A 57073-nucleotide genomic window follows, 5' to 3' on the forward strand; every position below is an offset into this window, starting at 1 on the left:
ACAATGTTGTCGGATTACGCGTGGCCTTCGGCCGCGCTAATCCGACCTACCCGACTGCGCGTGGCCCTGTTTGTTCAGGAGCTGCGGATGCCGATGCCGGTGTCGGCCAAGCGTTTGCAAAAGGTGTGGGAATCGATGCAACGGTAAGGATGCGTAGGTCGGATTAGCGCGCAGCGCGTAATCCGACGCTGCGATGCCCGCCTCATGTTGGCTATTGTTTGCTGGGCCAACAATGTTGTCGGATTACGCGTGGCCTTCGGCCGCGCTAATCCGACCTACCCGACCTACCCGACCCATCCGACGTACCTGGCCCGCCCGACATGCTGCCGCCGCTGTCGGACTGCATGCTCGCGCCACCCTGCATGGCGCTGGCTGCCGCCGAGGCCATGCGTCCCGCCGCGCTGCCGTAGCGTACGCCGTTGCCGTAGAACGCTTCCATCTGCTGGTTCCACGCGTCGCTGGCCATGTCGGGCCAGTTGTTCTTGTCGAAGCCAGGCGCGTCTTTCAGCTGGCTTTTTTCCACGTTCAGCAGGAAGCGCTTGTTGACGGTGTCGAGCGTCAGCCGTTCCCATGGCACGGCAAACAGTTTTTCGCCCATGCCCAGCAGGCCGCCAAAGGACAGCACGGCGTAGGCGATCTGGCCGGTGCGCATGTCGAGCATGATTTCCTTGATTTCACCGAGTTCCTCATCGCTGTGGTTGTAGACATCGTCGCCGATCAGGGTGTCGGCGCCCATCAGCGCCGGGCCGGGGCCGGTGTCGTTGCGGTAGATGCCCAGCATGTCGCGGTCCAGATAGCTCATGGTGTTGTCTCCAGTGAAAAGTGGGTGGAACTGCGCGGTGAGTAGCCAGATTAAGCATGGGGCCACGGTGCTGTTTGAGCTGTCTCAATTGTGTCGAGGGAACTTTTAAAAGCATGGCGGCGTGCAGTGTCGGGCGGCAAGTGCGGTACTCTATGGTCTCCAACAAGGAGGCTGTGCATCATGGTAAAACCCGCCACCACGTGGCTGCGCGGCCTGCTGCGTGCCGGCAAGGCGCAGCAGCGCACTGCCACCAAGCTGGCCAAGGTGCTGTTCGGCCCACCGGTCGTCAAGCCGGCCAGCAAGCCGCGGCGCAAACCCGCTGCCAGGACAGCGCCCGACGTGTCGGCCTCCCCCCTGTCACCGCCACGCGCACGAAAAAAAACGACACCGGCGCCGGGCAAGTGGCTGGCCTCGCACTATGCGCCGCTGGTCGAGCCGGGGCAGTTGCCGGGCCGGCGCCTGTCTTGGTATCTGTATCTGCCGGACAAACCACCGAATGCCGCCATGCAGCTACGGGGCCGGCCGCTGCTGGTGATGCTGCATGGTTGCGAGCAGAGCGCCACCCAGTTTGCCGACGGTACGCGCATGAACCGCCTGGCCGAGCGCAAGGGCTATGCGGTGCTGTATCCGCAGCAGTCGCTGCGCGCGCATGCGCGGCGCTGCTGGAAATGGTATGAAAAGCTGACCCAGGACGGCGGCGGCGATGTGGGCCTGATCGTTGGCGCCATCGCGCAGGTGGCGGCGCGCTATCCGATCGACCGCTCGCGCATCTATATCGCCGGCATTTCGGCCGGCGCCGGCATGGCCCATATCGTGGCGCTCAATCATCCGCAGCTGTTTGCCGCCGTGGGCCTGCATTCGGGACCTGTGTTCGGCGCCGGCCACAGCCTGATCGGCGCGCTGCACGTGATGCAGCATGGCGCCGCCAGCCGTGCCGAAATCGCCATCGATGAAGTGCTGGCGCGCCAGCCCATGTTTCCGCGCCTGCCCACCATATTGCTGCAGGGCCAGCAGGACAGCGTGGTGCGGCCGGTTAACCAGGCGCAGCTGGTGCGCCAGAGCATCCGCCTGAACCGCATGCCGGCCACCACGCGCGTCACGGCCGAGCGCTGGGCGCCCGGCACGGAGGGCAGCCGCAACCCGGCACATGGTTACGCGCTGCATGATTACGAGGTGGAAGGCGACTTGCTGCTGCGCGTGGCGCAGATCGAGCAGCTCGAGCACGCCTGGAGCGGCGGCGACGCCAGCCTGCCTTTCAATGCCAAGGCAGGGCCGGATGCGAGCAAAATGCTGCTGGACTTTTTTGCGCGCCACCAGCGGCGCCGCTGAAGCCCTATAACGCCAGGAAGGCCAGCGCCGCCACCGCGGTTGGCAGCACGGCACCGGCCAGCAGGCCCAGCGCGCCGATCGATTCATTGTTGAAGCCGCGCCGCAGCAGGGCCACGCCGGCCGGATTGGGCGCATTGGCGATCACGGTCAGGCCGCCGCCGGCCACCGCGCCCGCCACCAGCATGTATTTGGCTTCCTCGCTCATGCCGACGATCAGCGAACCGAGATAGGTGAGGGCGGCGTTGTCGGTAATTGCTGTCAGGCCCAGTGCGCCGAAGAACAGCGCCAAGGGTTTGAGGCTGGAGACGATCGGCTGCAGCCACCATTGCTGCATGCCGCCCAGCACCACCAGTCCCGCCAAAAAGAAGCCGACCAGCAGGCCTTCCTTCAGGATCAGCGGGCTTTGATGGCGTTCATAAGCCTGCACGAAGCCGAGGAAAAACAGGAACAGGCCCAGGAACAGCACCGGGTGATGCGCCAGCGCTACCACGCCGGCCAGCACGGCCAGGTGCACCAGGCTGACGGCCAGCGGCACTTTCGGCAGTTCGGCCTCGCCCGCTTTCGGCTTGATATCGGAAGTATTGCTGTGCAGGTATTTGCGCAGCAGCAGGCACACGCCGGTGGCGTTGACCAGCACGGCAATCGCCGCTTTCCAGCCGAACTGGCTGGCCATGAAGGCGCTGTCCCAGTTCCAGGTGGCGGCCACCATCAGCACGGGCGGCGCCGCGTACGAAGTCAGCATGCCGCCGATCGAAACATTCACGAACAGCACGCCCAGCGCGCCGTATTTCAGCCACTCGGGGATGCCGGAGCGAAAGATCTGCGGCGCCAGCATCAGCGCGGCCAGGGTCATGGCGGCCGGCTCCGTAATCAGCGAGCCCGTCAGCGGCACCAGCGCCAGGCCCAGCCAGGCCAGCGCCAGTTCGGTGCGCAGCGGCATGGCGCGCGCCACGTTTTTCAGCAGGCGCTGCACGGCGTCGAGCACGGGGCGCGAGGCGGCCACCACCATCACCACGAACACGAACAGCGGCTCCGTATAGTGGCGCGATTCGGCATAGGTGATCGCCGCGTCGCCGCCGGACACGAAGGCCATGGCGATGATCAGGATAAACGCCCAGAAGCCGAACACGACTTCACTTCGCCAAGCAGATGGAACACGCCCGCATGGCGCGGATGGCGGTGGGCCAGCACCTCGAAGGACTTGGCGGCAAAGGTGTGCAGCAGGGCGAGGCCGAAGATGACGGCACTGATCAATTGTATGGTGGTCAAATGGGATGTCCTTAAGGAATGAAGAAACTGTCCGGTCAATGCTGAGCTCATGCCGGGTAGTAAGGAGAGTGCTTATGGTACAGCAATCGTGATGAAAAACAGTGTTTTTCGGTACAGGGGAATCGCCGGGAACGCGGCTGGCGGCGGCTGTCCCGGCAGATAAGCCTTGCCAAAACCATTTTCAAATAGTACTGTGTATTTATACAGTGTTTCCGTGGATAGCTTTATGAAATATTTCTTATGCAACATTCTGAACTGATGGCTGCGCCGGAAGCCTTGCACCCATCGCTGTGGCGCGCATCGCAGCTGGGGCAGGGCGCCACGCGCTGCGTCGACACGGGTTTTACCGCCTTGTCGGAGCAGCTGCCCGGCGGCGGCTGGCCGATGGGCAGCCTGATCGACCTGCTGGTGCAGCAGGCGGGCAGTGGCGAGCTGCGCCTGCTGGCGCCGGCGCTGGCGCAATTGAAGGGCCTGCCGATCGTGCTGCTGCAGCCGCCCCATCCGCCGCAGGCGCTGGCGCTGGCCGCGCAAGGCCTGCATCCGTCGCAACTGCTGTGGCTGCGCAGCGCCAGCAGCAAGGATGCCTTGTGGGCGGCGGAAAATATCTTGCGCAGCGGCAGTTGCGGCGCGCTGCTGTTCTGGCAAAGCCAGGTGCGCGCCGACAGCCTGCGCCGGCTGCACCTGGCGGCGCAAGGCGGCAACACCCTGTTCTGCATGCTGCGCCCGCTGCATGGCGCGCAGGATGCGTCGCCGGCGCCGCTGCGCCTGTCCGTGCGGCCGGCCGCCGGCGGCATCGAGATCGGCTTTATCAAACGCCGGGGACCGCAGCGCGATGCGCCGCTGTTCCTGCCCTTGCAACCTCCTTCTTTACTGCAGCGCCATGCGTCTCTGGATCGGCCTTTGCCTGCCCCGGCTCCCGCTCGAAGTGTTTTGCCCGCACTGGTCGGCTGACACCGTCACCGTCGTGCTTGAGCAGGAACAAGTCATTGCCCTGTCGCCGCTGGCGCGCGAGGCCGGCGTCAAGCCGGGCATGCGGCGCGCCGGCGCATTGATGCTGGCGCCACAGGCGCGCGTGCACCAGCGCTCGCCCGAACTGGAAGCGCAGGCGCAGCAGGAGGTGGCGCTGGCGCTGCTGCAATATTCGCCGCAGGTGGCGCAAGCCGAGGAAGCGACCCTGCTGGTCGATGCCGGCGCCAGCCTGCGCCTGTTCGGCGGCGTGCGCGCGCTGTGCCGGCGCATCGAAGCGAGCCTGCGCGCGCTGGGCTATACGGCCGTGCTGTCATGTGCGCCGACGGCGCGCGGCGCCTGGCTGCTGGCGCAGGGCAATGCCGGGCGCGCCCTCAGCATGGCCAGCCTGGTGCGCCGCCTGGACCGGCTGCCGTGCGTTCTGCTGCCGCCGGCGCGCCCCTTTATCGACTGGTTCGATGGCATCGGCTGCCTGAGCCTGGGGCAACTGCGCCGCTTGCCGCGCCCCGGCCTGCAGCGCCGCTGCGGCCGGCCCCTGCTCGACATGCTCGACGACGCGCACGGCCACAGCGCCGAACTGTTTGTCTGGATCGAAGCACCACCCAGTTTTTGTGCCGCGCTGGAATTGTTCGACCGCGTGGAAAATGCCGAGGCGCTGCTGTTCGGCGCGCGCCGCCTGCTGCAGCAGCTGACGGGCTGGCTGTGCGCGCGGCAGCTGGCCGTCGAGCGCATCGCCTTGCTGCTGATCCATGAGCGGGGCAGGGTGGCGAAAGCGCCGACCACGGTCGAGCTGGCGCTGGGCGAGGCCGTCTGGCGCGACGAGCACCTGGTGCGCCTGCTGCGCGAACGGCTGGCGCAGCTGACGCTGGACGCGCCGGTGATCGGCTTGCGCCTCGACGCGCTGCAGGTGCAGCCGATGGCGCCGCCGAGCGACAGCCTGTTTCCCGAGCCGGGCGGCACGCCGCAGGAACGCCAGCGCCTGATGGAATTGCTGGTGGCGCGCCTCGGTACCGACAATGTCTTGCAGGCCATGCCGCAAGCCGATTATCGCCCCGAGGCGGCCAACCGCTGGCTGCCGGTGCCGGTCAAAACGCCGGCCAGAACACCGGTGCCGGACTTGCCGCCGGGCCTGCCCGGCATGCCGCGCCCGGGCTGGCTGCTGGCCCGGCCGATCGCCCTCCTGATGCGCGAGCACCGCCCCTTCTATGGTTCGCCATTGAAGATGGTGTCGGCCGCCGAGCGCATCGAGGCAGGCTGGTGGGGCCAGTCGCAGGCGCGCGATTATTTCATTGCCGAGGGTCTCGACCACGCGCATTACTGGGTCTACCGCGAACGCATCGCCGGCAGCGCGGACGAGGCGCCGAGGTGGTATTTGCATGGCTTGTTCAGTTAAGTTGCATATCACTAAGAGCAAGGTGTAGTAAAAGCTTGAAAAGGGCGGGCGGAGACGCGGCCCTGAGAAAATGCCGATGGCGGCGTTGCAGCTCCTAGCCGTACATGCGTACTGTCGTCGTTGCTGCGCCTTGCCCTCGACATTTTTCAGGCCCGCTTGGCCCCGGGAAGCCTGTGCAGGCGACTGGGGTTTCAATACGTTTGCTGGCGTGCTTGTGGTTAAAAACATGCTTGCCCCAGCAGCGTTACAATGCTCCATCGCCCGGCATGTCCGGCAGCTTTTGATCAACACTTTATGAAATCCACCCGGCAAGACTTTCCCGGCGCCCATGGCCATCTGCTGGCGGCACGGCTCGATGCTCCCGATGGCGCCATCCGCGCCTACGCGCTGTTTGCGCACTGCTTTACCTGTGGCAAGGATGTGCTGGCTGCGCGGCGCATCGCGCAAGGACTGACAGAACATGGCATCGCCGTGCTGCGCTTTGACTTCACCGGGCTGGGCGCCAGCGAAGGCGAATTTGCGGCCACCAATTTTTCTTCGAACGTCGATGATCTGGTGGCCGCCGCCGATTTTCTGCGTGCACGCCATGCTGCGCCGCAATTGCTGATCGGCCACAGCTTGGGTGGCGCGGCCGTGCTCGCTGCCGCCGCACAGGTACCGGAAGCGACCGCCATCGTTACCCTGGCGGCGCCCAGCACGCCCGCCTATGTCACGCGCATGTTCAGCGCGCACCTGGACCAGATCGCCGCTGAGGGCGAGGCGCTGGTGCAGCTGGAAGGGCGGCCGTTTCGCATCCGCCAGCAGTTCGTCGACGATGCGGGCAGCCACAGCCTGAAGCAATGCATTGCCGGCCTGCGCCGCGCGCTGCTGGTCATGCATGCGCCGCACGACACCACGGTCAGCCTGTCGAATGCGATGGAGATTTTCACGGCCGCGAAACATCCGAAAAGCTTTGTCTCGCTCGACGACGCCGACCATCTGCTCACCGGGCGCGACGATGCGGCGTATGTGGCCAATCTGATCGCGGCCTGGAGCGCGCGCTATCTGGCCGTCGCTGCCGCAGCATGAAAAACGCCGCACCGGCATAGAGCAGGTGCGGCGCTGAATGAATAAACACCTGAGAAAACCGTAGCGAGCGGCAGTGATTTGCGGCCGGGAAGCGCAGCCGTACTTGAGCACGGTGAGCATCGCAGGCCGCAAAGCGCGACGCGCAGCAGGTTTGGTCAGGTGTTTACTCGTCGTCGAATTCGGCGGAGAGATCTTTCCAGCCTTTGCTGGCGGCAAAAGCGGAAAACTCTTCCGGTGCTTCGAGCACGATCAGTTTCTTGTCTTGCAGGCCCAGGTCGCCATGGCCGAAGTCGGGGCCGACGTAGCCGAGGCTGCGCAGGCGCGCCAGGATATGGCCGACCAGGGTCTTGTCCTTGTAGGCGCCCGCTTCGAGCGGGGCGGAAAAATCGACATACACGTCGATGATGCCGTAGCCTTCGTCGAAGATGCGGATGGCCTTGATGTCGTGGGCACGGCCGGAGCCGTCGGTGGCCTTGAAAGGGCCGCTGAGCTGGATGTCGGTGTCATTGTTCATGCTGCCAGCATACACCAAAATCGCGCCAGCACCAGGGGCCGCACGGCAAAAATCGCCAGCGTGGCGGTCAGACTTTCGGCAAGGCCATGCCGCGCTGCACGGCCGGGCGTTCGCCGACCAAGGTCAGCCAGCGCTGCAGCGCGGGACTCGCTTCGAGCTGGGCGCCCAGTGCACCCTTGAGGCGCTCTTCGGCCGCGCGCACCCACGGGTAGGCGGCGATATCGGCGATCGTGTACGCGTCGCCGGCCAGGTACGGTGCGGCGGTCAGCTGCTTTTCCATCACGGTCAGCAATCTTCCACCTTCCTCGCGGAAACGTTTGAGCGCCTGTTCGGATTTGTCCTCGGCGCGCTCGAAAAAGCCCAGCTGGCCCAGCATCGGGCCGAGACCGCCGATCTGCCAGCTCAGCCATTCGAGCGCCTTGTAGCGCGCGGGGCCGGCAGGAGCCAGGAACTGCTGGTGCTTTTCCGCCAGGTAAATCAGGATGGCGGCGCTTTCAAACAGGGCCAGCGAGCCGCCTTCGGCATCTTCATCGACAATCGCGGGAATCTTGTTGTTGGGCGAGATGGCCAGAAATTCCGGCTTGAACTGCTCGTTCTGCTGGAGATTGACCGCTTCGATGCGATACGGAATGTTCAGTTCTTCAAGCAGGATAATCGGCTTGCGGCCGTTGGGCGTGGTCCAGGTGTAGAGCGTGATCATGATTTCTCCTTGGTGAATGGCTGGCTGTGCATGTCGGGTGACGCCCTGCGGGCTAACCCGGCCTGCGTGAGCTGCGTGGTGTCACAAGGCGCGCAGGTCGGATTAGCGCTACGCGCAATCCGACGCCACCCGCAGCCCAAACAAAATTTATTCCACCATCTTAAAACGGGGCCGCGTGCACCAGCGCGCGATAGCCTTATTTCAACGGCTGCAGGATGGTGCTCAGGCGATCCGGCGTGCCGGCAATGCGTTCCAGTTGCGGATATTTCAGGCCGTCGTGGTAGTCGAGCGCCACCGTGCGGTATTGCTTGCCCTTTTTCACCAGCAGGCTGATCGGCTCCGCGCTGTCCTTGGCCGCCTTGATGGCCGCTTTCAGCAGCTTGGGCGCATAAGCCATGCCATTGACGGCCAGCAAGGTGGTGTTGCCCGACAGGCCGGCCCTGAAGGCGGGGCCGTCCCACAGCAGCCGGCCCAGCTTGCCGTCCTTGTCGATCACCACGCCCAGCGAATAGGTCAGATCGGTGCTCTTGCTGCGTTCTTCGTCGGCTTTCAAAAAGGCGGTGGGCGTGTCGCGATACACCAGTTTCCAGCCGGCTTTGGCCAGGCCGCCCAGCGGCGCGCCGGGGCCGTGGCCGTCGACGCGGCTGCGCAAGAAGGTGGCCCAGTCATATGCTTGCACTTTATTCAGCGCCGCCACCACATCCTCGAAGGTGTAGGGCAGGGCGGTGGTACGGCCATCCTGCACGCCAAAAAAGGCGCGCGCGAAATCGTCGAGCGAGCGGCGCTCGCCGGACAGCTCGCGGATCAGCGTGTCGGCTTCGAGCCAGATCAGCGAGCCTTCCATGTAATAGTCTTCATCGCGCTGCCAGCTGCTCCAGCCCTGCGGGCGGCGGGCGTTGATGACAGGGTCGTTGGTGGTGTCCTGCATGGCGCGCCAGCTGCGTCCCGGCGCCACGTCGTAGCGCGCGGCGGTGGCGGCGAACAGGTCGCGCATGTGCAGCGGATCGACCAGGCCGGAACGCGCGGCCAGTACATTGCCCCAGTACTGGGTCTGGCCTTCGTAGACCCACAGCAGGCTGTTTTCCAGCGGCGTGTTGAAGTCCTGCGTGTCCTGACCGGCCGGGCGGCGGAACTTGCCGTTCCACGAATGCGTCAGTTCATGCGGCAGCAGCACGCGGCCCGGTGCATTCTTGTCCCACTCGCTGAAGTAGCCGGGCTTGACGCCGTTCTCGCTCGACTGCTGGTGCTCGCGGCCGATGCCGCCGAATTCATCGCTCTGCGCCAGCAGGAAATCGTAATGCTGGTAGTGGCGCGAGCCAAAGAGCTTGTAGGCCTGCTGCATCAGCGCGCGGTGCGGCGCGATCTGCTCCGGCGTCGCTTCCAGGCTGTCGGCACTGTCGGCCACCAGGTTCAGGTGCACCGGTTTGACGGCACCGGGATCGAGGTCGATGCGCCTGAAATGGCGGCCGGCGAACAGGGGCGAATCGACCAGGGTTTCCAGGTCCAGCGGCTTGAATGTCACCTGCTGGCCGGCCGCCGTTGCCGCCTGGCTCTGCACTTCGAGCGCGCTGCCGAACTGCCAGCCGGCCGGCAGCAGCAGGTTGGGCTGCACGGCGATCTCGCGCGTGGCGCGCCCGGCCGGGTACAGGGCCATGGCCTGCCACTGCACCCCCAGCATTTCGCTGGTCATGGTAATGCGGCCCTGGTTCGGCTCCACCGGCGAGAGGAACTGGTACTGCGCTTGCACGGCCGATGCGCCGGCCGGCACGGTGACGTGAAACGCAAACATGTTGACCGGGTCGCGCGTCCATTCCAGGGGCTGGCCATTGGCCGACAGGCGCAGGCCGGCCAGCTGGTTCAGCGGGCCGCTGGGGCCGTGGTTGCCCGGTATCCATTGCGGGTACAGCAGGGTCAGCTTGCCGGGCGTGGCGGGAATGGTGGACTGGATGCGGAAAATCTGCTGCGCCACATTGCTGGCGTCGACATGCAGCACGATCGGTTCCACCGCTTGCGCGTGGCAGGCAACGGTCAAGAGCAGGGTCAATAGCGGACGGGGAGAAAAAGGCATGGATAAGTCAATCAACAATAAAAATGGTCAGGAGCCGAGCAGGATAAAACCTGCCCAGTAGAAGGGGTGGCTGCGGGTATCGCTGCGAGGGTGGTCGAGCGTGCCGCCAGCCACCGGCGTGGCCTGCTCCAGCGGCGTCAAACCGCGCCGGGTGCCGGCAGAACCATTGCGGCCGGCACGGATCTGCCGCAGCTGCGCCTGGCGCAAGGCCTGCGGCTTGCTCCTGCCCTGCGCCAGCGCGCCGTAGAAGTCGCGCATCAGCGTGGCGGTCGACTGGTCCGACACGCGCCACAGGCTGGCCAGCACATTGCGCGCGCCGCGCTGGCGCGCCAGCCAGGCCAGGCCGGCCAGCTCGCGGCCCGTGTCGTCAGTGCCGGCCGGCACGGCCGTCTCGCAGGCCGACAGCGTCAGCAAATCCAGGCCGGCAAAGCGGTAGCGCTCTTCGCCCAGTTCGGCCAGGCTCAGTTTGCGGCCGTCGCCGAGCAGCAGATACGAGTCGTTGCCGGCGCCCGAGCGCAGCACGAAATGGCTGGCGATATGCACGCCGCTGCTGGCCGGCAGCGCCTGGCGCAGCGCTTCGGACGTGAAGTCGCCATCGAGATAAAGATGGCTGGGAATGCGCGCCGCGCGTTCGATGGCGCCGACCGCCTGCAATTCCTGCTGCACGAAGGGCAGGGCCGGCAGCTCGCCGCTGGCTTGCGTCTGGCCAAACAGGGCCATCGACGGTGCCCGCGTGTTCGCCTGTTCCGGCGTGCCGGTGCTGGCGTACAGCGAGACCGGCAACCGCTCGACCAGCCAGCGGCGCCCGTCATGCAGCATGGCGAACGGCAGGTAGCGCAGCACGCCGTCGAGCGACAGCGACAGCGAGGTGGCGCCGGCCAGCTCACGGCGCGCCGGTGCGATCAGCAGTGCATACAGCGCCTGTGCATCGAGCATGGCGTCGCTGCCCGGATCCTGCGCGCTGCGGCGCAGCCGGGCAATGTGCCGGGCCAGCGTGCGCTCGTCGATGGCCACGTCGTGAATGCGGCTGCCCGCCTTGCCGGCACGGCGGGCAACGATGCGCAGGCGCTGGCCGGTCACCAGATAGGTGAGGTGCAAGGTGCCGCGCTTCAAAGGCGCCGCTTGCACGCTGGCGGCGGGCGCGTCGCGCAGGATGGCGGCCGCAGGCGTGGATGGCAGCGCCAGCAGCGCCGCGGTGGCGCCGTCAAGCAGTGCGTCCATCGATGCCCGGGCGGCAGCCAGTTGCGCATCGGCCTGCGGCACATTGCGCGCCTGCTGCTCGCGCGCCACCGCCAGTGCCCGGGCGCCTTCGCGCAAGGCGGCGCCGCGCGTGGCGAACTGGCGCTGCCAGGCGTCTTCCACGCCGCTGTAATCGAGGCGCGTGGTGCGGGGATCGATGCCTGCACTGCTCCGTACCAGGCTGTGGAACTCGTCTTCGCGGATCATGGCCAGCACGGTTTCCGCTTCGTGGATGCGGCGCTGGTCGAGCAGGCGGTCGGCCAGCTGGCCGTAGGCGGCGCGCTTTTGCCGCACGAAGCCCTGGCGCAGCGGCGCCGGCAAATCGGACGTGCCGGCGCGCGCCGCCTGCAGCGCATTGACGGCCTGCTTGCCGAGGAAGATGGCGGCGGCGTCCGGTTCCAGCGCGCCCAGTTGCGCGGCGGCGCGCGCTTCGAGCAGCGTGTTGTCATGGGCCAGCGCGATGGCCAGCGCGCGCGCCGCCTGTGCACGCGCCGTGGCAAGCTCGCCGGCGCGTGCGTGCAGTGCGGCCGCATCGAGCAGCGCATGCGCATGGGCCGGATGGGAGGCGCCGCGCGCGCCGGCCAGCTGCTGCGCCATGTTCGAGGCGTCCTGCGCCAGCGCGGGCAGGCCGGCAGAATCAATGACGTCGGCGCGCGCCAGCAGATGCGCCTGGCGCACCGTGTCGAGCAGCGCGCCGGAGGCGGGCGGTGTCAGGCTCAGGCGTGCTTCCAGCGCCGCCAGCCCGGCTGCGGCTTCGTGCTGCAAGCCCAGTGCGCTCTGTGCCTGCGCCGCCAGCAGCAGCGCCTCGGCCTCGTCGCCGGGCAGCGCCTGCATGCTGGAGGTGGCCAGGCGCGCCGCCGCCTGCGCCGCCGCCAGGGCGCCGGGATACTGCCCCAGCGCGAACAGCGCATTGCCCTGCGCGAGCTGATGCGCGGCGCAGGCGGGCGCCGTCTCGCCATACACGCTGCCGCAGTGGCGCAGCGCTTCGCTGGCCGCCACTTCGGCGCGGCCCAGCTGATTGTCGGCCAGCGCCGCCTGCGCCACATCCTGCCAGGCGTTGACGGTATAAGCGTGGCGGTCGCCAAACAGCGCGCGGCGGATGCGCAGGCCGTCTTCGGCTTCCTGCAGCGCCTTGCCGCTTTCGCCGAGGCGCAGATGGATGCCCGCCAGGCGGCTCAGGGCCACGCTGGCCTGCATCGATTCAGGGCCGGACTTGCGCACGGCGCTGGCCAGCGCGCGCTGCGCGAACGACAGGGCTTGCCGGTCGTTGCCGCTCAGGGTATGCCAGTTGGCCATGTCGTTGACGCTGGTCTGCGTCTCGGTGGCGTCTTCGCCGAATGCCGCCAGGCGGATGCGGTAGCAGCGCTCCAGATAGTCGTATGCTTCCTGCATGCGGCCCATGCGCAGCAGCAGCACGCCGACGTCGCGCATGCCCCAGGCGTGATCGGTGCTGCCGGTGCCCGAGGTGCGCTCCCAGGTCTCCATCGCCTGCTGCGCATACGGCAGGCCGCGCGCATACTCCCTGGTCTGCAGCGCCACGCCGGACAGGTTCGACAGGCTGGTGCCATACGACACGGTGTCCTTGCCGATCAGGCGCGCCTTGGCCGCCAGGGCGACGTCGCCCCACTGCCAGGCCAGCTCGAAGCGGCTCCATTGGCGGTACAGGTACATCAGTTCGGCCGGGTAATACATGCTTTCCCGCCGCGGATCGCCATCGCGCTCATTGAGCTGCTGGCGGATGGCCCAGCCTTCGAGCAGCGCCTGTTCGCTGTCCGCATGGCGGTGCAGCATCTGCAGGCTCTGTCCCAGGCCCAGCAGGCCGGTGGCAAGGCCCGCCTGGTCGCCCGCCGCGCGGCAGGCGGCGACGGCCCGTTCGAACAGCGGCAGGGACACGGCCGGCTGTTCGGCCTCGCTGGCGTCGTTGGCCTGCGCCAGCCACGGCGCGACGGTGGCCTGGCAGCTGTCCGCCGCCATCGCGGTCACGGGCGCGGCCAGCAGCAGCACGAACAGCCAGCGCTTCATGGCACGGACTTCCACGACACGCGCGCGAGCTGGGCCTGTCCGGCGACATCAAACGGCACCGCGACCGATGCGCCACGCGTCGCGGTCGGCACGGTGTCGAGGATGGCGAAACGGCGCGGCGGCGCGCCATGGCCGGCCGGCGCGGCCACCAGCGCCAGCCACTCGACGCCATAGCGCGGGCCGCTGACGACAAAGCTGCGCTCGAAGCGGCTGATGCCATTGCCGATGGCGGGCGGCATGCGGTTGCTGTCGCCGGCCAGCGCCGGATAGATGGGCGTGGCGGCGCCATCCTGCGGCAGGTGCGCAATACCGAGGTCGACCGAGCCGGCGCCGCGGTTTTCCACGCTGATGCGCAGGCGCGTGCCGGCCGGCAGGATGCCAAGGTCGCCATCGGCCAGCGGCAGCTCGCGCGGCGCCTTGCCCGGCAGGGTCAGTTCGATGCGCGCATCGAGCAGCGCCGGGCCTGCCGCCGGCGGCAGCGCCAGCACGTCGTTGATGCCTGCCTTGCCCGACGCCTGCCTGGCTGGCGTGCGATGGCCCCAGCTGGTATCGGGCAGGGTTTGCCCGCCATCGGCTTCCAGCACCAGCGGCGTGCTGTTCCAGCCGGCCTGGCCGGCGCGCCAGCGTGCGCCGCCAGCGTCGAAGCGGTCGCCGCTGCGCACGCCGTCGAGCAGGCCATACGGCAGCCGCCAGCCATCGGCATCGCGCTGCACCGGCCACAGGGAAGCAGGGGCGCCGTCGCCTGCGCGCCATAGCGACGCGTCGAGCAGGCCGGCATACACGGGCGACGGCCAGGCCGAGCGCGGCAGCTGGTAGGACTGCAGCGCCGCGCGGTACTGCGCGCTGGCGCTGCCGGCCCAGACGGCATAGGTGGCCGGCTGCGTTTGCAGGGCGGCGATCACGGCGCGCGTAAACAGTCCGGCCGCCTGGCCCGGCGCTGGCACGCTGCGCGACTCGGGCGTGCGCTGCTGCGCTTCGGCGGCAAAAAAGCCGACAAAGCGGGGCCGCGCACGCGCCGCTTCCGTCCCCGTGTCGCTGGCGGCGCGCTGGCGCCAGCCAAGGTCGGCCGCAGCCAGTCCGCGCCAGACCAGGTCGTCGCCGGCGCGCGTGCCGGCCGCCGCATGGCAAGTGTCGAACACGGCCACCACCTGCACCTGGCGCGCGGACAGCGCATCGATGGCGCGCCCCAGTTCGGCGCTGGCGATGCCGCCTGCGAGCCGGCCGCCTGCATCGATGCGGCTGTCGCGCGTCAGCAGCCGCGTGCGCTGGCCCGGCGCGGTGGCGTCGCCCGGATAGCCGGGCGCCAGCACGCTGTGGCCGGACCAGTACAGCAGCAGCACGTCGTCTTTGCCCAGGGTTTTTTCCAGCTGCGCCAGTTGCGCCAGGATGGCTGCGCGCGTCGGTTCAGTGCCGCCCGCGCCGCCATCGGCCAGGCGGGTGATATGGCCGGGCGCAAAGCCTTGCTGGCGCAGCGCGCCCTGCATGGCGGCCACGTCGAGCCTGGGGCCGGCCAGCCAGGCGGTGCGTGGCAGTGCCGGCAGGTCGCCCACGCCGATCAGCAGCGCATGGCGTTCGCCGGCCAGCGCCGTGCCCGTAACCAGGCTGCACACGATCAGCCAGCACAGCCTGCGCTTCATGGATGGGACGGCGTGGTTGCGGCTTCCACCGTGATGCCGCCCGTCTGCAGGCTGCGCAGCGCCGCCTGCGGGTCAAGCGCGTCGAGCAGATAGCTGCCGTCGGCCAGCGGGCCGGCCACGATGGTGGCGCCGGCCTGCGCCAGTGCGGCATTCATTTGCGCGACGGTGGCGCCGGGCGCAAAGCGGGCCCGCAGCGAGGCGGCAGCTGGCGCTTCCATGCCGGGCAGGCTGCGCCACTGCAGCTGGTCGGCAGGGTCGCGCGGCTGCCACAGCAGCCATCCTTGCACCAGGCACAGGCTGGCCAGCGCCGTGATCGTCAAGGGCGCCAGCGAGGGCAGGGATGGCCATCTGATGCGGCGCCACCAGGCCGGGCGCCGCAGGCGCCGGTGCAGTTGTGCCAGGCCCGCATCGGGCGACATGGCGGCCGCTTCCGCATCGAGCGCGGCGCGCAGCATTTCGCGCAATTGCTGGTCCTTCTGGTCGATGGGTTCGGTCATGCCTGCCCTTCCTGTACCAGCCAGCGCTCCAGGCACTGGCGCAAATTGAGGCGGCCATGGAACAGGCGCGTCTTGACGGTGCCGGCCGGCGCCTGCTGGATCTGCGCGATATCGGCCACCGACAGGTCGTCGATGGCCCACAGGGTCAGGCTTTCGCGCTGCAGCGGATTGCGCAGCCGCCGCAGGCAGTCAAGGATGCCGTGGCGCCGCTGCGCGCCTTCGTGCCGCGCCTGCGGCCCCGGATCGTGATCGGATTCGTCGAGCTGCGCCTGCTCATGGCCATCGCGGTCGATCGAGTCTTCGCGCGCCTGGCGCTTGCCGTGGCGGCGGATCTGGTCGATGGCCTTGTTGCGCGCCAGCGTCAGCAGCCAGGTGCCAAAGGCGACCCGGCCGTCGTAGCGCATCGGCGCGCGCCATACATCGTGGAAGACGTCCACCGTCACTTCGTCGGCAATCGCATGCGCATCGAGTCCACAGCCGGCCAGTTGCAGCCGCGCAAACACGCGCACGCGCGGCGACCAGGCGCGGTACAGCGCATCGAGCGCGCGCTGGTCGCCCGACGCCATGGCGGCGAGCAGTTCGGCGGGATTGACGGGCAATGCGCTCATGGAGTGGTCAGGGTGGTCAGGGCAGGCAGGCCGTTGGCGATTATATAGCACCGAAGAAACATTGCCTGAATGCCTGCCGGTGGATGCGGGCCAAAAAAAATGTGCAAAAAGATTGAACCGGATCGCACCGCCCGACGAACAAGACAGTGAAGGACCGCGTGCGCGGTCCCGCCAATGACAAGGATCTATCGACCATGAGACAGCACGGCACGAGCTTGCAAGCTGGCGGCAGCGGCGCCATGCAGCGCCTGACACCTGCGGAACGGGCGGTGGCCGCCATGGCCATGCAGGGCACGCCCTACAAACTGATCGCCCGTTCGCTCGACAAATCGCCGGCCACGGTGCGCAATCAGCTGCACATGATTTACCAGAAGCTGGGCGTGAGCAACCGCACCGCACTGATCTTTGCCTTGCATGCGGACGCCTGATTCCTGAAACAATTTTGTTACATTTTTTTTGCCGACTGGGGCAAAAATCGTGTTTTTCAAGGCCTTGAAGGCCTCTTGATCGTCCTTAGATTGGATAGCAAGCGGATGCTCATCGTGAGGTCCGCTCCTCTTATCGCTTAACTTGAAAAGGATATTTATCATGCGTACATTTGACCTTGCTCCCCTGTATCGTTCCGCCATCGGCTTTGACCGCCTGGCCCAGTTGCTCAACGATCAGCGCGCCGATGCGCAGCCGAGCTACCCACCGTACAACATCGAACTGGTGTCGGAAGACAAGTACCGCATCGTGATGGCGCTGGCTGGCTTCAACCGTGCCGAAATCGACATCATCACCGAACGCGACTCGCTGCACGTCACCGGCCGCAAGCAGAAAGATGGCGTCGAGCGCACCTTCCTGCACCGCGGCATCGCAGCGCGCGATTTCGAACAGCGCTTCCAGCTGGCCAACCATGTGAAGGTCACGGGCGCCACGTTTGAAAACGGCATGCTGACGATCGAGCTGGTGCGTGAAGTGCCGGAAGCGCTGAAACCGCGCAAGATCGAAATCGGCGCCGGCAGCGGCGACGTGGTCGGCACCGTGGTTGATGGCAACGTCAGCGCACTGGAACAGCGCCAGGCAGCCTGATCCTTCAGTCCAGCCTTCAGCCGAACTGAAAGGGCAGAAGGATTCTCCCTCCTTCTGATGCAGTAAAATACTGGCCGGTCGATCCGGCCAGTGTCACGTCCGGACTCCCCGGAAACACACAATTAGACGATGCTTAAATGGGGTAACGCTTGTTTCTTAATGGAAAAATGTTAAGCAGCGCCTAAGTCTGGTGGCCCACTATTGCATACATCAAAGTCTCATTGAATGAGGAGCAATCCATGGAACATCAAGCAGTCAGCCCATCACTGAAAATCAAACGCACCGTAGCCGCGCTGGCCGCGATCGGTGTGCTCGGCGCCGGTGGCGCCATGATGGTGCATCAGAATAATGCCGGCGCCAATGGCGCACCGGCCGCCGCCCCGGTGGCCGCCGCCGCAGCGCCTGCCGCTGCCGGCGCGCCGCTGGTGGCCTTGCCCGACTTCAGCCAGATCGCCGCGCGCAACAGCCCGGCCGTCGTCAATATCAGCGTGACCGGCAGCACCAAGGTGGCGCTCGATACGTCCGGCCAGGCCGGCGCCGACGATTTCGGCAATGATCCTTTCCTCGAATTTTTCCGCCGCTTCCAGGGTCCGCAAGGCGGCCAGCGCGGCGGCCGCGATGTGCCAACCCACGGTCTCGGTTCCGGCTTTATCGTCAGTCCCGACGGCATCATCATGACCAACGCCCACGTGGTGCGCGATGCGCGCGAAGTGACCGTCAAGCTGAACGACCGCCGCGAGTTCCGCGCCAAGGTGCTCGGCTCCGATCCGAAGACCGATATCGCGGTGCTGAAAATCGACGCCAACAACCTGCCGGTGGTGCCGCTCGGCCACTCGAACGACCTGAAAGTGGGCGAGTGGGTGCTGGCCATCGGCTCGCCGTACGGTTTCGACAGCACGGTGACGGCCGGCGTGGTCAGCGCCAAGGGCCGCTCCTTGCCGGACGACAGCAACGTGCCCTTCATCCAGACCGATGTGGCGGTCAACCCCGGCAACTCGGGCGGTCCGCTGTTCAATACGCGCGGTGAAGTGGTCGGCATCAATTCGCAGATCTACAGCCAGACGGGCGGCTTCCAGGGCCTGTCGTTCGCAATTCCGATCGACCTGGCCGGCCGCATCAAGGACCAGATCGTCGCCACCGGCAAGGCCAGCCACGCCAAGCTGGGCGTGACGGTGCAGGAAGTCAACCAGGGCTTTGCCGACTCGTTCAAGCTGGCCACGCCGGAAGGCGCGCTGGTGGCGAACGTGGAACGTGGCAGCCCGGCCGACAAGGCGGGGTTGAAGTCGGGCGACGTGATCCGCAAGATGAATGGCGAGCGCATTATCGCCTCGGGCGACTTGCCGGCCATGGTCGGCATCGCGCTGCCGGGTGACAAGATCAATATGGACGTCTGGCGCGAAGGCAAGATCGTCACCGTCACGGCCACCCTGGGCAATGCCGCCGACAAGGTGGCCGAAGCGGCGCCGAATAATGGCGCGGCCGGCAAGGTGAAACTGGGCCTGGCGCTGCGTCCGTTACAATCGGATGAAAAACGCGAAGCGGGCATCAGCGCGGGCCTGCTGGTGGAAGACGCGGGCGGCGCGGCGGCCAACGCCGGAGTGCAGCCGGGCGACGTGTTATTGTCGGTCAACGGCCACCCCGTCAATAGCGTCGAGCAGGTGCGCGACGTGGTCGACAAGTCGGCCAAGTCGGTCGCCCTGCTGATACAGCGCGGACCGGACAAGATTTTTATTCCTGTGCGTTTGGGCTAAGCATCTGGCCAAACCCAATTGCAAATACCGGGGTCGGACCCTCAGGGACTTGGCGTCCCCGTCCGACCCCAGCCTTTCATCTTTTGGGGTGAAAGCAAGCATAACGAAACAGAGAGACAAGCATGCGCTTACTGCTGGTAGAAGACGACACCATGATCGGCGAGGTAGTGCTCGACCTGCTGCGCGCCGAGCATTACGCGGTGGACTGGGTCAAGGATGGCGACATGGCCGATACGGCCCTGCAGACGCAGACCTACGACCTGGTGCTGCTGGACCTGGGCCTGCCGCGCAAGGATGGCCTGGAAGTGCTGCGCTCGATGCGCCTGCGCAAGCTCGACACCCCCGTGCTGGTGGCCACCGCGCGCGACGCCATCGAGCAGCGCATCGCGGGCCTGGACGCCGGCGCCGACGATTATGTGTTGAAGCCGTACGACCTCGACGAACTGCTGGCGCGCATCCGCGCCTTGCTGCGGCGCGCCTCGGGCCGTCCGGAACCGGTGTTCGAACACCAGGGCGTGTCGATCAATCCGCTGACGCGCGAGGTAATCGCCGATGGCCATCCGGTCAACCTGTCGGCGCGCGAATGGGCGGTACTGGAAGCCTTGATCGCGCGGCCCGGCATCGTGCTGTCGCGCGCCCAGCTGGAAGAAAAGCTGTACAGCTGGAAGGATGAGGTCAACAGCAATGCGGTCGAAGTGTATATCCACGGCCTGCGCAAGAAGCTGGGCAGCGAATTGATCCAGAACGTGCGGGGTCTGGGCTACATGGTGCCCAAGGCATGAGAATGAAGGTGACGGTAACGCACTCGCTGCGCGGCCGCCTGCTGTGGTTCCTGCTGGCCGCCATCATCATGGCCGCGCTGGCGCAGGCGTCGATTGCCTACCGCAGCGCGCTGTACGACGCCGACCAGATCTTCGACTACCACATGCAGCAGATGGCGCTGTCGCTGCGCTCGGGCGCGCCGCTGGCCAACCACGCGCAGGCGCTGCCGGCCGATCCGGCCAACAACGACATGGTGGTGCAGGTGTGGACGCCGGACGGGGTGCAGGTGTTCCGTTCGATCACGCGCGCCGAGCTGCCGCAGCGCGCCGTGCTGGGCTTTTCCAACGTCAAGGCCAACGGCACCACCTACCGCATCTTCTCCGTGCAGACCAGTTCCCAGACCGTGCAGATCGCGCAGGACATGGCGGTGCGCAAACGCATGGCCGGCAGCCTGGCGCTGCGCACGGTCGGCCCGATCGCGCTGATGGCGCCGATCCTGATGCTGGTGGTGTGGTGGGTGGTCAGCGGTTCGCTGGCGCCCGTCTCGCGCGTGCGCAAGCAGGTGGCGGCGCGCCAGGCCGACGATCTCTCGCCCGTATCGGAATCGGGCCTGCCCGACGAAGTGCGCCCCCTTGTGCATGAACTCAATCTGCTGTTCGGGCGCGTGAAGACCGCGTTCGACGCGCAGCAGCATTTCGTGGCCGACGCGGCACATGAATTGCGCACGCCGCTGGCAGCACTCAAATTGCAGGTGCTGAGCCTGGAGCGGGCCGAGTCGGAAGAAAAACGCAGCTTGGCGATTTCCCGCGTCAGCGCCGGCATCGAGCGGGCCACGCGGCTGGTCGAGCAGCTGCTGGTGCTGGCGCGCCAGGAGGCCAGTGCCGCCAGCGGCGACCAGCTGCAGCTGGTGGACCTGACCGATGTCGTCAAGCGCGCGCTGGGCGACATGGCCGGCGTGGCACAGGCGCGCAAGATCGACCTGGGCCTGCATCATATGGACGAAGCGAAGGCGGCAGGGCAGGCCGACGCGCTGAATATTTTGCTGCGCAACCTGGTCGACAACGCCATCAAGTACACCCCATCGGGCGGCACGGTCGATATCGACCTGCGTTCGACGCCGGTCGGCGTGACCCTGTCGGTGGAAGACAGCGGCCCCGGCATTCCCGAGGAAGAACGCGAACGCGTGTTCAGCCGCTTCTACCGCGTGCCCGGCACCGACGCCAACGGCAGCGGCCTGGGCCTGGCCATTATCAAGGCGATTGCCGAGCGCCATGGCGCGCGCCTGGTGCTGGACCAGTCCGAGCGCCTGGGCGGCCTGTGCGTGCGGGTGGAGTTTCCGCTGCCGCTGAAAAAGTAGCGAATTGATACCGATCTTTGGCATGCTGCATTGACGTGCGCGGCGCAGGCCTATATTGTCTGCCCAATAAGTACATCAATGAACGGAGCGCAGCATGCAGAAGATCGGTTTTTCAGGCACCCTCGACCCCATTACCAACGGCCATATGTGGGTGATCGGCGAAGCCCGTTCGCTGGCCGACGAGGTGATCGTGTTCCTGTCGCAAAACCCCGCCAAGAAGCCGCAGTTTCCCGCCGAAGACCGCAAGCGCATCATCGAGCAGAGTGCGCGCGAGTGCGGCTGGGACAATGTGCAGGTGGTGATCGTCAAGGGCGACTACACGGCGCGCGCGGCGAAAAAGCATGGCTGCGACTACCTGATCCGCGGCATCCGCACCACCGCCGATTTCGACTACGAAAACCTGATCCAGCAAACCAATGTCGATGTGCTGCAGGGCGCGAAAACCATTTTCGTGATGCCGCCGCGCGACCTCGGCTCCGTCAGTTCCAGCTTCGTGAAAGCGCTGGAAGGCCCGGTCGGCTGGAACTGGACCATGAAAAAATTCGTCCCCGGCCCCGCCTATCACGCCTGGATACTCGATTGCCTGCGCAAGGAGTGGGAAGCGCTGTGGAAGTATGCGGCCGCATCAGGCGAGCAGATCGCGCTGTTCGACCGCTGGTTCGAGCACCTGACCGGACCCGACGCGTATGGCGGCGCGGACCGCCACTATCACAACCTCGACCACCTGGTGCACGGCCTGTCGGAAATCCGCGTCTGGGCCGACAACACCTGCGCGTCGCCACACGACAGCGCGCTGGTGAAAAAGGCATTCTGGTTCCACGACGCCGTCTACAGCCACGACGAAGACGCGCTGTACTCGAGCGAAGAGGCCAGCGCCCAGCTGTGGCTGGGCAGCGGCCTCGATGCCGGCGACAACCAGGACGTGGCGCAGCTGATCCGCGCCACCGACCACTTCCAGGGCCCGGCGATCGCACATGCACTGAAGGAAGTCATGCTGGGCGCCGACCTGGCCATCCTGGGCCAGGACGAGGAAGTCTACCAGGCCTATACCCAGGCGATAGGGCGCGAATACGCGCATGTCGAACCGGCCCACTTCAATACGCAGCGAGGCCTGGCCCTGCAGCATTTGAGCGCCAAAGCGCAGGCCGGGCAATTGTTTGGCGATGCATATTTTGCCAACCAGTATAACGAGCGGGCGATCGAGAACATGCAGCGCGAAATTGCGGTATTGGCGGCTGCCGGGGGCTGAATGGGCATGCGGTTGCAGGCAATGAGGATGCGCAGAGCTTAAAACTCTTCCCAGTCACCCGCGCCAGCCGCTGCCTTGCGTGTTTTTGCCTGCGACAAGGGCATGACATTCGACACGGGCGCACGCTTTGCGGGCAATGCGCGTGCGGGCACCTTGGCCACAGCGCCCACCTTGGCGGCATTGCTCAGCGTGGGCCGCGCGGCGGGGCGGGCGCCGTCTGCCGGGATCTGGAAGACGCTCACGGTGCTGACGAGATTGTCGGCTTGAACGCGCAGCGATTCAGCTGCTGCGGCCGCTTCCTCGACCAGCGAGGCGTTTTGCTGAGTGACATTGTCCATTGCACTGACGGCATGATTGATTTGTTCGATTCCCGTCGACTGCTCCTGGCTGGCGCTGACGATCTCGGCGATCACATCGGTCACCCGCGTCACGCTGCTGACCACCTCGGACATGGTGGCGCCCGCTTCATTGGCGAATCTGGTGCCCAGGTCCACCCGTTCCACCGAATTGTCGATCAATACCTTGATTTCCTTGGCGGCGGTGGCGCTGCGCTGCGCAAGGCTGCGTACCTCGGACGCGACCACGGCAAATCCGCGCCCCTGCTCACCGGCCCTGGCCGCTTCCACCGCGGCATTGAGCGCGAGAATATTGGTTTGAAAAGCGATGCCATCGATCACGCTGATGATGTCGACGATCTGGCGCGACGCTTCGCTGATCGACTCCATCGTGCCGACCACCTGGGAAACCACCGCGCCTCCCTTGGTCGCCACGTCCGATGCGGTGATGGCCAGGACATTGGCCTGGCGGGCATTCTCGGCGTTTTGTTTGACTGTCGACGTCAATTCCTCCATCGAGGAAGCGGTTTCTTCCAGCGCACTGGCTTGTTGCTCAGTCCTGTTCGACAAGTCGTTATTGCCAATCGAAATTTCCGCTGCGGCGGTGGACACCAGTTCCGAATCCTGGCGAACCGAGGACACTACCTGCACCAGCGACAATTGCATGCGCTGTACCGCAGCCAATACGCTGCTGCTGTCGCCTGGCCTGACATGCAGTTCGCCGGTCAGGTCGCCACTGGCCACCCTGGTCACGGCATCGCATAAAGCGACGGGTTCCTCTCCCAATGCCTTCAGGAGGCGCGTCGAGATCAGGAGGCCGGCCGCAATCGCCAGCGCGGTCGCGAGCACGCTGAGGAGAATCAGCTGGTTTCTGGCTGCCGTGAACTTGTCTTCCGCTTGCTCGATCAGTTGCAGCGAGTGCCGGGTCGTAAATTGCGCATAGTCATTGGAGGCGGCAACCAGGGCCGCCAGCAAGGGGCGGCACTCCTGGTTGATCCTGACGGTCGCTTCCTCTTTCCTGCCTTGAAGGGCCAGGTCCACAATCGCCAGCGCCACGGGTGAATATTGTTTCTCGATGCTGTCGATCTTGGCGATCATGCGGCGCGCATCGTCCGACACGGAGGCATCGCGGGCCAGCTCTTTCAGCGTGCGCAGATTGGACACCACGTCTTCCTGGGCCTGGAAGACAATCTTCTTCTCCGCATCACGGTCGGCCGGGGTAGTCACCAGAACCAGATTCCTTGCTGCCACGGCGCGCATTCCGACCGCTTCGCGCACGATATGGGCCGCTTCGGACCGTGCGCGCACGCCATGCACATAATCTTCAAAAGTTGCTGACTGATGCGACATGCTGATGATGGCAATGACAGCGATCCCTGCCAGCAGCAATGTGATGGCACCGAAGGCAGCAGCAAGCTGGGTGCGTACGGATAAGTTTTTCATGACATTCCTTTGGAATGATTAGCTACCTATGGTCCATATACGTCGTTGGTTCAGGACGTCACGGACACACGAAATGGAAGTCGATGGGCGTCATGGGGCTATCGATCGGGTCAGGCACTGCAATGTCGAAGGCGGGGGGCCGCTGATGGCGCAGGCTGAGCCGGCCACCGGGGCAGGCGGGTCAACAGGGTGCGCTATCGTGGGCACGGGGCTGGGTGCGGGGAATGACGAAATAAATGGTTCGGTTATTTCGATTTTAATTGCTGAATCCAGTGTCCCATGAAAAATTCTAAAAAGCAATTTTCAGCCTGATTTCGTTGTGGGCAGGCAACTTGTCAATTGATACCGGAATAATGAGGGCGCCACCAACGACAGCGGCTGCCCATCCTGGCGCAGCCGCTGTCGTTTTCAGAAGACCCGCTCAGGTCAGAACTTCACCCACAGCCGTCCGAAGTAGGACGCGCCATTCAGGCCGAACTGCACGCTGTCGTATTTGAAGCCGTTGTCGGTCTCGTCGGCGTTCTGCGTGGTAGGCTTGACGTTGAAGATGTTGTTGCCGCCAAAAGTCAGCTTGGTGTTTTTGGTGATGCTGTAGGTAAAGCTCAGGTCGGCCGAGGTCTTGGCCTTGTAGCGCGCGTTCGGCACGCCTTCGGCGGTGCCGCTGAAGGTGCCCAGGGTTTGCGGACCGAAGTGGATCACGCGCAGGTTCGATTCGAGCTTGCCGGTCAGGTAGTCAAAACCCAGCGTGGCTTTCGAACGGGGGCCGCCCTGCTCAATGAACAGGCGTTCGCGTTCGGACAGCAGCACGTCTTCAAAGCCAGCCAGGGACGCTGGCGTCTTGACTTTGGTGACTTCCGTTTTGCTCAGGTTCAGCGCCAGGAAGGTGTTCAGGCGGTTGCTGAACAGCTCGCCCTTGTGCGAAGCGGTCAGGTCCAGGCCGCGCGTGCGCGTGTCGATCGAGTTGACGAAGAACTGCGCTTCGCCCACGCCCAGCAGCGACAGGCGCGCGGCCAGGTCCGGGTAGTTGTCGGCGTTGAAGCGGCCCGACAGCACGATGCGGTCCTTGATCTTGATGTTGTACAGGTCGGCCGTGACGGACACGGCTTGGGTCGGCGTCCAGGTGGCGCCCAGGGTAAAACTGGTGGATTTTTCTTCCTTCAGTTTCGGGATGCCGGCCGCATTGGCGACCGCGCCGCCGTTTGGCGCCAGCACCACGTCGGTCGGCACGCCGCCGATAAAGTCGGTAAAGGTCGACGAGAAATACACCTGCTGCAGCGACGGCGCGCGGAAGCCGGTGCTGGCCGAACCGCGCAGCAGGACATCTTGCGCGGCCTTGTAGCTGGCGGCCAGCTTGCCGGTGACGGTGGAGCCGAAGTCGCTGAATTTCTCGTAGCGCACGGCGCCCTGGGTTTTCAGGCGCTCGGTGATGTCCAGTTCCACGTCGCCATAGGCGGCGATGCTGTGGCGCTTGGCCTTGGTGGCGTCACCGGGCTGGAAGCCGGGGAAGCCCTGGCTGCCCGCATTGCCGCCCACGCCGACGCCGTCGGCGTCGCTGTAGGAACCGGGTTCGCCGGCCACGATCTTGTATTCCTCGCTGCGGTATTCGGCGCCGAAGGCGACGTTCATGCCGCGCAGCACGGTGTCGTAGTAGCGGCTGAAGTCGGCATTGGTGGTCAGCTGCTGGAACGAGAAGCCGCCCGCGTCAAAGCGGCTCGGGCTGATGCCCTGGCCGCCGTTCAGCAAGTCGAGGTTGGCGATCGAGGCGTTCAGCGTGTTGCTGATGTCGTAGCGCATCTTGTTGTAGCCATAGGTCTGCGAGAAATCCGCATTCCATTCGCCGATCTGGCCGCGGTGGCCGAGGGTGGCGTACTGGTCGTCGATCTTGCCGTTGATGAAAGGCACGAAGCCGTTCGGGTACATGGCGGCCGAATTGCGCGATGGGATATCGTCGCTGCCGATGCCGCCGCGGCCAAACGCGGCGCTCGATGCGTCACGCGTCTGCGCGCCGGCCGTGAAGTACAGCTTGCTGGTGGCGCTGGTGGCGTAGTCGCCATTCACGTACAGCGTCTTGTTTTCCGATTTGGTGTCGCCGATGATGCGCATGCTGTCGGCCTCGGCGCGGTTCGAGCGGCCACGGTCCAGGTATTCGCCGGTGATCGCGATGGTGCCCTTGTCGCCCAGCGCGATGCCGCAATAGGCCGAAGTGGTGTAGTTCTTGCCGTCGCCTTCCGAATACTGGCTGTAGCCGGCCACCGCTTCGCAGCCCAGGCTTTTCTTCAATTCGATATCGATCACGCCGGCAATCGCGTCCGAGCCGTACTGGGCGGCCGCGCCATCGCGCAGTACCTGCACGTTCTTGATCGCCAGCAGCGGAATCGCATTCATGTCGGTGCCGGTGTTGCCGCGGTTGCGCGCGCCGAACAGGTTGACCAGCGCGGTGGTGTGGCGGCGCTTGCCGTTGACCAGCACCAGCGTCTGGTCCGAACCCAGGCCGCGCAGGGCGGCCGAGTCGACCAGGTCGGCGCCATCGGCGCCGGTCTGGCGCGTCGAGTTGAACGACGGCGAAATATACTGCAGCGACTGCCCCAGGTCGAACTGGCCGCCTTGCTCCGCTACCTTGGTCATCGGGATGATGTCGACCGGCACCATGGTGTCGGTGGAGGAACTGGCGCTGACGCGGCGCGAACCGACCACGCTGACCGTTTGCACGGCGCCCGCGTCGGCTGTGCTGCCGGCATCGCTGGTTTGCGCCATGGCGGGCGCAGCGAAAACGCCGAGGGCGGCGCTGCCATACAGGCTGATGAGAACGGCTTTACGCAGGGTAGTCAGGGTCGGCACGCGGGTATCTCCAAGTGATTTTGTCACCTGATTCTAGTGTGAATTTTTCACTATCTGCCAGCAATACCGTATTTTCTTATTACAAATAAAGCGTAACTGTTGTTTCCTGGTACATCTTGCCATGGCCCTGTAATGGCTTGCATTGCCATGGTGCATGCTGCCCCGTTCAGGTGCTGCTTTGCACCATTCCGCCCACCCAGATCTGGCCTGTTTCATGCCGTACCCGGATCAGGCAAGGCTGCTCCGTCACGTATCCTTGCGACAGGCTCAGCGACTGTTGCAAGTGATGTGCCAGCGCGCCAGCCGCCACGCCGGTGGCGCTGTCTTCCAGCGCCGGATCGAGGTGGTTGAAGTTGCGCCCTTCATAGTGTCCATCGCCCAGCTTGCAATACACATAGCAGCCATTGACGCCATGCAGCCGGCCCCAGTCGGCGATCAGTTCCAGATTCGGCCGCAGCGCGCGCAGGGTGGTGCTGTCGGCCACTTCCAGCAGCAGCTTGGGGCTGCCGACGGAAGCGATCACCGGCGGCGACACCAGCTGCATGTGCTGGCCCATCAGTTCGGATGGCACATGGCGTTCCAGCGCCACCGGCGGCGGCACCTGTGGCGCCAGGCCGACAAACAGATCCGTGCTGCGCCGCCCCAGCAGCAGCGCTTGGCCGCGCATGGCCGTGCGCACCGTCAGGCTGGCCGGTGCGCCGGGCTTTGTGAGCAGCACATGCGCCGCGGCCAGCGTCGCATGCAGGCACAGCGGGCTGCGCGTGTGCGGATAAAAATAGTCGAGCACGATGGCGCCATCGGGTTGGTGGTCGATAAACACGCAGGCGCTGATTTTGCGCTCCTGCGCAAATTGCTGGCGCTGTGTTTCCGTGCCGGCGTCGTGTTCGACCACCAGCGCCGGGTTGCCGCCACCGGGCGCGGCGCCGAAACATTTCAGGAGATGGATGGTCATGGCTCTGCTTATGCAAGGGAAACTAAAGAGGAAGCACAAGCATAACCGAGTGGCCAGTTTTGACTTGAGTATAATTACTGTGTTTATATACAGTATTGAGGTACATCATGGCGCTTGCCGGCCTGCCCGACTATGCAGAGTTGTTCTGCCTGACCAACTTCAGCTTCCTGCACGGCGCCTCGCATGCGCAGGAGCTGGTGGCGCGCGCCGTCGAACTCGGCTACCGGGCGCTGGCGATTACCGACGAGTGCTCGCTGGCTGGCGTGGTGCGTGCGCACGGCGTGGCCAGGCGGGCCAATTTCCCTCTGCTTATCGGCGCGCATTTTCATCTCACGCATGCCGATGGCAGCCCCGCCTGGTCGCTGCTGGCGCTGGCGAAAAACCGGGAGGGCTACGGCAATCTGTCCGAGCTGATCACGATGGCGCGCACGCGCGCGGCCAAGGGCCGCTATCTGCTCACGCCCGGGGACTTTACGGCGCCGTCGCCCGAGTTTGCGCACCTGAAAGGTTTGCCGGGCTGCCTGATGATCTTGCTGCCCGCTTATCCGGCCGAACCGGACGCCTTGCGCGCGCAGGGCGCATGGATGCAGTCCACGTTTGCCATGGAAGCGGACGAGGAGGGCGGCGAGAAAAAGCCGCGCAACTGGATCGGCCTGAACCTGCTGCTGCGCGCGCAGGACGATGCGCACCGCATCGCCGTGCATGTGGCGGCGCAGGCGCTGGGCTTGCCGGTGGCGGCGGTCGGCCATGTCTGCATGCATGTGCGCTCGCGCAAGCCCTTGCTCGACACCCTGTGCGCCGTGCGCGTCGGCAAGCCGGTGGCCGAGTGCGGCTATGCGCTGGCGCAGAACGCGGAGCAGCACCTGCGCACGCGCCTGCGCCTGGCCAATGTCTATCCGCCCCACGCGCTGGCGGAAACCGTGCGCATCGCCGGCAGGTGCACCTTCAATCTCGACAGCCTGCGCTATGAATATCCCGATGAGCTGGTGCCGCCCGGCCAGACGCCGGCCAGCTATCTGCGCGAAGAAACCTATCACGGCGCGCGCACGCGTTTTCCGCTGGGCATACCGGCCAATGTGCAGCAGCAGATCGAGCACGAGCTGGAGCTGATCGCCGACCTGGAATACGAACCGTATTTTCTGACCGTGTACGACATCGTGCGCTTTGCCCGCTCGCAAAATATCTTGTGCCAGGGCCGGGGCTCGGCCGCCAATTCGGCCGTCTGCTATTGCCTCTACATTACCGAGGTCGATCCGGCGCGCGGCAACAGCCTGGTCGAGCGTTTCATGTCGCGCGAGCGCAACGAGCCGCCCGATATCGATGTCGATTTCGAGCACCAGCGGCGCGAGGAAGTGATTCAGTATATCTACGCCAAATATGGCCGGCGGCGTGCCGCGCTGGCAGCCGTGGTGATCTGCTACCGTCCGAAGAGCGCCTTGCGCGACAGCGGCCGCGCGCTGGGCGTGGACCTGGCCATTGTCGACAAGGTCAGCAAGGCGCACCGCTGGTTCGACAGCAAGCGCGACCTGCTGAACCGCCTGGCCGAAAGCGGGCTCGACCCGGACGCGCCGCTGTCGCGCCAGTGGGCCACGCTGGCGCAGCAGCTGCTGGGCTTTCCGCGCCACCTGTCGCAGCATCCGGGCGGCTTCGTGATCGCGCAGGGCAAGCTGTCGCGCCTGGTGCCGATCGAGAACGCCACCATGCTTGACCGCAGCGTGATCGAATGGGACAAGGACGACCTGGAGGAACTGGGCCTGATGAAGGTCGACGTGCTGGCGCTGGGCATGCTGTCGGCGCTGCGGCGCGCTTTCGAGCTGGTCAGCCTGCGCCGGGGCGAGCCGTTCGTGATGCAGGATGTGCCCGCCGAAGACAAGGCGACGTATGACATGATCTGCGAAGCCGACACCATCGGCGTGTTCCAGATCGAATCGCGCGCGCAGATGAGCATGCTGCCGCGCCTGCGTCCACGCGAGTTCTACGACCTGGTGATCGAAGTGGCGCTGGTGCGGCCCGGCCCGATCCAGGGCGGCATGGTCCATCCATATTTGCAGCGGCGCCAGCAGAAGGAAGCCGTGACTTATCCCAGGGGCCTGGAAAAAGCGCTGGGACGTACGCTGGGCATCCCGATTTTCCAGGAGCAGGTGATGCAGGTGGCGATCATTGCCGCCGATTTCACGCCCGGTGAAGCCGACCAGCTGCGGCGCGCCATGGCGGCCTGGAAGCGCAAGGGCGGCATGAACAATTACCACGACCGCATCGTCGACGCCATGGTCGACAACGGCTATGAAAAGGAGTTTGCCGACGCCATCTTCAGCCAGATCGAAGGCTTTGGCGAATATGGTTTTCCCGAGTCGCATGCGGCCAGTTTTGCGCTGCTGACGTATGCCAGTTCCTGGCTGAAATGCCACGAACCGGCCGCCTTTTTGTGCGCCTTGCTCAACAGCCAGCCGATGGGGTTTTACAGCCCCTCGCAACTGGTGCAGGATGCGCGCCGCCATGGCGTGCCGGTGCTTCCGGTGGATGTGGCCGTCAGTGGCTGGGAAGCGGCGCTGGAAGGCGACTTCGCCGCGCCGGCCGTGCGGCTCGGTTTCAATACGCTGTTCAGCATGCGCGCCGAGTCTGCCCAGCGCATCGAGGAGGCGCGCGCCATCGCCGCGTTTCGTGACGTGGCCGACCTGGCGCGGCGGGCCGGACTCGATCGCCACGACCTGCAGATCCTGGCCGGCGGCAATGCGCTGCAGGTGCTGGCCGGCAACCGCCACGAAGCTTTGTGGCAGGCGGCCGGCGCCGTGCCCGACCGTGACTTGCTGCGCGCCACCACGCCGCAAGAAGACTTGCCGCAATTGTCCACGCCGACCGAAGGCGCCACCATCGTCAGCGACTACCGCGCGCAGGGACTGACGCTGGGCCGCCATCCGCTGGCGCTGCTGCGCACGCAATTGCTGGCGCAGCGCTTTATGCCGGCCTCGACCTTGCGCTGTTACAGCAACGGGCAACTGGCACGCGCCTGCGGCATCGTTACCGTGCGCCAGCGCCCCGGCACGGCCAAGGGCGTGCTGTTCCTGACGCTGGAGGACGAGACGGGCACGGTCAATGTGATCGTCTGGCCGTCGCTGGTGGAAGAGCAGCGCAAGGAGGTGCTGGGCGCGCCCTTGCTGGGCGTGTATGGCATCTGGCAGCAGGAGGGCATCGTGCGCAACCTGGTGGCCAAGCGGCTGGTCGACATGTCGCATCTGCTGGGGCGGTTGCGCACCAGCAGCCGTGATTTCTGTTGAAGGTTGCAGGGGGGTATGACTGCATGGCATGATTTGTCCATGATGAACCTGACTGAACTGACCCTGCGTCCGGCTCTGGTTGCCGACGCGCCCGCCATCGTGGCCCTGATCGACGACCTGATGCCGTTCCTGACCCTGCATCCGGATGGCGCCGGGGCGGAAAAATTCATCGAGCACTGCCGCCTGCCGGCCATGCAAGGCTATCTGTCGCAGGACAAATACCATTACCAGATCGCGCATCTCGCTGGCGAGTTGGCGGGCGTGGTGGCCATGCGCGACAACACCCATCTGTTCCACCTGTTCGTGCCGCGCGCGCTGCACCGGCGCGGCCTGGCGCTGAAACTGTGGCAGGCGGCGCGCGATGCGTCGCTGGCCAGGGGCGAGGTGACGGCGTTTACCGTCAACTCCTCGGTATATGCCTTGCCGTTTTATGAGCGACTGGGTTTTGTGGCGACGGGGCCGCGGGTGGAGGCCGATGGGATTGCGTATGTGCCGATGCGGATGAGCATGGATTAACCCCACAGCAAATGCCGGGGTCGTACCCTGAGGGTACGCCCCCAGTCCTTGCCGTTGGGTTGGCTTACCTCACCACCTGACAATCTTGCCCGGATTCATGATGTTTTTCGGGTCGAGCGCATGTTTCAAGGCGCGCATGGTGTCGATTGCGCCTTCGCCATGTTCTTCCACCAGGAAAGCCATCTTGTGCATGCCCACGCCGTGCTCGCCGGTGCAGGTGCCGTCCATGCCGATGGCGCGCGTGACCATGTCGCTGTTGACCTTTTCGGCGCGCGCGATGTCCGCCGGATCGTCCGGGTCAACCAGCATCTGCACATGGAAATTGCCATCGCCCACGTGGCCGATAATCGCGTACACCAGGCCGGCGTTTTCGCAGTCATTTTTGGTCGCCAGGATGCATTCGGCCAGGCGCGAGATCGGCACGCAGCAGTCGGTGGAAATGGCGCGGCTGCCCGGGCGCATCTGCAGCAGGGCAAAGTAGGCGTTGTGGCGCGCGGCCCACAGGCGCGAGCGCTCTTCGGGGCGGCTGGCCCATTCAAAGCCGCTGGCGCCGTGTTCGGCCGCAATTTCCTGCACCAGCTGCGCCTGCTCGGCCACGCCAGCCGGCGTGCCGTGGAATTCAAACAGCAGCAGCGGTTTTTCCGGCAGCGCCATCTTGTCGTAGGCGTTGATGGCTTTCACGCCGTTTTCGTCAAGAAACTCCACGCGCGCCACCGGCACGCCCAGCTGGATGGTCTGGATCACGGCATTGACGGCCGCGCCCGTATCGGGAAACGAGCAGACGGCGGCGGAAATGGCTTCCGGCAGCGGGTACAGTTTCACGGTCACTTCCGTGATGATGCCCAGCGTGCCTTCGCTGCCGACAAACAGGCGCGTCAGGTCGTAGCCAGCCGACGATTTTTTTGCCCGCGTGCCCGTTTTGATGATGCGTCCGTCGGCCGTGACGACAGTGAGGGCCAGCACGTTTTCACGCATGGTGCCGTAGCGCACGGCGTTGGTGCCGGAGGCGCGGGTAGCGGCCATGCCGCCCAGCGAGGCATTGGCGCCCGGGTCGATCGGGAAGAATAAACCCGTGTCGCGGATTTCTTCGTTCAATTGCTTGCGCGTCACGCCAGCCTGCACGGTGGCTGTCAGGTCCTCGCCATGCACGGCCACCATCGCGTTCATCTGCGACAGGTCGATGGTGACGCCGCCATGCAGGGCCAGCACATGGCCTTCGAGCGAGGTGCCGCTGCCCCAGGCTATGACGGGTACGTCGTGCGCGCTGCACAGCTTGACGGCGGCCGCCACTTCCTCGGTGGTATGGGCGAAGATGACGGCGTCGGGCAGCATCGGCTCGTAGCTCGATTCGTCGCGCCCATGGTGCTCGCGCATGGCTTGCGTCATGGAAAAGCGGTCGGCAAAGATCAGGGAAAGTACGGCAGCCAGGGATGCGGGCAGGGGCCGTTTCAGTGCGGCCAGATGAGAGTTTTGATTCACGCGTGTCCTCCGTTTTTTTTATTTTACTCTGGAGTAAAAAAAGGAGGCTGTCTCAGCGCTGGGGTAGCCCGGGAAAAGCCGGGGGCGGACCCTCAAAGTCCGACCTCGAAACTTGCTTTGGGGTTGCTTAGTATTCGCGCGCGGTGGTGCCGTAGTAGCTGTGGATCTCGTTGGACCAGGTGGTATCGGCCATGTTCGGCCAGTTGTCCGTGTCGAAGCCGGGCGCGTTTTCGATGCGTTCCTTGTCGATGTTCAGCGTGAAGCGCTTGTTGACGGTATCGAGCAGCAGCGCTTCCCAAGGCACGGCGAACAGTTTTTCGCCGATGGTGAAGACACCGCCGTGCGACATGACGGCATAGGCAATTTTGCCGCTGCGCATGTCGATCATGATTTCCTTGATTTCACCGAGATGTTCATCCTTGGCGTTATGCACGTGGTCGCCGATCAGGGTGTCGGCACCCATCAGTTCCGGGCCAGGACCTTTATGGCCACGGTCCACATACATGCCATAGGCGTCGCGTTCTTCATAGCTCATGATATACCTCCGTTGAAAAATTCCAGTCTGCGCCACGCTAGAGCAGGGGTCTGTTCGCTCCCCCACATAACATATAAGAGTATAAATATTTCAACTATTGCCAATCGACCGGCTTGTTGCACAGGCACCGCAGCAGCACGCATGTAGGCGGCAGTTGGCGCAATTTTCCACGCCGCAGCAGTCCGTATGCCGGGCTTTAGTGTATAATTTCAATTTCCCGCACGTGCCGTTCGGCACCATCTGCAATGACCAAATTTGTCTTCGTCACTGGTGGCGTTGTGTCTTCCCTTGGAAAAGGGATTGCCGCCGCCTCTCTCGCCGCGATCCTCGAATCGCGCGGCCTTAAAGTCACCATGCTCAAGCTCGACCCGTATATCAACGTCGATCCTGGCACGATGAGCCCTATGCAACACGGTGAAGTATTCGTTACCGATGACGGGGCCGAAACCGACCTCGACCTCGGTCACTACGAGCGCTTCATTTCCACCCGCATGAAAAAGGTGAACAACTTCACCACCGGCCAGATCTATGAATCGGTGATCCGCAAGGAACGCCGCGGCGAATATCTGGGCAAGACCGTGCAGGTGATTCCGCATATCACCAATGAAATCCAGGATTACATCCGCCGTGGCGCCGAAGGCTACGACGTGGCCCTGTGCGAAATCGGCGGCACCGTCGGCGATATCGAATCGCTGCCATTCCTGGAAGCGGCTCGCCAGCTGAGCCTGCGCGCCGGCCGCAAGAACACCGCGTTTGTCCACCTGACCCTGGTGCCATATATCGCCTCGGCCGGTGAACTGAAAACCAAGCCGACCCAGCACTCGGTGCAGAAACTGCGCGAAATCGGCATCCTGCCAAACGCTCTGCTGTGCCGTGCCGACCGCGCCATTCCGGAAGACGAGCGCGCGAAAATCTCGCTGTTCTCGAACATCGAGGAAGACGCCGTCATTTCCGTGTGGGACGTCGACACCATCTACAAAGTGCCGCAGATGCTGCACGACCAGGGTCTCGACAAGATCATCTGCGACGCGCTGGACCTCAATCCCGCACCGGCCGACCTGTCGGTCTGGAGCAAGCTGATCTACACGCTCGAGCATCCGAAGTCGGAAGTGACCATCGGCATGGTCGGCAAGTACGTGGAACTGACCGAGTCGTACAAATCGCTGACCGAAGCGCTGCGCCACGCCGGCATCCACAACGAGTCGAAGGTCAATATCGAGTACATCGATTCGGAAGAAATCGAAACCACCGGCTGCGCCGGACTGGCCAAGTACGACGCCATCCTGGTGCCGGGCGGCTTCGGCAAGCGCGGTGTGGAAGGCAAGATCATGGCGGCCCAGTTCGCCCGTGAAAGCAAGGTGCCTTACCTGGGCATCTGCCTGGGCATGCAAGTGGCGCTGATCGAATACGCGCGCCACAAGGCTGGCCTGACTTCCGCCAACTCGACCGAATTCGACCTCGAAACCTCGCAACCGGTGGTGGCCCTGATCGATCAGTGGCAGGGCGCGGACGGCAAGGTTGAAAAGCGCGACGAGAACTCGGACCTGGGCGGCACCATGCGCCTGGGCGCGCAGACCTGCGAAATCAAGCCGGGCACCCTGGCCGCCGAGATCTACGGCGCGGTCGTGACCGAGCGTCACCGTCACCGCTACGAAGCGAACAACCACTACCTGCCGCGCGTCGAAGCGGCCGGCCTGGTGGTGGCCGCCCGTACCCCGACTGAAGACCTGTGCGAAATCATGGAATTGCCGCGCACTGGTGATAACGCCCACCCATGGTATATGGGCGTGCAGTATCATCCGGAATTCAAATCGACCCCGCGTGACGGCCATCCGCTGTTTACCTCGTTTATCAAGGCAGCGCTGGCCCACAAGGAAGCGAACGCCACTGGCGAATAAACGAGCAAGCGCGGCAAGCTTGTCAAGGTCGTCACAGACCTGAAAGACCGCTCCCGGCATGTTAGTCTTCGCCGGGAGTTTCTTTACCCTCTTTGTGCAATTGCGCATCAGAACGCAGTGTGCAGCCCTGTTACGCTTAACTTTGGAGAATGATATGAGTGCTATTGTTGACATTATCGGCCGTGAAATCCTGGACTCGCGCGGCAATCCGACCGTCGAATGCGACGTCTTGCTGGAATCGGGCGTGATGGGCCGCGCAGCGGTACCGTCGGGCGCCTCGACCGGTTCGCGCGAAGCCGTGGAACTGCGCGACGGCGACGCCAAGCGCTACTTCGGCAAGGGCGTGCTGCAGGCATGCGAGAACATCAATACCGAAATCTCCGAAGCCATCATGGGCCTGGACGCCAATGAACAGGCTTTCCTGGACCGCACCCTGATCGACCTGGACGGCACCGAAAACAAATCGCGCCTGGGCGCCAATGCGATCCTGGCCGTGTCGATGGCAGTGGCCAAGGCTGCCGCCGAAGAAGCCGGCCTGCCTTTGTACCGCTATTTCGGCGGTTCGGGCGCGATGCAGTTGCCGGTGCCGATGATGAACGTGATCAACGGCGGCGCACACGCCGACAACAACCTGGACATCCAGGAATTCATGATCATTCCAGTGGGCGCACCGTCGTTCAAGGAAGCGGTCCGCTACGGCGCGGAAGTATTCCACACGCTGAAAAAGATCCTGCACAAGAAGGGCCTGAACACCAACGTGGGCGACGAAGGCGGTTTCGCGCCATCGCTGGCCAACCACGAAGAAGCGATCAAGCTGATCATCCAGGCGATCGAAGAAGCCGGCTACGAGCCAGGCACGCAGATCGCCATCGGCCTGGACTGCGCCGCCTCCGAGTTCTACAAGGACGGCAAGTACGAGATGGCCGGCGAAGGCTTGAGCCTGACCGCCACCGAGTTCACCAACCTGCTGGCGACCTGGTGCGACAAGTACCCGATCATTTCGATCGAAGACGCGATGCATGAAGGCGACTGGGAAGGCTGGGCGATCCTGACCGCCGAACTGGGCAAGAAAGTGCAGCTGGTTGGCGACGATCTGTATGTCACCAACACCAAGATCCTGAAAGAGGGCATCCACAAGGGTATCGCCAACTCGATCCTGATCAAGATCAACCAGATCGGCACCCTGACCGAAACGTTTGCCGCCATTGAAATGGCCAAGCGCGCCGGCTACACGGCCGTCATTTCGCACCGCTCGGGCGAAACGGAAGACTCGACCATCGCCGATATCGCTGTCGGTACCAACGCCCTGCAGATCAAGACCGGCTCGATGTCGCGTTCGGACCGCATGGCCAAGTACAACCAGCTGCTGCGCATCGAGGAAGACCTGGGCGACGTTGCCAGCTACCCTGGCCGTGACGCTTTCTACAACCTGAAATAAGATCCACTGGCCGGCCGGAATTTTCCGGCCGGTTTTTTCACTGAGAACCATGCGCCTGATTACGCTTGCCCTGGCGGCCCTGCTGCTGCTGATCCAATATCCCCTCTGGCTGGGCAAAGGCGGCTGGCTGCGCGTTGCCGACATGGAAGCGCAAGTGGCGCTGGCAAATCAGAAGAATGTGGAATTGAAAGCCCGTAACGCCAAGCTCGACTCCGAAGTGCGCGACCTGAAGGACGGCACCGGCGCGGTCGAGGAGCGTGCCCGCTATGAGCTGGGGATGGTCAAACAGAACGAGATTTTCGTGCAGATCGTGCGCAAGGGCCAGATCCCGCCACTGACCGAAGCGCCGTCCGATACCACCGCGCCGCACTAGGAAATCACCTCACCTCCGCATTCCTGTGGCAGGGCAGGCTGGCGTCATCATCCTGTCATCGGGCGGTCACCGCCCTGTCATAACTGGTTTTTACAATAAGGCAGCACGGTTTTTCGGGCAATCGCTGCGCATTGCCCGTTAAGTGTTCCCCTAATGACCATCAACCAGGAATTGCGCTTGCCATGACCATCCACAAACACACGTTGCTATGCCTGTCGGCGCTGACCTTGTCCGCTTGCGGCGGTAGCAGTACCGAGTCGCTGCAGACGCTGGACGGCAAGGCGCCGCTGGTGGTTGCCCACCGCGGCTTGTCGGGCCTGTACCCTGAACAAACCCGCCCCGCCTACGAGGCGGCGGCCGATGCCGGCGCCGATTCGCTGGAACTCGATGTGCACATGTCGAAAGACTGTGTGCTGGTGGCGCGCCATAATCCCTGGCTCAGCGACAACACCAATATCGGCACGGTCGCGCTGACCAATGCCCAGGTCGCCGCACGCAAACGCACGGTGCCAGGCCGGCTGGTCAATGTTGGCTATTCCCTGGCGACCTATGGCGGCCCGGCGCAATACCTGACCGACCTGACCGATCCGGCCAATCCGAAATCGGTACTGAAATCGCTGATCGTCGATGGCGAAGACCATACGGGCGACTGGTCGATCAGCGACTTTACGGCGGCCGAACTGAAGCAGTGGATCGGTGGCACGACCTACGATGCGCGCGAATCGCGTCCCGGTGAATTGAATGGCAAATATCCTGTGCTGACCATGCAGGAAGTGATCGATATCGCCAAGGCGAAGAGCGCATCGGGCGGCCGCACGATTTCGGTGTATCCGGAATCGAAAAACCCGGTATGGAACAATGCCCAGGCCATCGCCAACGGCTGTGGCAGCGGCAGCCATCCATTCGAAGACGCAATCGTGAAGATCGTCAAGGACAATAACCTGAACAGCAAGACGGCGGCGATCTATATCCAGAGCTTTGATCCGGCCAGCCTGAAATACATGCGCGCCGCCGGTTTGACCAGCAAGATGGTGCAACTGATCGATGGCAATGACGTCAATTACAAGACAGGTGAAATGATTTACCGCACCAACGATGTCTACAACTTCGTCGATGGCCGTCCGTATAGCTGGACGCTGGCTGGCGACGGCCGCTTCTTCGGCGACATGCTGACGCCGGCCGGCCTGGCCGAAATCAAGACCTACGCCGACGGTATCGGTCCCTGGAAGCCGCAAGTGATGGCGTTGACCATTTCACCGTTCAAGGCCACCAATGCCGATGGCACGCCGTACACCGGTTCGGCTGCCGACGTCAACAAGGCAACGCCAACGAGCCTGATCGCCGATGCGCACAAGGCCGGCCTGTTCGTCCACAGCTTTACGTTCCGTAACGAGGCGAAATATCTGGCTGGCGTGTACAAAGGCGACCCTGCAACCGAATTGCTGGGATTTTTCCGCGCCGGCATCGACGGCGTGTTCAGCGATTTCAGCAATACGGCCGTAGTGACGCGTAACGCTTACTTGAAAGAAACCGGGCATTAAGCGCCTTGGCCGGCGCCGCCCATGTCTGTTGCTGGTGCTGCTTAGAACTCGCCCTTGCCGGTCGAGATCAGGTAAAAACGGATGGCGGTAACGGCAACGGCCAGGGCGATCAGGGTGGTTTCGAGTATCATCATCATATTTCCAGGTCAATTTTAAATAGTGTATTCATCCAAGTGTTCAGGGCAAGGCGCAACGCCGCCCTGGACACTTTTTAACCGCGCGACGCCAGGAAGCGCAGTTCCGAGGCCAGATTCGGCATCAAGTGTTCGTAGCGTGCCGCTTCCGAGTTCAGCAGCGCGATATCGTGCTTGCTTGGGCGCGTGTAGCGTGGCTCTTCGGCACTGGCGACATCTTTCTGCGCCAGGTCGCTGTAAGGCTTCGAGGCGAGCAGGGCGCCCACGAAAGCGCGCGTGGCGCGGCCAAGATTGCTGAAATAGCCGTCGGTGCCGGTGTTGCTGTAAGTGCTGGTCAATGTGGACATATGTCCTCCATAAATGGTGTGTTGTTGCATTGCACAATAGCGTACCCCGGGTTATGCGTCCAATTTCAAATTCCAATTTCAGAAATTCAAAATTTGAATAATAAGGGCGTAGCAGGCTGGCAATTCTTCAAAACAAATTTATTGACCTGCATCAATTCTGTTGCGTTGAGCTGAAACCGCGAGGTCGCCTGTGCAGCGGCCTGCAGCCCGTTCGCGGCCACCGGGTAGTCGTCAGCAATGGTGATAACAGATATGCGTTGGCAGCGGGAAATGAATATCGCGTCTCGGAGCGAGACTGCGAATTGCACTGCAACAAAGAAGGCGCTGGAAGAAATGCGCCGCCCCTGAAGGACGGCGCAAGGTGCGGCGGGAATTAATTGATGCTGGTCGCGGGCGGGATCAGCACTTCGGCCGGTGCATCGGTAATGAACAGCTGCGCGCAGTCGACCTTGTCGAAATCATAGTGCTGGCCGCAGAAGTCGCAGTTCACGCCCACGTGGCCGATCTCGGCCAGCGTGTCGTTGACTTCCTGTTCGCCCAGCATCTTGAGCATATTGCCCACTTTTTCGCGAGTGCAAGTGCAGTGGAAGCTCGGGTGCAGCGGGTCGAACACGCGGATCGTTTCTTCCCAGAACAGGCGCTGCATCAGCGTGTCGATGTCGGTTGCCAGGATCTCTTCCTCTTTCAGGGTCGAGGCCAGCATCACGGCGCGGTTCCAGGTATCGAGCGCGTCTTCTTCCGACACCGGCGTCGCTTCGGCCTTGCCGCCGTGGTGCGGCAGCTTTTGCAGCAGCAGGCCGCGCGAGGTGCTGTCATCGGTGGCCAGCCACAGGCGCGTGTCGAGCTGTTCCGAACGCAGCATGTAGTTTTCGATCACGGTCGCCATGTCGTCGCCGTCGAGCGGCACGATGCCCTGGTACGGCTGCTGGCCCGGCACCTTGTCGGCCGGGTCGAGCGTGATGATGAAGCGGCCCTTGCCGTTGGCGTTCATCAGCTGCGGCACAGTGCTGCCGTCAACGATCTCCGCATCCGGGTCGAGCTTGGCGGTGGCGCGCAGGCGCAGGTCCGAGTCGCACTCGACCACCATCAGGCGTACCGGGCCGTCGCCATGGATCTGCATGATGATCGAGCCGTTGAATTTCAGGTTGGCCGACAGCAGGGCGGCGGCGGCCACCATTTCGCCCAGCACTTTTTTCACGGCCAGCGGGTAGGCGTGGCGCGACACCACTTCCTGCCACGTGTGCGAGACGTCGATGAACTGGCCGCGCACGGCGGCGTTATCGAAAATAAATTTTTGCAGCGTGTCCTGGCCTGCGATGGGGGCGCTGATTGCGCCGCTGGTGTCAGTCGTCATGTGTTATCCAATCTTCTTGAGTTGCGTATTGAACAGCTGGCCCCGTTGTACATACGTGAGGGCGTTGCCTTGTAGCCTGGTGATATCGTCTGCCGTCAGCGTGCGCACGGCCTTGGCCGGGGTGCCGATGATCAGCATATTGTCGGGAAACTGCTTGCCTTCCGTGACCAGCGCGCCGGCGCCGACCAGGCAGTTCCTGCCGATCTTCGCGCCGTTGAGCACGATCGCCTGGATGCCGATCAGCGTGCCGTCGCCGATGGTGCAGCCGTGCAGCATGGCCTGGTGGCCGATCGTCACGTTCTGCCCGACGTCGAGCGGAAAGCCGGGGTCGGTATGCAGCACGGCGCCTTCCTGTACATTGCTGTTGGCGCCCACCGTGATGCGTTCATTGTCGCCGCGCAAGGTGGCGCCGAACCACACCGAGGTGTTTTCATGCAGCGTGACCTTGCCGATCACATTGGCCGTGTCGGCAACAAACGCAGAAGCATCAATCTGTGGCGCATCCGCGCCCAATTGGTAGAGTGTCATGGTCAGCCTGTGGCAGGTGGTGGGAACGCCGGACGTGGAAAATGCCGTGATTGCCGCCATTTTACGCTGTTGCAAGACAAGCCAGAGTGGCGGCTGGCGATCCGGTATAATTAAAGAACGGTCGTACTTTTATGGCGGCACTTACGTCCCGCCAACTTCAGACACAGCATGTGGCGACGCCTGCGCCACTTTCAAGGTAGCTATCCATGAAACTTTCTCGTTCCGAATTCATCAACATCCGCGGCGCAAGCGTCCATGTGCGCCACTGGGGCCGCGAGGACGCGCCCATCCTGTTCATGGTGCACGGCTGGATGGATGTGGCCGCCTCGTTCCAGTTCGTCGTCGATGAACTCGAAGGCGACTGGCATGTGATCGCGCCCGACTGGCGCGGCTTCGGCCAGAGCGACTACACGCAGTCCGACACCTACTGGTTCCCCGACTACCTGGCCGACCTCGACGCCATGCTGCTGCATTACTCGCCCGAGGCACCCGTGCATCTGCTGGGCCACAGCATGGGCGCGAATGTTGCCGGCCTGTATGCGGGGGTGCGGCCCGAGCGCATCGCCAGTTTCATCAACCTGGAAGGCTTCGGCATGATGGCCACCCAGCCGGAGCAGGCACCGGGCCGCTATGCCAAATGGCTCGATGAATTGCGCGAACCGCCCCTGATGCGCAGCTATCCGAGCAGGAAGGCCGTGGCCGAACGGCTGCAGAAAACCAATCCGCGCCTGAATGACGAGCGCGCGGCGTTTTTGGCCGAACACTGGTCGGCGCAGAACGAGGCGGGCGAGTGGGACATCATGGGCGATCCGCGCCACAAGCGCGTCAATCCGATGCTGTACCAGGTCGAGGAAGTGATGGCGTGCTGGCGCCGCATCACGGCGCCGGTGCTGTGGGTCGAAGCGGACGATACCAATATGTGGCAATGGATGGGGCCGAAAGAGCAGGCGCGCATCGAAATCGACCGCCGCCTGGGCTTTCTGAAAGATGTGCGCTGCAAGATGATGGCGGACGCCGGCCATATGCTGCACCACGACCAGCCGCGCGCGCTGGCGCGCATGGTGGAAGAGTTTCTCGCCACAATATGATGCAGATGTGACAGCAATGAGACGCTGACCCTGCCGCGCGCCGGCAGGCAGCGTACAATAAAACCTCTCCCCATCACCAGCCCTGCAAGCCATTGCTTCCTTATGCTTAAAGTCGACCTGCATTGTCATTCGAATATCTCCGACGGCGTGCTCGCACCGGCCGCCGTGGCCGCCTACGCGCGCAAGGCCGGCGTCGATGTGTGGGCGCTCACTGACCATGACGAGGTGTCGGGCATCCCCGCCGCCCGCGTGGCGGCACTGGAGCTGGGCATGCAATTCGTTGCTGGCGTGGAAATCTCGATTACCTGGGCCGGCCAGACCGTGCATATCGTCGGCCTGCAGATCGATGAAAACAATCCTGGCCTGGTAAACGGGCTGAACCAGACGCGTTCGGGGCGTGACGCGCGCGGGCGCGAAATCGCCCGCCAGCTGGACCTGGCCGGCGTTGATGGCGCCTATGAAGGCGCGCTCAAATTCGTCGGCAACCCCGACCTGATGTCGCGCACCCACTTTGCCCGCTATATCGTGGAAACGGGCAAGTGCGCAAATATTCCCGAAGTATTCAAGAAATACCTGTCCGAAGGCAAGCCTGGCTATGTCGAACACCGCTGGGCCACCCTGGCCGAGGCCGTGGGCTGGATCCGCGGCGCCGGCGGCGTGGCCGTGATCGCCCACCCTGGCCGCTACCGCTTCAGCGACATGGCGCAGGGCGTGCTGTTCGATGAATTCAAGCAACTGGGTGGCGTGGCCATCGAAGTGGTAACGGGCAGCCACAGCCCGGACCAGTATCCGGAATACGCGCGGCTGGCCAACGACTATGGTTTCCTGGCTTCGCGCGGCACCGATTTCCATGCGCCGGGCGAGTCGCGCGTGGATTTTGCGGCGCTGCCGCCGCTGCCAGGCAACGTCAAACCGATCTGGCACGACTGGTTTTAAACACTTTGCATAACCTGCTGCGCGGCGCGATTTGCGGTCTCCGATGCTCACTGTGCTAAAGCACCGCTCCGCTTCTCAACCGCAACTCACATCCGCTCGCTACGGTTCTGTAAAGCGTTTTTAAGGGAGGACTAAGGCCGCTCTGGCAAGCTTGATAACAGCCGTATTCACCACCACTTTATTGTTATCGATTTTCTGCTGGAGCCAACGTCCATGAAACGTATCGTCCTGTTTATCGTCACTAACCTGGCCGTGATGCTGGTGCTCTCGCTCGTCCTCAGTTTGCTGGGCGTGGGCAATCCTGCGCGCGGCAGCACGCTGAACCTGGGCAGCCTGCTGGTGTTTTCCCTGGTGGTCGGCTTTACCGGCTCCATCATTTCGCTGTTGGTCAGCAAACCGATGGCCAAGTGGAGCACCGGCGCGCGCGTGATCGACAACCCCGCGTCGTCGACCGAGCTATGGCTGGTCAATACGGTGCGCGCGCTGTCCGAACGGGCCGGCATCGGCATGCCGGAAGTGGCCGTGTATGACGGCGACGCCAACGCGTTCGCCACCGGCGCCTTCAAGAACTCGGCGCTGGTGGCCGTTTCGACCGGGCTGCTGGAAAGCATGAACCGCGATGAAGTCGAAGCCGTGCTGGGCCACGAGATCGCCCACGTGGCCAATGGCGACATGGTGACCTTGACCCTGATCCAGGGCGTGGTCAATACCTTCGTGGTGTTCCTGGCGCGCGTGGTGGGTTTCTTTGTCGACAACATGCTGCAGAAAAACAGCAACCGCGAAGGCGGGCGCGGCATTGGTTATTTCGTCACCGTGATGGTCTGCGAAGTGCTGTTCGGGCTGCTCGCTTCGATCATTGTCGCGTGGTTTTCGCGCCAGCGCGAATTCCGTGCCGACGCCGGCTCGGCCAAGCTCTTGGGCAGCCCGACGCCGATGATGCATGCGCTGGCCCGCCTGGGCGGCGTGGCGCCGGGCGAGTTGCCGCAGTCGATGCAGGCGCTGGGCATCAACGGCAAGGGGGGCTGGGGCGCGCTGTTCGCCACGCACCCGCCGCTGGAGGAACGCATCGCCGCGCTGCGCGGCGTACAATCATGACACATCAATAAAAAACTGGTCCGCCAGTCAGTGAACCCATGAGTCAATTTTTCCAGATTCACCCTGACAATCCGCAATTGCGCCTGATCAAGCAGGCCGCACAAATCATCCAGTCCGGCGGCGTGGTGGCCGTGCCCACCGACTCCTGCTATTCGCTGGTCTGCCAGCTCGACGACAAGGGCGCCGTCGAGCGCCTGCGCCGTATCCGCGGCATCGATGAAAAACATCACCTGACCCTGCTGTGCCGCGATTTGAGCGAGCTGGGCGTGTATGCGCGCGTCGACAACCGCCAGTTCCGCCTGCTCAAGGCGGCCACGCCGGGCGCGTATACCTTTATCCTGGAAGCGACCAAGGAAGTGCCGCGACGCCTCAGCCACCCGTCGCGCAAGACCATCGGCCTGCGCGTGCCGCAGCACCGCATCGTGCAATGCCTGCTGGAAGAACTGGGCCAGCCGCTGCTGGGCACGACATTGACCCTGCCCGGCGACGAGGAAAGCCTGACCGACGCCGATACCATCCGCGAGCGGCTCGAAAAGCTGGTCGACCTGATCGTTGACGGCGGCGTGTGCGCCAACGGCCCCAGTACCGTGATCGACCTGACCGGTGCCGAACCGGAAGTGGTGCGTCTGGGGCAGGGCGATCCGGCCGCGCTGGGTTTGTAGGCACGGCGGCTTTACCCGGCTTTAACGGTGGCATAAGAAAGGGGGCAGGGCGCCTCTGGTAGAATCGCGGTCATGAGCGATTTCAACACGATAGTCCAAACCGTCGCGGTGTACCTGGTGCCCGTCCTTTTTGCCATCTCCCTGCATGAAGCCGCGCATGGCTACGCCGCCCGCTATTTCGGCGATCCGACCGCCGCCAACGAAGGCCGCCTGAGCCTCAATCCGCTCCGCCATATCGACCCGTTCGGCACGGTGCTGCTGCCGCTGATGCTGTATCTGGCGATCCAGGTGCCGTTCGGCTACGCCAAGCCGGTACCGGTCGACTTCAGCCGCCTGCGCAATCCGAAGAAGCAGATGGCCTGGGTGGCGTTTGCCGGCCCCGGTTCGAATTTCGTCATGGGCCTGGCCTGGATGATCGCCTTTGTCGTGCTGAGCGCGATGCCGCCGACCGAAATCGGCGTCTTTCTGCGCAAGATGGCCGGTGCCGGCATCAGCGTCAACGCGGCCATGTTCGTGTTCAACATGATCCCGGTGCCGCCGCTCGATGGCGGGCGCATCATGACCGGCATCTTGCCGATGTCGCTGGCGCGGCCCTATGCCAGCATCGAGCGCTACGGCATGTTTGTGTTTGGTGCGCTGGTGTTACTGATGTACCTGGGCGTGCTCGATGGGGTGCTGATGGCCTCGATCAGATTCGTGATCAAGGTGTTCCTGACCCTGGTGACGCCGCTGGCCGCGATGCTGGGTTGACGGACAGCGCTCGCGCTGCGCCTTGCCGCGCCACGATACAAGCAATGATGCAAGCAATGCTGCAAGCAACTAACTGATGGAATTCCCGATGCAAGCAACTGAACAACACACACCGACTGACGCCATTTCCGGCTGGGTGCGCCGCTGGGCGTCCCTGCTGCCCGGTGGCGAAGTGCTGGACCTGGCCTGCGGCAGCGGCCGCCATGCGCGCCACCTGGTGACCATGGGCCATCCGGTGATCGCGCTCGACCATGATCCGGAAATGCTGGAAAAAGCCGCCGGCGCCGGCATCACCACCTCGCTGGTGGACCTGGAAGCGCCAGGCGCCATTTGGCCATTCGCGGCCGGCCGCTTTGCCGGCATCATCGTTACCAATTACCTGCATCGCCCGCTGCTGGAGGCCATGATCACCAGTCTGGCGCCCGATGGCGTGCTGCTGTATGAAACGTTTGCTGAAGGCAATGAAGAGTTCGGCAAGCCGTCGAATCCGAACTTCCTGCTCAAGGAAGGCGAGCCGCTGTCCCTGGCCCTGCAGCAGGGCCTGCGCGTGGTAGCGTTTGAAGAGGGGCGCGTGGAGTTGCCCAAGCCTGCGCTGGTGCAAAGAATGTGCGCCGTGCGGCCGGATTTTCCACGGTTGGCGGCGCTGTTGCCGGCATTTTGAATGGTGTTTGAAAGGTGTTTGCGGGTAAGGTATGGAGCCTGCCTGCCATTGAACGGAGGCAGAAGGACAAGAATTTACAAACCGTTACTGCCCTAGAATGCACCACAGGCGCGGGCTATCCGCTACAATCGTTGTTTTATTTATCGGCGCTATAAACTTACTATGATCAAGGGCAGCATTGTAGCAATCGTCACCCCGATGCACGCGGACGGCAGTCTGGACATTCCAGGCCTGCGCAAGCTGATCGATTGGCATATTGCCGAGGGGACAGACAGCATCGTGATCGTCGGCACTACCGGCGAATCGGCAACCGTCAGCGTGGAAGAGCACTGCGAACTGATCAAGCTGACCGTCGAGCACGCCAAGGGACGCATTCCGATCATCGCTGGGGCTGGTGGCAATTCCACGGCTGAAGCGATCAAGCTGACGCGCTATGCAAAAGAAGCCGGCGCCGATGCCGTACTGCAAGTGGTGCCTTACTACAACCGTCCTACCCAGGAAGGCATGTACCAGCACTTCAAGGCCATCGCCGAAGCGGTCGACATTCCCGTGATCCTGTACAACGTGCCGGGCCGTACCGTGGCCGACATGAGCAACGAGACCATCGTGCGCCTGGCGGCGATCGGCAATATCGTCGGCGTGAAAGATGCGACCGGCAATATCGGCCGCGGCATCGACCTGCTGCGCCTGGTGCCTGCCGACTTCGCCGTCTACTCGGGCGACGATCCGACCGCCATGGCGCTGATGCTGTGCGGTGGCCATGGCAATATTTCCGTCACGGCCAACGTCGCGCCGCGCGCCATGCACGAGATGTGCGTGGCCGCCATGGCCGGTGACCGCGCCACGGCCATTGCCATCAATAACAAGGTTTTTCCGCTGCATCAAAAACTGTTTGTCGAGCCCAACCCGGTGCCCGTCAAATGGGCCCTGGCGGAAATGGGCATGATGCCTGCCGGCATACGCTTGCCGCTGGTACCCCTGGCCGAGAACTGCCATGCTGCCGTGCGCGACGCCCTGCGCGACGCCGGCGTCTTATCCTGAGCCCGGACTGGTATAGTCCGGACCTTCCCTGATTTCAGCTGCCACTTAGCTTCTTATCCAGTAACGACATGACTAATAGCAAGAAAACTACCCCGGCGCCAGCCACCATCGCTTTTCGCGGCCTCGTCATTGGCGCCGTCGCGGCCAGCCTCGCCGGCTGCGGCATGATCAGTTCGGTAGTCGGCGGCGACAAGGTCGACTACAAGTCGGTCAAGAAAGCCAGCTCGCTGGACGTGCCTCCCGACCTGACGCAACTGCAGCAGGACAACCGCTATTCGTTGCCAGATGCCAAGAATGGCGTGGCCACCGCTTCCGGCTACAACGCCCAGCGCAACGCCACTGCCGGCGTGCCGGCCGTGGTGGGCGCCGATGGCGTCGTGGGGGTGGTGCCAGTAACGGCAGGCAATGTCAAAGTCGAGCGCGCGGGCAACCAGCGCTGGCTGGTGATCAAGCAGTCGCCCGAGGTACTGTGGCCGCAGTTGAAACAATTCTGGGAAGATGCGGGCTTTACGCTGGTCATCGATCAGCCGACGGCCGGCATCATGGAAACGGAATGGAATGAAAACCGTGCCAAGATTCCGCAAGACATCGTCCGCCGCACCATCGGCAAGGTCTTCGATGGCCTGTATTCGAGCGGCGAGAAAGACAAATACCGTACCCGCGTGGAACGCCTGGCGGACGGCTCGACCGAGATCTACATCAGCCACCGTGGCGTGGAAGAAGTCATCACGGGCCGCGACAAGGAAACCACCACCTGGACCGCGCGTCCGAACGATCCCGGCCTGGAAGCACAATTCCTGGCCCGTCTGATGACGCGCCTGGGTGCTGCCACCGATGAGGCGCAAGCGAAGACAGCCGTCGACGCCGCGATTGTGCAGCCGCAGCATGCCCGCCTGGTGGGCGACGCCGCCACGCCGGCGCGCGCGATCGAAGTCGATGAAGGTTTCGACCGCGCCTGGCGCCGTGTCGGCCTGGCGCTGGACCGCGTCGGCTTTACCGTCGAAGACCGCGACCGCACGCAAGGCACGTATTTCGTCCGTTACGTCGATCCGGACGCCACCAAGAAAGACGGTTTCTTCTCGAAACTGTTCAGCTGGGGTTCTTCCTCCGACAAGAACGAGGGCGCACAGCGCTATCGCGTGCTGGTCAAGGCCGCAGCAACCGGCTCGGCCAGCAATGTCAGCATCCTGTCGAACGAAGGCCAGCCGGATGTCTCGCCAGTGGCCGAGAAAATCCTGGGCTTGCTGAACGAACAGTTGAAATAAGTATCGTAGCGGCGGGTGAAAACCTGCCGCGCAGCAAAAAGGCTGGCCCTGTCATGGGTGCCAGCCTTTTTTATTGCCCGCAGCATCTGCCCGATATGGACACCAAACTGCGGACGCAAAAAAACCGGCCCGAAGGCCGGTTTTTTCGATGCTGGATGCTAAATTACTTAGCAGCCGATGCAGCCGACGAAGCGGCAGCAGCAGCGTCCGAAGCAGCCGAAGCAGCGCTCGAAGCAGCAGCAGCAGCGTCGGTAGCAGCCGAAGCAGCAGCGTCAGCAGCTGGTGCTGGAGCAGCTTCAACTACTGGTGCTGGTGCTGGGGTTTCAACTACTGGTGCTGGTGCAGGAGCTTCTTCTTTTTTGCTGCAAGCAGCCAGAGCAACAACCATCAGGGAGGCGATCAGCAGGGATTTTTTCATTTGTTTTCCTTAATTATTTCAAAAAATAAATCAACATTGTTGCGATGAATAATTACCGGTAATTATCGCTCGTTAGGTCGTCTTCGAAGGCTTTTCGTACCAGGTGGTGCCTGCCAGACAACGGAAACTTCCTAACCGAATATTATAGCGATTTTTGGTGCGTCGCAATAGGAGCAAGAGGCAAATTCGCAACTATTTTGTGATATCGCAATATTTGCCAAGGCAAATTGCAAGCAAGTGTAAGAGTTTTGCGAAAGCGCGTCAAAACGATATTAAAACATTATCTTTCTTTGCGCCAGCGCAGAGTCCTTGCTCCTGCTTTGGTTCCATCACTTTTGCTGCGGTGCGCCTCATTCAGGCCAGTTCAAGCCAGCCATCCTGATACCAGGTGTACAGTGCTTCCATCACGTCATCGGATGCCTGGGCCACGGCCGCGCCGTTCAGGGCTCGGTCATTGGCCAGCGTCTCCAGTGCCGTTTTATCGGCCCGGCCAACGGCAAACGATTCGCCATTGATGAAGACATTCTTGCCACGATACAGCATCAGCGTCTTGCGTGACAACACAACACCATTCTTGTGTGCCGCTTGTGTGAAGCGTCCCACAGTCAGCGGCTTGGCCAGTGGCGCGAAAAACACATTGTGCTTCGGTTCGGACAGGTGCTCGCCGAGGAAGATGGTGACGTCTTCTTCCGTGAAGCGCACCTTGTTCATCTCTTCGGTAATGACCGCCAGCATCTCGCGCGGGATTTCCGCCGGCTTGGCCGACGCCTTCAGGTCCGGATCGCTGTAGATGCCGGGCAGGTCGATCGAGTCGGCCATGAATTGCAAAAAGGCTTCACCGAGCTCCTGGAACGATGGCGAGCGGAAACCGATCGAATAGGTCTGGCAGTCGCCGATGGCCACGCCGTCATGCGCGTAGTGGGGCGGCAGGTACAGCATGTCGCCCGGTTCCAGCGTGAATTCTTCGTCGGGCGTGAAGTTGCTGAGGATTTTCAACGGCAGGCCGTCGATCAGGCTCAGGTCCTGCTGCGCGCCAATGCGCCAGTGGCGCTTGCCCTGGCCTTGCAGCAGGAACACGTCATATGAATCGAAATGCGGGCCCACGCCGCCGCCATCGGTGGCAAAGCTGACCATCAGGTCGTCGAGGCGCGCGTCGGGCAGGAAGCGGAACTGGCGCAGCAGCGCGTCGGCGTCGGCGCTGTGCAGGTTGGCGCCTTGCACCAGCAACGACCAGTTCTTCTGTTTCAGGGAGGGCAGGCTGGCCAAAGGGCCTTGCTGCATAGTCCAGTGGCCGTCCACCTGGCTGACCAGGCGCGACTCGACATGGTCGAGCTTGGCTAGTTCGGCCAGGGCCTTGAAGTCCAGCAGGGGCTTGAAGCCAGGCACGGCCTGGCGGATCAGCAGCGGTTTTTTATGCCAGTAGTCGCGCAGGAATTGCGCCGGCGTGATGTCGCCGAGGAGAGTTAATTTTTTCATGCGCCCATTATAACAACCGGAAATGCAGGAATGCGCCTGTCAATGGCGGCGTAAAGGTATAATTTGTCAGCTTATACAATGAAAGGAAGCATAATGAAGATTGCCAAAAATACGGTCGTGACTGTCAACTACAAACTGTCAGACGCGCAAGACAATCTGATCGAAGACGGCCGCCAGCCGATGGTCTATCTGCACGGTGATTATGAAAACACCCTGCCGAAGATCGAAGAAGAACTCGACGGCAAGGAAGTGGGCTACTCCAACACCATCCAGATCGAACCGGACGATGCTTTCGGTGAATACGATCCGGCGCTGGTCAAGGTCGAGCCACGCAACCGCCTGCCTGAGCCGCTGGAAGTGGGCATGCAGTTCGAAGGCATGCCGGAAAGCGATTCGCCCGACGACGAAGCGATGATCTTCACCGTGACCGATATCGCCGACGACAAGGTCGTTCTGGATGGTAACCATCCGCTGGCCGGCATCGCGCTGCGCTTTGAACTGAACGTGGTCGACGTGCGTGAAGCCACCGAAGAAGAAATCGCCCACGGCCACGTGCATGGCGCGCATGGCCATGGCCACGATGATGAGGATGATGAAGGCGAGGACGGCGACCACTTCCGTACTCACCCTGTTCATTAAGTAACACCACCGGGCCGGCATCGTGCCGGCCTGGCTGCTTGCCTAGTGCTTGGGCAATGACGGACGGCTGGCGCGCTCGCGCACTTCAAACAGCGGCGTCTTGCCGGTCCTGACGGCAATCGCCGCCCAGTCGCTGGCGATGCTGACATGGCCCATATTGCCTTTCCAGTGGATCACCGGCGTCTCGCCACGCGGTATCGCCAGTTTGCCCCTGGCCGGCTTTTCCCCTGGCTGTTCACCCTGTTTTTCTCCCTGTGTATCGACCAGCAATACCTTGCCGCCGAATTTTTTCGCCAGCAGGCGGATCTGCTTGCGCGGACCGGCAAAGCCATCCTGCTTCGAACTGAAGCTCGGCAACAGCGAACTTTCTTCCTCGTCCAGTACGCCGACGTCGCCATCTGAAAACAGCACGATGCCGTCCAGCTTCTTGCCCTGCGCGATGGCAAACAGCCGCTGCAGCCAGGCGCGGTTGGCGACCAGCCGGTCTTCGAACTCGCTGTTGCGGCCCGCTTCAGGCAGGAAATGGTTGTTATTGGCGGGCAGGTTGACGGTGGCAAACAGCACGCCGCCAACTTCCCAATGGGCATTTTCCGCATAGCTGCGAAACTTGGCTGTCGAGGACAGCCGCGAGACGGTCAGCTTGCGCTGGCCCAGGCTCTGGTTGTCGGCAAAATACACGTCGCGCAGCCGGTTCAGCCGCTCGATGGCGTTGCCGCGTCCCCGCGAATTGCGGCAGCCGGCCCAGTCGCTGGCCGACAAGGACACGATCAGCGGCGGCGTGCTGGCGTCCAGCAGGTCCTTGCGCTGGCTGTACAGCTTGTCGCTGCAGGCTTCGCCGGCCGACTTGATGCCGGTCGCCACCACGAACGAGGCGTTGAAGGCGCTCACGCCGGCAATCGCCTTTTTCAGCGGCGCATCATCGGTGCCGGCCTTGAACGAGTGGCTCAGCACGGCAAACTCGAAGCCGGGCTGGCTGGCGCCGGCGGCCACCGCCAGTGTCGGCGCCAGGGGTATGCTGGCCGCCAGCAAGCCCGCCGCCAGCCGGTACGCGATACTGCGCGGCAAGGTCATGCGGCGGCCAGCCGTTTCAGCTGATACAGCTGTTCCAGCGCGTCGCGCGGGCTCAAGGCATCGGGATCTAGCTCGGCAATGGCATCGAGCAGGGCCTGCTGCGCGTCGCTCAGCGCGGCCGCTGGCGCGCTCGCTTCTTCCTCTTCCGCATACGGATCGGATGGCGGCGCGGCAAACAGGTCGCGCTGCGGCGTGGTGTCGAGCGCCTGCGCTTCGAGGCGCGCCAGGTGCTTGCGCGCGGCCTTGATCACCGGCTGCGGCACGCCGGCCAGCTGCGCCACCTGCAAGCCATAGCTTTGCGAGGCCGGGCCGGCCTGCACGGCGTGCAGGAAGACGATGCTGTCCTTGTGTTCGACCGCCGACAGGTGCACATTGGCGGCGCTCGGATGGCTGTCGGGCAATTGCGTCAGTTCGAAATAGTGCGTCGCGAACAGGGTAAAGCTGCGGCTGTGGTCGATCAGGTGGCGCGCGATGGCCCAGGCCAGCGCCAGGCCGTCGAAGGTCGAGGTACCGCGGCCCACTTCGTCCATCAGTACCAGCGAGTGCTCGGTGGCGCCGTTCAGGATGGCCGCCGATTCCGTCATTTCCACCATGAAGGTCGAACGGCCGCCGGCCAGGTCGTCGGTCGCGCCGATCCGCGTGAAGATGCGGTCGATCGGGCCGATGGTGGCGCTGGCGGCCGGGACATAGCTGCCGACATAGGCGAGCAGGGTGATCAAGGCCACCTGGCGCATGAAGGTCGATTTACCGCCCATGTTCGGGCCGGTGATCAAGAGCAATCTGCGTTCGTTGACGAAGCGGCAGTCGTTGGCGATAAAGCGTTCGATCTGCTTTTCCACCACCGGATGGCGACCTTCGACGATATTGATGCACGGCTCGCTGACCAGTTGCGGCGCAGCCCAGTTGTGCTGCTGCGCATGTTCCGTCAGCGCGTTCAGGGTGTCGAGCTGGGCCAGGCCCTGGGCGATGGTCTGCAGGGTGCCGATATGCGGCGCCAGGTCGGCCAGCAGCAGGTCATACAGCAGCTTTTCGCGCACCAGCGCCTTGTCCTGCGCCGACAGCGCCTTGTCCTCGAACACCTTGAGTTCCGGCGTGATGTAGCGCTCGGCGTTTTTCAGCGTCTGGCGGCGGCGGTAATCGTCCGGCACCTTGTCGGTCTGGCCGTGCGTCACTTCAATATAAAAGCCGTGCACCTTGTTGTACTCGACGCGCAGGTTGGCAATCCCGGTGCGCGCGCGTTCGCGCGTTTCCAGGTCCACCAGGAACTGGCCGGCGTTTTCCGACAGCGCGCGCAATTCGTCGAGTTCTTCGTCAAAGCCGCGCGCAAACACGCCGCCGTCGCGCACCATCGCGGCCGGCTCGGGCGCCACCGCGCGCACCAGTAAATCGAGGCAACTGTCGGGCGTGGCCAGCGCCGCATGGATAGTGGCCAGCAAGCCGTCGCACGGCTCGCCGCCATAGCAGTGCGTGACGCGCTCGCGCAGCGCCGGCAGTTGCAGCAGGCCGTCGCGCAGCGCGGCCAGGTCGCGCGGACGCGCCGACAGCAGCGCGATGCGGGTGGTGATGCGCTCGATATCCGGCACTTGCGACAGGGTGGCGGCCAGCGGCGCGGCCGCTTCGCTGTGCATCAGCGCGGCGATTGCCTGATGCCGCGCGCGCGCCACGCCCTGGTCGCGCCGCGCATGGTGCAGCCAGTGGCGCAGCATGCGCGAGCCCATGGCGGTGCGGCAATGGTCGAGCAGCGAGAACAGCGTTGGCGATTCCTGGCCGCGAATGGTTTCCGTCAGTTCCAGGTTGCGCCGCGTGGCCGCATCGAGGCCGATAAATTCGCTTTCCGTTTCGGTGGTCAGGGAGCGCACATGCTGCAGGCCGCGTCCCTGCGTCGATTGCGCATAGCGCAGCAGCGCGCCGGCCGCGCCGAACGCGGCGCCCAGGCCATCGGCGCCAAAGCCGGTCAGGGTCGCCACGCCGAGCTGGTCGAGCAGTGCCTTGTGGCCGCCGACCACGTCGAAATGCCAGTCCGGCACGCGGTTCACATGGGTGGTCGGATGGTCGTCAAACAAGGTGCCGGCGTCGCCGCTGAGAATCTCGGCCGGCACGATGCGCTCCAGCTCCTGCTGCAGTCGCAATGCCACGGTCTCGCTGCTGCCCGAAAACTCCATCAGTTTCAGCGCGCCGCTGGCCAGCGACAGCCAGGCCAGGCCGGTGGTCACGGTCTTGCGCTGCGTGACGCTGCACAGGGCCAGCAGCGGCCGCTCGGCTTTTTCCGGCAGCAAGTCGGCATCCGTCAGCGTGCCCGGTGTGACCACGCGCATCACCTTGCGCTCGACCGGACCCTTGCTGGTGGCCGGGTCGCCAATCTGCTCGCAGATGGCGACCGACTCGCCCAGCTTGACCAGCTTGGCCAGGTAGCCGTCGAGCGAATGGAACGGCACGCCGCACATCTTGATCGGATTGCCGCTGGCCGCGCCGCGCGCCGTCAGCGTAATGCCCAACAGGCGCGCGGCTTTTTCGGCGTCCTCGAAAAACAGCTCGTAAAAGTCGCCCATGCGGTAGAACACCAGCATCGTCGGATGATTGTCCTTGATGCCCATGTATTGCTGCATCATGGGGGTCAGTTTGCTCCGGGCGATCTTGGCGAGCTCTTGATTGGACTGCATGTTCATGTAAGTCTTTGAATGTAAGCGTTGTTCTGTAGTGTAGCGTGGCGCCGGAGGCTGTTGCCACGCGATGGCGCAGCCAGGCTGCGCGCGACAAGCCACACTTTACCATTACCAGCAGGGCAGGGCAGGGACTTGCCGGGCAAGCGGTGTGGTAATTCGGCCAACGGGCAGCCAGGACAGGTGCCGCATCCGGCTGCTGAAAAGAAGGACTTCAGCCTTGATTGTTTTTGATGATTCTCTCCGCGTTGGCCTTCAGTACCGGATGACCAACCGCATTATTGCCGTGCCTGGTCGCATTCGCCAGGACGGACGAGATGCTGTCCTTGTAGAGCGCCGTGATTTGCTCCGCGCTCTTGCCAGCGGCGATGCCGATGCGGAATGCGGTTTCCGCATATGCTTTCTGCGACAATATCCATTTGGCCAATGCCAGCTGCTGCGCATCATGCGATTGTCTGAAACGCGGATTTTTCGCTGCCATGTCTTCCATCGGTAGCGAGAACAGGCTCTCAAGCGCCGCATTGTCATTTTTGAGTTGCGCATTTTCCTGCTGCAACTGGTCGAGCTGTTCGCTCAGCGAGCTTGTTTTGTTTCTCAGCTGGACAATCAGGTCGAGATTGGACTGATTGCTGAATTTCTCGCTGTCGAGGTCGCTTTTGGCTGCAACTTCGGCCAGTCTTGCCGTCTCTTCGGCCTGTTTTGCCTGCTGTGCAAAATAATTGTCAGGATTGTAGTAATCGTTGCTCATGACACGCCTTGTTTTCAATTGTTCAGTAATGTATCGCACGCGGCTGCGGCGTGATGTGCCGCCACAACGACACTCGGCTTCCTGGCGCGCCGGCGTTTTTCGCCTGCAACATTATCATCCGACCAGGCCTGTTCATCGTATAAAAATTTGTGGAAGGTGTTCCAGTGACGATGCACTTACGTCGCTGCAATGTCTGGCCAGCAGACAAGGCAGACAGGTGCATGTGATTGCTTTTCATCAATGAAATTACTTTCATGTAATTTCAGGTAAGATGAGGGCATCCAGGCATTTTTCTTTTCAAGTACCCCAACCTTGTATTGTATTGAGGGAAATATTGCCAACCGCCAGGCGTCACGAGCGTCCGGGTTGGACTGGTGAATCTTGAATAAACAACCAAGTCAGACCATGACCATCTCCTGCCATATCAATGAAGCGCGCCGCATGCAGGCATTGCGCAAGCTTAATTTGCTCGATACGCCACCAAGCGAGGCGTTCGACCGCATCACGCGCATGGCGGCACGCCTGTTCAACTTGCCGATTGCCGCCGTGTCGCTCACCGATACCGACCGGCAATGGTTCAAGTCGCGCGTCGGCGTCGAGCACACGTCGATTCCGCGCATGAAGGCGCCGTGCGGCGAGGTGGCCGACAGCCGCGATCCGCTGGTGATTGCCGACCTGCTGGCCGATGCCGGCTACAGCAACAGTCCGCTGGCGGCCGGCGGCGTGCGCTACTATGCCGGCGCGCCGTTGATGACGCAGGACGGGCATTGTCTGGGCGCCTTGTGCGTGCTCGGCACCGCGCCGCGTGACACGACGGCCGAAGAGCTAGCCAGCCTGCAGGACCTGGCCGGCATGGTGATGGCGCAGATCGAGATGATGCATGCCATCGGGCGCGTCGATCCGATCAGCGGCTTGCCGAACCGCACCCAGTTCATCGAGGATTTCCAGGACATGCAGAACGAGCGGCCCGGTGGCGAGTGGCGCCTGGCGATCCTGATCAACCTGGCGACGCCGGATCAGCTGGCGCACGCCGCGCGCGCCATGGACTCGGTCTACCTCGATGAACTGGTCAACGACGCTGCCGCATGGATACGCGACGAGATCGGCAATGGACGCAAGGTGTATCACGTGGCCACCACCCAGTTCGTGCTGCTGGCGGCGCCCGGCGTGACGCTCGACCTGTGCGTGCGCCTGATCGAAGCAAAAATCGCCAATGCCATCGCCACCATCAAGACCAGCTTTGTCGCCACGCCGGCGGTGGGCGTGGCGCCG

The 57073-nt window shown here is 63.6% G+C and carries 47 protein-coding genes and 1 pseudogene (1 of these 48 running past the window's edge); 26 read left to right on the forward strand and 22 right to left on the reverse strand.

What is annotated here, in order from left to right:
• Window positions 1-265: 265 nt before the first annotated feature.
• Window positions 266-802, reverse strand: a complete 537-nt coding sequence (locus RTQ46_RS15905; protein ID WP_312438018.1) for a PRC-barrel domain-containing protein — start codon at window positions 800-802, stop codon at window positions 266-268.
• Window positions 803-982: 180 nt separating this feature from the next.
• On the opposite strand from RTQ46_RS15905, the gene RTQ46_RS15910 reads away from it, so the two are divergent.
• Window positions 983-2131, forward strand: coding sequence for a PHB depolymerase family esterase (locus RTQ46_RS15910; protein WP_312438019.1), 1149 nt, complete (start codon window positions 983-985; stop codon window positions 2129-2131).
• A 4-nt stretch (window positions 2132-2135) separates the two neighbouring features.
• Here RTQ46_RS15910 and RTQ46_RS15915 read toward each other — a convergent pair.
• Window positions 2136-3400: pseudogene (locus RTQ46_RS15915) on the reverse strand (putative Na+/H+ antiporter).
• A gap of 240 nt (window positions 3401-3640) precedes the next feature.
• Between RTQ46_RS15915 and imuA the strand changes: the two are divergent.
• The 3 genes from imuA to RTQ46_RS15930 all read left to right on the forward strand — a co-directional run bounded on the left by imuA (window position 3641) and on the right by RTQ46_RS15930 (window position 6827).
• Window positions 3641-4351, forward strand: coding sequence for a translesion DNA synthesis-associated protein ImuA (gene imuA, locus RTQ46_RS15920; protein ID WP_312438021.1), 711 nt, complete (start codon window positions 3641-3643; stop codon window positions 4349-4351).
• Entirely contained in the window at window positions 4281-5759 is a 1479-nt protein-coding gene (locus tag RTQ46_RS15925) for a DNA polymerase Y family protein (RefSeq protein WP_312438022.1), read from the forward strand. The genes imuA and RTQ46_RS15925 overlap by 71 nt, the downstream gene beginning before the upstream one ends.
• Before the next feature lie 294 nt (window positions 5760-6053).
• Complete coding sequence (locus tag RTQ46_RS15930) at window positions 6054-6827, forward strand: alpha/beta hydrolase (protein ID WP_312438024.1); 774 nt, start codon at window positions 6054-6056, stop codon at window positions 6825-6827.
• 163 nt (window positions 6828-6990) lie between these two features.
• Here the strand turns inward: RTQ46_RS15930 and RTQ46_RS15935 are convergent, their stop codons facing one another.
• The 7 genes from RTQ46_RS15935 to RTQ46_RS15965 form a co-directional block, all read right to left on the reverse strand.
• On the reverse strand, window positions 6991-7341 hold the full coding sequence (locus RTQ46_RS15935; RefSeq protein ID WP_065310711.1) for a hypothetical protein: 351 nt from the start codon (window positions 7339-7341) through the stop codon (window positions 6991-6993).
• Between the two features lie 67 nt (window positions 7342-7408).
• Window positions 7409-8041: a glutathione S-transferase N-terminal domain-containing protein gene (locus RTQ46_RS15940; protein ID WP_312438026.1), complete on the reverse strand. Its 633-nt coding sequence runs from the start codon at window positions 8039-8041 to the stop codon at window positions 7409-7411.
• Window positions 8042-8237: 196 nt separating this feature from the next.
• A complete protein-coding gene (locus RTQ46_RS15945) occupies window positions 8238-10109 on the reverse strand; it encodes a peptidase M61 (RefSeq protein WP_312438027.1) in 1872 nt (623 codons plus the stop codon).
• Between the two features lie 27 nt (window positions 10110-10136).
• Window positions 10137-13370 (reverse strand): CHAT domain-containing tetratricopeptide repeat protein, encoded by a 3234-nt coding sequence (locus tag RTQ46_RS15950; protein ID WP_312438028.1) that lies wholly within the window; start codon window positions 13368-13370, stop codon window positions 10137-10139.
• A complete protein-coding gene (locus RTQ46_RS15955) occupies window positions 13367-15007 on the reverse strand; it encodes a caspase family protein (RefSeq protein WP_312438030.1) in 1641 nt (546 codons plus the stop codon). The genes RTQ46_RS15950 and RTQ46_RS15955 overlap by 4 nt, the downstream gene beginning before the upstream one ends.
• Complete coding sequence (locus RTQ46_RS15960) at window positions 15004-15504, reverse strand: hypothetical protein (RefSeq protein WP_312438031.1); 501 nt, start codon at window positions 15502-15504, stop codon at window positions 15004-15006. Before RTQ46_RS15960 ends, RTQ46_RS15955 begins: the two co-directional genes overlap by 4 nt.
• Complete coding sequence (locus RTQ46_RS15965; protein ID WP_312438033.1) at window positions 15501-16112, reverse strand: sigma-70 family RNA polymerase sigma factor; 612 nt, start codon at window positions 16110-16112, stop codon at window positions 15501-15503. Before RTQ46_RS15965 ends, RTQ46_RS15960 begins: the two co-directional genes overlap by 4 nt.
• 194 nt (window positions 16113-16306) lie before the next feature.
• Here RTQ46_RS15965 and RTQ46_RS15970 point away from each other — a divergent pair, with 194 nt between their 5' ends.
• From RTQ46_RS15970 to coaD, 6 genes are all read left to right on the forward strand, one after another.
• The gene (locus tag RTQ46_RS15970; protein WP_312438035.1) at window positions 16307-16540 is read left to right on the forward strand and encodes a helix-turn-helix transcriptional regulator; all 234 of its coding nucleotides are present in this window, start codon (window positions 16307-16309) and stop codon (window positions 16538-16540) included.
• Between the two features lie 160 nt (window positions 16541-16700).
• A complete protein-coding gene (locus RTQ46_RS15975; protein WP_312438037.1) occupies window positions 16701-17186 on the forward strand; it encodes an Hsp20 family protein in 486 nt (161 codons plus the stop codon).
• Between the two features lie 239 nt (window positions 17187-17425).
• Window positions 17426-18937 carry a Do family serine endopeptidase gene (locus tag RTQ46_RS15980; RefSeq protein ID WP_312438039.1) on the forward strand — a complete coding sequence of 504 codons (1512 nt, stop codon included), beginning with the start codon at window positions 17426-17428 and terminating at the stop codon, window positions 18935-18937.
• Window positions 18938-19059: 122 nt separating this feature from the next.
• A complete protein-coding gene (locus RTQ46_RS15985) occupies window positions 19060-19719 on the forward strand; it encodes a response regulator transcription factor (RefSeq protein WP_183675758.1) in 660 nt (219 codons plus the stop codon).
• 2 nt (window positions 19720-19721) lie between these two features.
• On the forward strand, window positions 19722-21056 hold the full coding sequence (locus RTQ46_RS15990; RefSeq protein WP_312438041.1) for an ATP-binding protein: 1335 nt from the start codon (window positions 19722-19724) through the stop codon (window positions 21054-21056).
• A gap of 94 nt (window positions 21057-21150) precedes the next feature.
• Window positions 21151-22305: a pantetheine-phosphate adenylyltransferase gene (gene coaD, locus RTQ46_RS15995; protein WP_312438042.1), complete on the forward strand. Its 1155-nt coding sequence runs from the start codon at window positions 21151-21153 to the stop codon at window positions 22303-22305.
• A 38-nt stretch (window positions 22306-22343) separates the two neighbouring features.
• Here the strand turns inward: coaD and RTQ46_RS16000 are convergent, their stop codons facing one another.
• The 3 genes from RTQ46_RS16000 to RTQ46_RS16010 form a co-directional block, all read right to left on the reverse strand.
• Complete coding sequence (locus RTQ46_RS16000) at window positions 22344-24083, reverse strand: methyl-accepting chemotaxis protein (RefSeq protein WP_312438043.1); 1740 nt, start codon at window positions 24081-24083, stop codon at window positions 22344-22346.
• A gap of 426 nt (window positions 24084-24509) precedes the next feature.
• Complete coding sequence (locus tag RTQ46_RS16005) at window positions 24510-26921, reverse strand: TonB-dependent receptor (RefSeq protein WP_312438045.1); 2412 nt, start codon at window positions 26919-26921, stop codon at window positions 24510-24512.
• Window positions 26922-27087: 166 nt separating this feature from the next.
• On the reverse strand, window positions 27088-27873 hold the full coding sequence (locus RTQ46_RS16010) for a PhzF family phenazine biosynthesis protein (RefSeq protein WP_312438047.1): 786 nt from the start codon (window positions 27871-27873) through the stop codon (window positions 27088-27090).
• 107 nt (window positions 27874-27980) lie between these two features.
• On the opposite strand from RTQ46_RS16010, the gene RTQ46_RS16015 reads away from it, so the two are divergent.
• Together RTQ46_RS16015 and RTQ46_RS16020 are read left to right on the forward strand one after the other, a co-directional pair.
• Window positions 27981-31148: an error-prone DNA polymerase gene (locus RTQ46_RS16015; RefSeq protein ID WP_312438049.1), complete on the forward strand. Its 3168-nt coding sequence runs from the start codon at window positions 27981-27983 to the stop codon at window positions 31146-31148.
• Between the two features lie 39 nt (window positions 31149-31187).
• Window positions 31188-31664 (forward strand): GNAT family N-acetyltransferase, encoded by a 477-nt coding sequence (locus tag RTQ46_RS16020; RefSeq protein ID WP_312438050.1) that lies wholly within the window; start codon window positions 31188-31190, stop codon window positions 31662-31664.
• Between the two features lie 69 nt (window positions 31665-31733).
• Here the strand turns inward: RTQ46_RS16020 and RTQ46_RS16025 are convergent, their stop codons facing one another.
• Both RTQ46_RS16025 and RTQ46_RS16030 read right to left on the reverse strand, forming a co-directional pair.
• Window positions 31734-33143, reverse strand: a complete 1410-nt coding sequence (locus RTQ46_RS16025; RefSeq protein WP_312438051.1) for an FAD-binding oxidoreductase — start codon at window positions 33141-33143, stop codon at window positions 31734-31736.
• 127 nt (window positions 33144-33270) lie between these two features.
• Window positions 33271-33678 carry a PRC-barrel domain-containing protein gene (locus RTQ46_RS16030; protein ID WP_308925040.1) on the reverse strand — a complete coding sequence of 136 codons (408 nt, stop codon included), beginning with the start codon at window positions 33676-33678 and terminating at the stop codon, window positions 33271-33273.
• A 245-nt stretch (window positions 33679-33923) separates the two neighbouring features.
• Here RTQ46_RS16030 and RTQ46_RS16035 point away from each other — a divergent pair, with 245 nt between their 5' ends.
• The 4 genes from RTQ46_RS16035 (at window position 33924) to RTQ46_RS16050 (ending at window position 38928) form a co-directional block, all read left to right on the forward strand.
• Window positions 33924-35576 (forward strand): CTP synthase, encoded by a 1653-nt coding sequence (locus tag RTQ46_RS16035; protein ID WP_312438056.1) that lies wholly within the window; start codon window positions 33924-33926, stop codon window positions 35574-35576.
• Between the two features lie 154 nt (window positions 35577-35730).
• Window positions 35731-37014, forward strand: coding sequence for a phosphopyruvate hydratase (eno, locus tag RTQ46_RS16040; protein WP_312438058.1), 1284 nt, complete (start codon window positions 35731-35733; stop codon window positions 37012-37014).
• A gap of 49 nt (window positions 37015-37063) precedes the next feature.
• Complete coding sequence (gene ftsB / locus RTQ46_RS16045; RefSeq protein WP_312438059.1) at window positions 37064-37387, forward strand: cell division protein FtsB; 324 nt, start codon at window positions 37064-37066, stop codon at window positions 37385-37387.
• Window positions 37388-37569: 182 nt separating this feature from the next.
• Window positions 37570-38928 (forward strand): glycerophosphodiester phosphodiesterase family protein, encoded by a 1359-nt coding sequence (locus RTQ46_RS16050; protein WP_312438060.1) that lies wholly within the window; start codon window positions 37570-37572, stop codon window positions 38926-38928.
• A 211-nt stretch (window positions 38929-39139) separates the two neighbouring features.
• On the opposite strand, the gene RTQ46_RS16055 is transcribed toward RTQ46_RS16050, so the two are convergent.
• From RTQ46_RS16055 to RTQ46_RS16065, 3 genes are all read right to left on the reverse strand, one after another.
• Window positions 39140-39409 (reverse strand): hypothetical protein, encoded by a 270-nt coding sequence (locus tag RTQ46_RS16055; protein ID WP_312438062.1) that lies wholly within the window; start codon window positions 39407-39409, stop codon window positions 39140-39142.
• A 373-nt stretch (window positions 39410-39782) separates the two neighbouring features.
• Complete coding sequence (gene hslO, locus RTQ46_RS16060; protein ID WP_312438064.1) at window positions 39783-40763, reverse strand: Hsp33 family molecular chaperone HslO; 981 nt, start codon at window positions 40761-40763, stop codon at window positions 39783-39785.
• A 3-nt stretch (window positions 40764-40766) separates the two neighbouring features.
• A complete protein-coding gene (locus tag RTQ46_RS16065) occupies window positions 40767-41291 on the reverse strand; it encodes a gamma carbonic anhydrase family protein (RefSeq protein WP_312438066.1) in 525 nt (174 codons plus the stop codon).
• A gap of 206 nt (window positions 41292-41497) precedes the next feature.
• On the opposite strand from RTQ46_RS16065, the gene RTQ46_RS16070 reads away from it, so the two are divergent.
• The 8 genes from RTQ46_RS16070 (at window position 41498) to bamC (ending at window position 48789) form a co-directional block, all read left to right on the forward strand.
• Complete coding sequence (locus RTQ46_RS16070; protein WP_312438067.1) at window positions 41498-42379, forward strand: alpha/beta hydrolase; 882 nt, start codon at window positions 41498-41500, stop codon at window positions 42377-42379.
• 102 nt (window positions 42380-42481) lie between these two features.
• Complete coding sequence (locus RTQ46_RS16075; protein WP_312438069.1) at window positions 42482-43315, forward strand: 3',5'-nucleoside bisphosphate phosphatase; 834 nt, start codon at window positions 42482-42484, stop codon at window positions 43313-43315.
• Between the two features lie 213 nt (window positions 43316-43528).
• On the forward strand, window positions 43529-44410 hold the full coding sequence (gene htpX / locus RTQ46_RS16080) for a protease HtpX (protein WP_312438070.1): 882 nt from the start codon (window positions 43529-43531) through the stop codon (window positions 44408-44410).
• A 38-nt stretch (window positions 44411-44448) separates the two neighbouring features.
• On the forward strand, window positions 44449-45072 hold the full coding sequence (locus RTQ46_RS16085) for an L-threonylcarbamoyladenylate synthase (RefSeq protein WP_312438072.1): 624 nt from the start codon (window positions 44449-44451) through the stop codon (window positions 45070-45072).
• A 72-nt stretch (window positions 45073-45144) separates the two neighbouring features.
• Window positions 45145-45822, forward strand: a complete 678-nt coding sequence (locus RTQ46_RS16090) for a site-2 protease family protein (protein WP_312438074.1) — start codon at window positions 45145-45147, stop codon at window positions 45820-45822.
• 88 nt (window positions 45823-45910) lie between these two features.
• A complete protein-coding gene (locus RTQ46_RS16095) occupies window positions 45911-46483 on the forward strand; it encodes a class I SAM-dependent methyltransferase (protein WP_312438076.1) in 573 nt (190 codons plus the stop codon).
• 162 nt (window positions 46484-46645) lie between these two features.
• Window positions 46646-47524, forward strand: a complete 879-nt coding sequence (gene dapA / locus RTQ46_RS16100; protein ID WP_312438077.1) for a 4-hydroxy-tetrahydrodipicolinate synthase — start codon at window positions 46646-46648, stop codon at window positions 47522-47524.
• Between the two features lie 68 nt (window positions 47525-47592).
• Window positions 47593-48789 (forward strand): outer membrane protein assembly factor BamC, encoded by a 1197-nt coding sequence (gene bamC, locus RTQ46_RS16105; protein ID WP_312438079.1) that lies wholly within the window; start codon window positions 47593-47595, stop codon window positions 48787-48789.
• Window positions 48790-48952: 163 nt separating this feature from the next.
• Here the strand turns inward: bamC and RTQ46_RS27135 are convergent, their stop codons facing one another.
• Both RTQ46_RS27135 and RTQ46_RS16115 read right to left on the reverse strand, forming a co-directional pair.
• Window positions 48953-49207: a hypothetical protein gene (locus tag RTQ46_RS27135; RefSeq protein ID WP_308925056.1), complete on the reverse strand. Its 255-nt coding sequence runs from the start codon at window positions 49205-49207 to the stop codon at window positions 48953-48955.
• Window positions 49208-49561: 354 nt separating this feature from the next.
• A complete protein-coding gene (locus tag RTQ46_RS16115; RefSeq protein WP_312438083.1) occupies window positions 49562-50683 on the reverse strand; it encodes a cupin domain-containing protein in 1122 nt (373 codons plus the stop codon).
• Window positions 50684-50776: 93 nt separating this feature from the next.
• Here RTQ46_RS16115 and RTQ46_RS16120 point away from each other — a divergent pair, with 93 nt between their 5' ends.
• A complete protein-coding gene (locus RTQ46_RS16120) occupies window positions 50777-51322 on the forward strand; it encodes a peptidylprolyl isomerase (protein ID WP_312438084.1) in 546 nt (181 codons plus the stop codon).
• A gap of 42 nt (window positions 51323-51364) precedes the next feature.
• Here the strand turns inward: RTQ46_RS16120 and RTQ46_RS16125 are convergent, their stop codons facing one another.
• The 3 genes from RTQ46_RS16125 to RTQ46_RS16135 form a co-directional block, all read right to left on the reverse strand.
• The gene (locus RTQ46_RS16125; RefSeq protein WP_312438086.1) at window positions 51365-52393 is read right to left on the reverse strand and encodes a hypothetical protein; all 1029 of its coding nucleotides are present in this window, start codon (window positions 52391-52393) and stop codon (window positions 51365-51367) included.
• A complete protein-coding gene (gene mutS, locus RTQ46_RS16130; RefSeq protein ID WP_312438088.1) occupies window positions 52390-55053 on the reverse strand; it encodes a DNA mismatch repair protein MutS in 2664 nt (887 codons plus the stop codon). Before mutS ends, RTQ46_RS16125 begins: the two co-directional genes overlap by 4 nt.
• A gap of 214 nt (window positions 55054-55267) precedes the next feature.
• On the reverse strand, window positions 55268-55801 hold the full coding sequence (locus tag RTQ46_RS16135) for a hypothetical protein (RefSeq protein ID WP_312438090.1): 534 nt from the start codon (window positions 55799-55801) through the stop codon (window positions 55268-55270).
• A 405-nt stretch (window positions 55802-56206) separates the two neighbouring features.
• On the opposite strand from RTQ46_RS16135, the gene RTQ46_RS16140 reads away from it, so the two are divergent.
• Window positions 56207-57073, forward strand: partial view of a GGDEF and EAL domain-containing protein gene (locus RTQ46_RS16140; protein WP_312438092.1) — the 5' end (the start) only. 969 nt of this gene lie beyond the right edge of the window; the window shows 867 of its 1836 coding nt (coding positions 1-867); it begins with the start codon at window positions 56207-56209; its stop codon lies beyond the right edge, outside the window.

Source organism: Janthinobacterium sp., assembly GCF_031995485.1.
In the GTDB taxonomy this organism is placed as follows: domain Bacteria; phylum Pseudomonadota; class Gammaproteobacteria; order Burkholderiales; family Burkholderiaceae_D; genus Janthinobacterium.

What these genes read in the sequence shown, in the direction of transcription:
- RTQ46_RS15905 (WP_312438018.1), bottom strand. Translation starts at nt 802, where the DNA reads ATGAGCTATCTGGACCGCGACATGCTGGGCATCTACCGCAACGACACC.
- RTQ46_RS15910 (WP_312438019.1), top strand. Translation starts at nt 983, where the DNA reads ATGGTAAAACCCGCCACCACGTGGCTGCGCGGCCTGCTGCGTGCCGGC.
- imuA (WP_312438021.1), top strand. Translation starts at nt 3,641, where the DNA reads ATGCAACATTCTGAACTGATGGCTGCGCCGGAAGCCTTGCACCCATCG.
- RTQ46_RS15925 (WP_312438022.1), top strand. Translation starts at nt 4,281, where the DNA reads ATGCGTCTCTGGATCGGCCTTTGCCTGCCCCGGCTCCCGCTCGAAGTG.
- RTQ46_RS15930 (WP_312438024.1), top strand. Translation starts at nt 6,054, where the DNA reads ATGAAATCCACCCGGCAAGACTTTCCCGGCGCCCATGGCCATCTGCTG.
- RTQ46_RS15935 (WP_065310711.1), bottom strand. Translation starts at nt 7,341, where the DNA reads ATGAACAATGACACCGACATCCAGCTCAGCGGCCCTTTCAAGGCCACC.
- RTQ46_RS15940 (WP_312438026.1), bottom strand. Translation starts at nt 8,041, where the DNA reads ATGATCACGCTCTACACCTGGACCACGCCCAACGGCCGCAAGCCGATT.
- RTQ46_RS15945 (WP_312438027.1), bottom strand. Translation starts at nt 10,109, where the DNA reads ATGCCTTTTTCTCCCCGTCCGCTATTGACCCTGCTCTTGACCGTTGCC.
- RTQ46_RS15950 (WP_312438028.1), bottom strand. Translation starts at nt 13,370, where the DNA reads ATGAAGCGCTGGCTGTTCGTGCTGCTGCTGGCCGCGCCCGTGACCGCG.
- RTQ46_RS15955 (WP_312438030.1), bottom strand. Translation starts at nt 15,007, where the DNA reads ATGAAGCGCAGGCTGTGCTGGCTGATCGTGTGCAGCCTGGTTACGGGC.
- RTQ46_RS15960 (WP_312438031.1), bottom strand. Translation starts at nt 15,504, where the DNA reads ATGACCGAACCCATCGACCAGAAGGACCAGCAATTGCGCGAAATGCTG.
- RTQ46_RS15965 (WP_312438033.1), bottom strand. Translation starts at nt 16,112, where the DNA reads ATGAGCGCATTGCCCGTCAATCCCGCCGAACTGCTCGCCGCCATGGCG.
- RTQ46_RS15970 (WP_312438035.1), top strand. Translation starts at nt 16,307, where the DNA reads ATGAGACAGCACGGCACGAGCTTGCAAGCTGGCGGCAGCGGCGCCATG.
- RTQ46_RS15975 (WP_312438037.1), top strand. Translation starts at nt 16,701, where the DNA reads ATGCGTACATTTGACCTTGCTCCCCTGTATCGTTCCGCCATCGGCTTT.
- RTQ46_RS15980 (WP_312438039.1), top strand. Translation starts at nt 17,426, where the DNA reads ATGGAACATCAAGCAGTCAGCCCATCACTGAAAATCAAACGCACCGTA.
- RTQ46_RS15985 (WP_183675758.1), top strand. Translation starts at nt 19,060, where the DNA reads ATGCGCTTACTGCTGGTAGAAGACGACACCATGATCGGCGAGGTAGTG.
- RTQ46_RS15990 (WP_312438041.1), top strand. Translation starts at nt 19,722, where the DNA reads ATGAAGGTGACGGTAACGCACTCGCTGCGCGGCCGCCTGCTGTGGTTC.
- coaD (WP_312438042.1), top strand. Translation starts at nt 21,151, where the DNA reads ATGCAGAAGATCGGTTTTTCAGGCACCCTCGACCCCATTACCAACGGC.
- RTQ46_RS16000 (WP_312438043.1), bottom strand. Translation starts at nt 24,083, where the DNA reads ATGAAAAACTTATCCGTACGCACCCAGCTTGCTGCTGCCTTCGGTGCC.
- RTQ46_RS16010 (WP_312438047.1), bottom strand. Translation starts at nt 27,873, where the DNA reads ATGACCATCCATCTCCTGAAATGTTTCGGCGCCGCGCCCGGTGGCGGC.
- RTQ46_RS16015 (WP_312438049.1), top strand. Translation starts at nt 27,981, where the DNA reads ATGGCGCTTGCCGGCCTGCCCGACTATGCAGAGTTGTTCTGCCTGACC.
- RTQ46_RS16020 (WP_312438050.1), top strand. Translation starts at nt 31,188, where the DNA reads ATGATGAACCTGACTGAACTGACCCTGCGTCCGGCTCTGGTTGCCGAC.
- RTQ46_RS16030 (WP_308925040.1), bottom strand. Translation starts at nt 33,678, where the DNA reads ATGAGCTATGAAGAACGCGACGCCTATGGCATGTATGTGGACCGTGGC.
- RTQ46_RS16035 (WP_312438056.1), top strand. Translation starts at nt 33,924, where the DNA reads ATGACCAAATTTGTCTTCGTCACTGGTGGCGTTGTGTCTTCCCTTGGA.
- eno (WP_312438058.1), top strand. Translation starts at nt 35,731, where the DNA reads ATGAGTGCTATTGTTGACATTATCGGCCGTGAAATCCTGGACTCGCGC.
- ftsB (WP_312438059.1), top strand. Translation starts at nt 37,064, where the DNA reads ATGCGCCTGATTACGCTTGCCCTGGCGGCCCTGCTGCTGCTGATCCAA.
- RTQ46_RS16050 (WP_312438060.1), top strand. Translation starts at nt 37,570, where the DNA reads ATGACCATCCACAAACACACGTTGCTATGCCTGTCGGCGCTGACCTTG.
- RTQ46_RS16055 (WP_312438062.1), bottom strand. Translation starts at nt 39,409, where the DNA reads ATGTCCACATTGACCAGCACTTACAGCAACACCGGCACCGACGGCTAT.
- hslO (WP_312438064.1), bottom strand. Translation starts at nt 40,763, where the DNA reads ATGACGACTGACACCAGCGGCGCAATCAGCGCCCCCATCGCAGGCCAG.
- RTQ46_RS16065 (WP_312438066.1), bottom strand. Translation starts at nt 41,291, where the DNA reads ATGACACTCTACCAATTGGGCGCGGATGCGCCACAGATTGATGCTTCT.
- RTQ46_RS16070 (WP_312438067.1), top strand. Translation starts at nt 41,498, where the DNA reads ATGAAACTTTCTCGTTCCGAATTCATCAACATCCGCGGCGCAAGCGTC.
- RTQ46_RS16075 (WP_312438069.1), top strand. Translation starts at nt 42,482, where the DNA reads ATGCTTAAAGTCGACCTGCATTGTCATTCGAATATCTCCGACGGCGTG.
- htpX (WP_312438070.1), top strand. Translation starts at nt 43,529, where the DNA reads ATGAAACGTATCGTCCTGTTTATCGTCACTAACCTGGCCGTGATGCTG.
- RTQ46_RS16085 (WP_312438072.1), top strand. Translation starts at nt 44,449, where the DNA reads ATGAGTCAATTTTTCCAGATTCACCCTGACAATCCGCAATTGCGCCTG.
- RTQ46_RS16090 (WP_312438074.1), top strand. Translation starts at nt 45,145, where the DNA reads ATGAGCGATTTCAACACGATAGTCCAAACCGTCGCGGTGTACCTGGTG.
- RTQ46_RS16095 (WP_312438076.1), top strand. Translation starts at nt 45,911, where the DNA reads ATGCAAGCAACTGAACAACACACACCGACTGACGCCATTTCCGGCTGG.
- dapA (WP_312438077.1), top strand. Translation starts at nt 46,646, where the DNA reads ATGATCAAGGGCAGCATTGTAGCAATCGTCACCCCGATGCACGCGGAC.
- bamC (WP_312438079.1), top strand. Translation starts at nt 47,593, where the DNA reads ATGACTAATAGCAAGAAAACTACCCCGGCGCCAGCCACCATCGCTTTT.
- RTQ46_RS27135 (WP_308925056.1), bottom strand. Translation starts at nt 49,207, where the DNA reads ATGAAAAAATCCCTGCTGATCGCCTCCCTGATGGTTGTTGCTCTGGCT.
- RTQ46_RS16115 (WP_312438083.1), bottom strand. Translation starts at nt 50,683, where the DNA reads ATGAAAAAATTAACTCTCCTCGGCGACATCACGCCGGCGCAATTCCTG.
- RTQ46_RS16120 (WP_312438084.1), top strand. Translation starts at nt 50,777, where the DNA reads ATGAAGATTGCCAAAAATACGGTCGTGACTGTCAACTACAAACTGTCA.
- RTQ46_RS16125 (WP_312438086.1), bottom strand. Translation starts at nt 52,393, where the DNA reads ATGACCTTGCCGCGCAGTATCGCGTACCGGCTGGCGGCGGGCTTGCTG.
- mutS (WP_312438088.1), bottom strand. Translation starts at nt 55,053, where the DNA reads ATGCAGTCCAATCAAGAGCTCGCCAAGATCGCCCGGAGCAAACTGACC.
- RTQ46_RS16135 (WP_312438090.1), bottom strand. Translation starts at nt 55,801, where the DNA reads ATGAGCAACGATTACTACAATCCTGACAATTATTTTGCACAGCAGGCA.